Raw genomic sequence first — 57,671 nt, forward strand, 5'->3', positions numbered from 1 at the left:
GAAGATGCCCTCGCCTTCCGCGACGAGCTTGCCTATATGCTCGCAACGCAGCGCGTGGCGCCGAACAGCCCGCAATGGTTCAACACCGGCCTGCACTGGGCCTATGGCATCGACGGTCCCGGCCAGGGCCATTTCTACGTCGACTGGCAGACTGGCAAGCTGACCAAGTCCAAGTCGGCCTACGAACATCCGCAGCCGCATGCCTGCTTCATCCAGTCCGTCGGCGACGATCTGGTCAATGAGGGCGGTATCATGGACCTTTGGGTCCGCGAGGCGCGCCTGTTCAAATATGGTTCGGGCACCGGTTCCAACTTCTCTTATCTGCGCGGCGAAGGTGAAAAGCTTTCTGGCGGCGGCAAGTCCTCCGGCCTCATGAGCTTCCTGAAGATCGGCGACCGCGCTGCGGGCGCAATCAAGTCCGGCGGCACGACCCGCCGTGCCGCCAAGATGGTCGTTGTTGATATCGATCACCCGGATATCGAGGAATATATCGACTGGAAGGTGAAGGAAGAGCAGAAGGTTGCTTCGCTCGTCACCGGCTCCAAGATCGTCAAGCAGCATCTGACGGCCATCATGAAGGCTTGCGTCAATTGCGAAGCCGGCTCTGAAGCAACTCGGGACGATTGCTTCGACCCGGCGAAGAACCCTGCCCTGAAGCGTGAAATCCGGGCCGCGAAGAAGAACCAGGTCCCGGAAAACTACGTCAAGCGCGTGATCCAGTTCGCACGTCAGGGCTACACCGACATTCAGTTCAAGACCTACGATACTGATTGGGATTCGGAAGCCTACCTCACCGTTTCGGGCCAGAACTCCAACAACTCCGTCTCGCTGAAGGACGAATTCCTGCGCGCTGTCGAAAATGACGGCGACTGGAACCTCACCGCACGCCGCGACGGTCGCGTCATGAAGACGCTCAAGGCGCGCGATCTCTGGGAAAAGATCGGTTACGCCGCCTGGGCGTCCGCCGATCCGGGCCTGCACTACAACACGACCATGAACGACTGGCACACCTGCCCCACGGCTGGTCCTATCCGCGCCTCTAATCCGTGCTCGGAATATATGTTCCTCGATGATACGGCCTGCAATCTGGCGTCGATCAACCTACTCACCTATCGCAACAAGGACGGTTCGTTCGACATTGCGGCTTACGAGCACACGGCGCGCCTGTGGACCATCGTTCTCGAAATCTCGGTAATGATGGCGCAGTTCCCGTCCAAGGAAATTGCCCGCCTCTCCTATGAATACCGCACGCTCGGCCTCGGCTATGCCAATATTGGCGGCCTGCTGATGACTTCCGGCATTCCTTATGACTCCGACGAAGGCCGCGCTATTTGCGGCGCGCTGACCGCGATCATGACCGGCGTGGCCTATGCGACCTCCGCCGAAATGGCGAAGGAACTGGGCACCTTCCCGAGCTACGAGCCGAATGCACAGCACATGCTGCGCGTCATTCGCAACCATCGCCGCGCCGCACATGGTGAAACCCAAGGTTATGAAGGCCTCGCCGTCAACCCGGTCGCGCTGATTGCCGAAGATTGCCCGGATCAGGATATGATCGTCCATGCCCGTGCGGCCTGGGACAAGGCGCTGGAACTGGGCGAAAAGCATGGCTATCGCAATGCACAGGCAACCGTCATTGCGCCGACCGGCACGATCGGCCTTGTCATGGATTGCGACACAACCGGCATCGAACCGGACTTCGCTCTGGTGAAGTTCAAGAAGCTAGCCGGCGGCGGCTACTTCAAGATCATCAACCGCGCCGTGCCGGAAGCACTCCGCACGCTCGGCTACTCGGAAAGCCAGATTGCCGAAATCGAAGCCTATGCTGTCGGCCACGGCAACATCAATCAGGCGCCTGGCGTCAATCCCTCTTCCCTGAAGTCCAAGGGCTTCACCGATGAGAAGATCGAAGCCCTGAATGCGGCTCTCAAGAGCGCGTTCGACATCAAGTTCGCTTTCAACAAGTGGACGCTGGGCGAAGATTTCTGCAAGGATGTGCTGAAGCTCACGGACGAGCAGCTCAATGACTTCTCGTTCGAAATGCTGCCTGCCCTTGGCTTTACCCGCAAGGAAATCGAAGCTGCCAACATTCATGTTTGCGGCGCGATGACCCTCGAAGGCGCTCCCTTCCTGAAGGAAGAACACTACGCCGTGTTCGATTGCGCCAATCCATGCGGCAAGATCGGCAAGCGTTATCTCTCGGTAGATAGCCACATCCGTATGATGGCTGCCGCGCAGCCGTTCATTTCGGGCGCGATCTCCAAGACGATCAATATGCCGAACGATGCAACCGTCGAGGACTGCAAAGACGCATACATGCTTTCATGGAAGCTGGCGCTCAAGGCCAACGCGCTTTATCGCGATGGCTCCAAGCTCTCCCAGCCGCTCAACGCCTCGCTGATCGCGGACGATGAGGATGAAGACGACGCAATCGAGGCGCTGATTGAAGCACCGGCAGCCGCTCGTGCCGTTCAGGTTACCGAACGCATCGTCGAGAAGGTTGTCGAGAAGATCGTCCACGAACGCGAAAAGCTGCCGAACCGCCGTCAGGGTTATACCCAGAAGGCAGTGGTTGGCGGACACAAGGTCTATCTGCGTACTGGCGAATTCGGCGACGGACGTCTCGGCGAGATCTTCATCGACATGCACAAGGAAGGCGCCGCCTTCCGCGCAATGATGAACAACTTCGCCATCGCCGTTTCGCTCGGCCTGCAGTATGGCGTGCCGCTTGAAGAATATGTGGAGGCTTTCACCTTCACGAAATTCGAACCAGCTGGCATGGTTATCGGCAACGATGCCATCAAGACCGCGACGTCGATCATCGATTATGTCTTCCGTGAACTGGCTGTGTCCTATCTCGGTCGCAACGACCTCGCCCATGTCGATACGAGCGATTTCGGCAATACGGCGTTGGGCAAAGGCATCAAGGAAGGCAAGACCAATCTGGTTTCGACCGGTTGGACGCGTGGATACAAGCCCACGCTCGTGACGAATTCGAACAACGAAGCCAAGGGATCGACGAGTTCTGCGCCGCAGGCCTCCAACGTCACAACCTTGAAGTCGACCACTCCGGCGGGCAATCGCCCGGCAACAATCGGCTTGGTCACGGATGGCGCAACGGCTTTCAAACGCGAATTCGAGGAACAGCCTGCACCGGCGCAACAGCAGGAAAGCACATCGGCAACGGAGCTGTTCTCTGACAAGGCCGCCGCAGACGCTGCCTCGGCCCGTGCGGAAAGCGCAAATGCCGCCAAGAAGCTGGAAGCTGATCGCCGCATCAAATCGATGATGCAGGGCTATACGGGCGACAGCTGCACCGAGTGCCAGAACTTCACCATGGTCCGCAACGGCACCTGCCTGAAGTGCGACACTTGCGGCGCAACGAGCGGCTGCAGCTAAAGGTCGTCGGTAAAAACAGTGGATAGCCCCCACTGAAAAGTCATAAAGTGGGGGGCCGGAGTCACAAAAGTGGGATGTGAAGAGTCATAAAGCGGCTCTCGGCTATCCACCTGACACGTCGATCTAAGTATTGACCAAAAGGTGTTACTGGCCATTTGGAAGCTAAAACTGGCCAAATCACATTCTACTGTTTCCGGGCGCTGAAAGGTGCCCGGAAAATTCCTTAGGGAACAAAACAGGAATCAACTAGACAGGCGCGGTGTTCGGGTATGGCTGACGCAGTGATTGCAAATTGGGACGGGCACGACTATCAGGCTCGGTTCTTCTGGATACATGCTTCAGGCCTTCGCAATCCAGAGACCCCGCATGTCATCGAGGTCTCGTACGAGACCGATGGCCCAAAGGGCTTCGATGATGTCGTCGTGCGGTACAGCCCGGGCCAAGCTGGACGCCGTTCGTTTAGGGTGGAGACTGCCCACCACCAGGTGAAGTTCCACGTCAATCAGGCGGGTCGGTTCGGCTACGAAGATTTGGTCAATCCGGAGTTCATCGGAGCAACGGCGTTTTCGATTTTGCAACGCCTGAAAGAAGCGGTCGAGAAGGCGCCGCCGAACTCGACGTTCACGCTCGTGACGACTGACCGGGTGCGGGACGACGATCCCTTGTCTAAACTTCTTAGGACAGCTGACAAGGCTCTGGACACCGATAAGCTTGCGGTCGGAAAAACGGAGAAAAGCGAGATGGGAGCGGTCCGTGCACTCTGGCGCAAGCATCTCAACCTCGACACCGACGAGGAGCTCTACGCCATCTTGGACACCTTCCATATCATGGAAGGTTACCACTCTCTTCAGGATATGAGGGAGAACGTAGACCTCCGGTTCCAAGTTGTCGGCCTGACCAGTGGCGGGAACAGTCTCGAATTCAAGTTCGATGGTGCGGCACGTGCCCTGAAGGCCACCCAACGCAATGTCCTCACCAGGCAGGCATTTGAGGAACTTTGCCTCGAGCAAGGCTGGATCAAGTTGACGCAGCCGGATGATCGAAAGAATATCTCCATCCGATCATTTAGCGATGGGCCAACCGACTACCTTGATGCCGCGCCTGAAAACACCTTGTCGCTGCACCACATGTTCGACGTACGGCATCTTCAGCCGGGCGCGGACTGGAACACGGATGTCCGACCTGCTGTGGAAGAGTTCATCTTTCGCGTTCGCGAAACCGACAAGAACATCCGCCTGTTCCTCGACAGCCATTCCTCGGTCGCCTTCCTTGCGGGTGCCTTACTCGGTTTCAAGACGAACACGCATGTGGAGTTGAATCAGAAAGGGCGCGGGCCGACGACGGTCTGGCGAGCCGATGACGGCAAGACCGGTCCCCGTGCGGCGACTTCGGTTATCGATATTGGCGATGGCCCGGACGTCGCGGTCGTCGTCAGCTTCTCTCGTGATGCCATCGCCGATGTAGAGGAATACGTGAGGGCAAAGATTCCAGACATTGGACGTATTCTTCATGTCATCCCGGAGAACGGCATCGGCCAGAAGTCCTTGGTCGGCGGCGAGCACGCGGCGGACCTTGCAGACCAGATAGCAGGCGCCGTGAAAGCCCTTCGCCCGGCCTTCGGCGCGCGGCGCCATTTCTTCATTTCCGGGCCGAACGCATTCACCTTCTTTATGGGCCAGCATCGGGATGCGATGGGGCCAGTAACGTTGTACGAGTTCGATTTCAAGGGTGCCGTAGATGGTAGCTACCACCCCTCTTTCAGGATTGGTTGAATAATGGAACTAAAATCGCAATTCAGTGAATTCCTCCGCGAAATCCGTCCGACGGATCGGCAGAAAGAAAGTTGGAAAACAGGAGCGAGCACGCTCCGCTCGCGCCTATCGGCTGACGAAGCCCTGAGCAAGATTGTCGTCGCCACCTTTCTGCAAGGAAGCATTCGCCGTTCGACCGCCATTCGTCCGACCGGAGACAAGCGGCCCGACGTCGATATCGTAGTGGTCACTGACATCGATTACCATAAGACGACGCCACAGCAGGCGATGGACAAATTCGTTCCCTTCCTGGAGCGCCATTATCCAGGAAAATGGCGCCCGCAAGGACGTTCGTTCGGGATCGAACTGTCCTATGTCGACATCGATCTGGTCATCACCGCGCTGCCGACCGATCCCGCATCCAGGCAGGCGATGGAACGGTTGTACCGTTCGAAGTCGGTCCTGACGGACAACACGCTGGAAGAAGACGCGACCTGGCGCCTCAACGAGCGTTGGCAACCCACGCCCTTCGGCACACAGCCACTGGCGTTGGATGACGCGCCAGCAGGCAACTGGCGTCCAAATCCGTTGTTCCTGCCAGACCGCGATGTCGGCAACTGGGGCCGCACACATCCGCTCGCTCAGATCCAATGGACGGCAACCAAGAACCGTGCCTGCAATGGCCACTACGTGAACCTGGTGCGCGCGACCAAATGGTGGCGCCAACGGAACGCACTGAGCCTGCCCAGATACCCGAAGGGATATCCGCTCGAGCACATGATCGGCCACGCCCTGAACGACGGCACCACTTCAATTGCTTCCGGCTTTGTCCAGGTTCTGGAAACAATGCGAGACAACTGGCGTATCCCAGCGATCCTCGGCCAGGTACCCGAACTCCCTGACCACGGCGTGCCGGAGCACAATGTGCTGAAACGGCTCTCAGCGGAGGACTTCGGAGCCTTCCACACTGCTATTTCGAGGGCTGCCGGGCAGGCACGCGAGGCGCTGGATTCGGATGATGCTCAGAAGAGCGGCGAGCTGTGGCAAAAGCTGTTTGGGAGCAAGTTTCCGCTTCCTGGGCCGAATGGCGGTGACCGCAAGGCGGGGTTCTTCATTCCTCCGTCGCAGCCTGCCGAACCGCGGAGGACTGATCGGTTCGCGTGAGGTGCTTGTAGTTGTTCGTACCTGAAGTCCTTCAGAGCGTTTCCGACCAGATCGCCGATCATCCCCGAATCCGATGCACCGCTACGTGGTCATCGGATTCGGAGGGCCGCTGGTCCCTGCTCTTCGTTGCCATTTTGAGCGGCGCCTCGACCGAGTTCATTTCGGCTGAGACGTCATGGTATGTTGTGTTTGTTCCGTGGACGAAATCCGTCACCGTCTATCCAGCGATGATCGGAGGGATTTCGGCGACCTTCCAGCACCAGTCTTTCAACCGCGAAGGAAATGGATCACAGCCGTGGAGGCTAGGAAATCCCTGCCTTGATCGTCCAGCGGGTGTATTTGGGCGCGCCTCCTGGAATGGCCAACCTGACACGATCGACGAGAAGATAGTCTGGTATCTGGAACGCCTTCTGATCTGGATCGACGCGGCCGCCACTGGCGAGCTTTCGATCGAAGGTGAGCCGCTCGAGCTGCCGGCCGGGCCTAGGCAGACAGGCTTCCCCGTTGTCGGCTTTGTTGGCGCAGACGACGATCTTGCATTCTGGCTAGGCCGGACTAATGAATGGGGATGGGTGGACCTCACCAAGCTGCCGGGTGCGAAACTTAGCTATGCGATGACGACGTTCCGCGACCGCCAGTTGGCGCCGATAAGAAAATCGGTCTGGGGGCGGGCAATAGCTGAAGCAGCTCCCGCAAAAACTGACCTCTGGATTGCGCTCAATGACCTGCCAGTGCTTGCACCATGGGAACTGCCACGGACGTGGGCGGATCTTTCCTCTCACCTCGACAGCCAAGGCGTTCAGCTCGCTGATGTGTTCGAGGTTGCTGGCGCCGACCGCCGTCAGCGAAAAGACGATCGTGGAACGGTCACGCTGTTCCTGGGATTCCCGCTCGCGGAACTGATTGGTGAGGCTCCCTCGAAATACCACTGGATCGCTGTCGGATCAATCGAACTGTCGGATCGCAAGACAAAGAAGAATGGCTTTCGCGCAAACGAACAGACCCGCCGCTTCCTCGACCGCACCCGACCGACGGCAAATTCTTCATTGACGTGGCTGCGGACGGTTAACTGGGAACCCGACCAGATCCGAACGCGCTCTGGATTCGGCACTGGGACGGCTTCACAGCGCGTATTGATTATTGGCGCGGGTTCGCTCGGTGGCGCCGTTGCCGAAAACCTTGTACGCATGGGCGTGACAAGGATGGGAATACTGGATCTGGATATTGTGGACGTAGGCAACCTTACTCGACATGTGCTTGGCATGGATGCGGTTGGCCACGGCAAGGCGGTCGCGCTTGCGAACGCTCTGTCGTTGATCATGCCAGATGCTGAGGTCACAGGTATCGTCGCCAGCTTCCCTCCGGGTACCGATGAACTCGCGGAGAAACTGCGTTCGTTTGATGTTATCATCGACTGCACTGGATCGGATGCGGTTCTTGATGCCATGGCCGAGTTCGACTGGGGCGGCGAGAAGATTTTCGTCAGTCTGGCGATGACCTGGCGAGCCGAGGGACTCCTCGTGTTCACTGCGTCAGAGGCCGCCTTCCCGGCAATCGATGCAAAGCAGAGCTTCAACGAGATGAATGTGCCACCGACCGATTTTGGCGACGCCCGAATGGAGGGGATTGGCTGCTGGCATCCAGTATTTCCGGCAACGGCTGCAGATGTCCGCTTGTGGAGCTCTGTCGCCACGACAACCATCCTGGAGGCAATCAGGTCGCCGAAACGCCGCTGCCAATATTTCCGGCAGAGGTTCGACGGCACGATAGAGAAGCTCAATGGATGAAAAGATTGTGGTGACATTTCAAGCTGAGAGCGCGACTGTCGAGGTTCGTCTGACAGATGCCGCCCTGCGATTGATCGAGACGGAGGCACTTGCGTCGGCCAACAAGGAGACGGGTGGCATCCTCATTGGTCGCTACGAGAATGATGGGAACGTGGCGGTTGTCACCGCAGCGACAGAGCGTCCCGCTGATTCCCTCGCTGGAAGGGCTTGGTTTCAGAGGGGCATCAGCGGACTGACGGCCAAACTTCGCGCACGATGGACCCAAGGCGAATACTATCTCGGCGAATGGCACTCACACCCCGGCGGTGCCCCGGACCCCAGCAGTAACGACGTCCGGGAAATGCGTTCGATCTCGATCGACCCAAGCTACAGGTGCCCGAAACCGATCATGGTCATTGCGGGGACGTCGGGGAAATCCATGCGCGTTTCGGTAAGTGTGCTCGAGACCGGTGGGCTTATCAGGCTAAAACCGGCCCCTTCGCCACAAAGCAACGCAAACGACCGCTCGCCGATTACCCAAGCCCCCAACAACCGCACAACATGATCGCGCTACTCGTCAAGGATTCATTCCTATCGACCAGAAAAATCCGCCGTTTACAATTCGCCGGTGACTTCCTGCCAGCGCTTCAACGGTCCGGCAGCGCGTTTGGGCTGAAGATTAAGCGGGTTTCTTCACGATTTGTAGGGGTGATCGCTGTAACTTCGCCGAATTGGTATTTCGCGGAATTAGCATGAAAACTTCAGATCTGTTCTTAGGCGTCAAGGTTCTACCGTTCGGACACGAACTTGAAAAAGGTGCTGAATGGTGGCTTAGTCGTTTTGGGATAATAGAATTCAAACCATATGACTTCTGCAGAAAACTAGTCGAGCACGTTCCTTATGACTTCGATTGTAGACTCGAAAAGATAACGGGACAGAGATATGCCGAATTCGAGATTCTGGGTCATGACGCGTGCGGGCAGCCGCCGTACGAGACCTCGAGAGCATTCGACCTGAATTCCGGCTGCCTGTTTCAAGGTTATCTTGAGATACGAAAAGACCTCCGTAACAACGGATATGGAACGATATTTGCCCGGAACTGCCACAACGTTGCCCTGATGCTCGGCCTCACTCGTTTGCATGTAACGGCAGTAGACGGAGGTGCTTACTTCTGGGCAAGAGCTGGCTTTCTCCCTTCGCAGGAGAGTTGGAACCGCGGCAAATGCAAGGAATTCATCCGATGCAAGCTCGATAGACTCGAGACGATCACACGCCCGGTTCGCGCACGAATTAAACAACTTGTCGACAGCGAGAAGCCGATTTCACTTTGGGCAATCGCTGACGAACCCACATTGGTTGCTTCCGACATTCACCCAGGCCAAAACATAAGCCTCGGTCGCGCGCTACTCGCTGAAAGCGGAACAACTTGGAAGGGCACCCTAGAGTACAACGACCACGAATATCACGAGCAGCAGCACAAAAGATTCAACCGGTATATCCTAGGGAATGCCCCCTAGCTCTGAGAATTTCCTGTACATCGTCTGCTTCGATCCCCAGATGCCCAGCAATGTCTTCAACGGAAAAGTCGAGATCGCGAAAGAGCATCTCGATCATGTCTGCTTGCACCTGATTCAGCGCATCAGTCTGCTCGGCGTCCAACCTCTCAGCATCCGCCAACATGTCATCTACGCCGTCGATGTATCCCGGTCTGGCCATATGGCTCTCCTAATGCCGATCCCCTAACACAAATTCCATACCTTGTCATTTGGCGGCTTGTTCGTACTCCAGCTCGGCGTCGTCGTGTCCGCCTAGGCATGACAATGCGTGAACCTGCAACATACAAACTCTCTTTTTCGAGCGACCACCTCAATGGTCAGTGCAGATGACGGATTGCTTTGAACGTGAAGATGTTGCCATCCCATAACCAACACCGGCGTTCTGGATGAGCGCCGTCGTTTGGCCTACCGTCACTTTGTCGGCTTGAAGTAAAGGGGGACAATCGTATGTCGGACTCGGAAGTCGCTGCCGGTGTTCATATGCGTATGTTTTGACCTCCTGAATAAACCTCCAGCGATTGCACCGTCGAACACAACATCCTTTCGGGCGGATTCGAGCCTCGTCTGGTATTCCGCCAGAACGAGATCGGCCCGCGCCCCGAAGCAGTAAATAATCATCTCGCCGACATCCTGCCCAGCTAAACCCGTGCTGTAGCGACGATCAAGCTGCTCGAAACCGCCTAGGAGCCAGTCGTAGTCCTTATGCTTCTTGGCCTCGGCGATCCATAGGAAGTCGCCTGAGGCCTCGACAACGATGTCGCAGTGACCTCCATACTGGGTGTCGTGGCCAGCGTCGAACCCCATTGCCTTCAGGAGGCCGACAATCTCGATGGAGAGCCCGTCTTCCGTCATCTCCTGTTTGACATGGCGGTTCTTCACAAGCTCCTGGGCACTCCAGTCGATGGCGCGTTCGACCAGTGCGAGCCGCTCCTCATGAGACTTCGCAAGGATCATCTCCAGCGAGATCATGCCAGGAGTGTTGTTCGCGAGGACGCCCTTGATGAATGCCAGCGTATCCTGATCAGCCATCAGCAAGCTCGCGCTGCAGTTCTTCAGTGGGAGCGAAGAACGGGATCAGGTGCGTCTCAAAGTCAGGTACAAGTTCTCCGGTTTCCGGGTGGATGAGCATGCCGGTCTTCCGAGCCTCTGCGAATTCCTCAGCCGACAGTTCGTGCTCCGTTTCGTCGTCGTCAACAAGCATGGCGTGGGATTCGAAAATTGCCAGCTTCGAGGACGTCAGCAAATTGACTGCGGCAAGCACTTCCATGTCAATGCTTTTGCGCCCGGCCGCTTGGGAAAGGGTCGTGAAGGTCAGGAATCGAAGCTGGTCAACAGGCTTCGATGCAATGAAGTCGATGATATCCAGGCACACTAATCCGACTGGAAGCTCGCCCCAGCGCGTCCGGTACTCCTCCCTGATTTCATCAAGCTTCACGTCATTCTCCGATGACTAGCTGCCGAGGTGATGCGCGATCCTGGATCTGACATACTCGTAATCCTCATGCCCCATGCATTTACGGATTACAACGCGATCTAACACGGGGTTGGCGGAACCCGCTGCCCTTGAAGTGCTATTTACGCTCAACTCCGGCTCCGAGTTCAGCTTCTTTCCGATGACCCGGTGCCAGCGGATGCTGAGTTTGAAAGGTTCGATCGGAGTGTCAAGCGCCGCCTTCCCGCCCTTATGGTAGGTCTCGCTCCGAAGATCCATCTTCCGCCGCCTCATCTTCTCATTTTTGAGTGAAGCCGTCGTCGTCCCGAAGCCGAGTTCTACAACCGTCCCCTCGGTGCCATCGCTGTACATCTTGTCGATAAGTGGGAACACGTTGACTGGTTCTGGCATGGCGACGCCAGTCAGCTTCGCGAACTGCGTGAGAGCCAGCTTTCTCGCTGCAACGGCAATCTCCGAAAGCGTGCCCTCCGGAAAGTCAATACGGACATCCAGCGTGTCTCCGCTCGTAGGGATCCAGATGACATCGAAGGCGTGGAAACGGACCGTTTTAATGCCGATAATCTCCTCGTAGTCGTCGAACGCCGTATCGCTTCCGTCGGATAGGGCATCCACGTCGATGTGCTCCCGTATGGTAGTCACTCTGGCCGAAGAGAAGATCAGACCGATACCTTTTTCGTTCTCCTCGACCGACGTCAGCACGAGACCCGCGGGGGCATCCTTGAGCCCCGCCTCGGACAAGGTGGCAGGATAGTACTTCGAGAACACCGTTTCCGGCACGTCGATTGCAAAAAGCTTCTCCCGAACTGCGGCAATGTCCGCGGTATCCAGCTTAAAGAAGCTTACCAACTTCTCTCCGCAGATCTGATGCGACTTGAGCGCCTCGACCAACTCATCGATCTTTTCCTCGCTCTTCTTGGGGCTTTCGCCGAGCTTCTGGAGCGTGTTTTGCCATCCACGCCCACGAGCGATTCCGATGTCGGCTAATATCCGGCGCCCCACAGGCCACGGCGCCCGTTCGCGGAGACTCTGCAACACATCCGACACCGGCACGTCCATACATAAAGCTCCAAGGATTCGTACAAGCGAGATTATCCTTGAATCCTACGAAGTCCACACTGTTAAGTAAATTTCCCACATCAACCGATAGATGCGAATATCGTAAAGGACTGTATCGGCGAGGCGTTCCCCTGAACGCGCTAGATGTAGATGTCCAAATCCATCCGCATCCTCCCAACGCTGTCAACCTGGATGGCGCCGTGGGACCAGAAGTCTCGAAGAACTTCGGCATGCGGATGTCTGTAGCGATTGTCGGTCGGCTCCGAGCAGATGATGCTCGCTACCGGGCAAAGCCGTTCCGCGATGCCTGGATGCCAACTGCTCTTGGCGCCATGATGCATCACCTGGAGAATGCCCATTTTCGCCATTCGCGTCGACGAACCGTAAAATCTGATCATTGCATTCAGGCGATCAGGAGTATCGAGCATGCCATCGCCCGGACTGAGCTGCGCAAAACGCTCCCAGACGCCGGGCTCGAACCGGGGATCCCACCCATTTACGTCAGCGCACGAGCAATGGTCGAGAGGACCCGAATACAGGAACAGGGAAATCTGGTTGCGCCTGGACGAGGTCTTGCCGAACGTCCTGTCGTAAAGTGACCGCAGTTTCTTCAGGGCGACTGCGGGAGAGCCTCGACTTGGGCGGATCAGCCTCTGGATCAAGGGTTCGGCTGCCGCGCGGAATGCGGCATCCGCGCGCACGGAGAGTTCTGCGTCGTTGTAGGGGACGAATTCCCAGAACGGCAGAAGCAGCCTGCCTCCCTTGGCAAGATACCGGACCCGGGGATCATGGAAGATGTGCGCGGCTAAGATCGGTCTCTCGTCATCGGGCGGCGCGCCATAGTCGACCTTGAGTTCGCTTGGGCGGGGGCCTTCGGGAGCTGGAGCAGAAGGAAACTCGCCGTCCCCTTCGCCCCCGGATCCCGCAGGGGGTACAAAGACCACCTCCCCTATCTGCTGGCCAGGGATACTGAAAAGATAGCCTGCAGGATTCACGAAGAAGCGAAATAAGGCGTCTTCGGCGGCGATGCCCTGCTGCGCGGCAATCACTAGCCGCTGCCAGAGAGGGATGTATGGCAGAAGCACCATGTGGATGGGATGCCGCACGACGAGTCGTTCGAACCCGCTGACGTGATCCCGATCAAAGTGGGAGAGAACTGCGAAGTCGATCCCGTCCGCGCCCGCAGCGGTATGCTCCCGACCGAAATCGTACAGGGAACCTAGCAGATGACGATCCGAAGATGCCGTTCCGCAGTCGTACACCCAGCTCGCAACCTGATTGTCGTGGTGAAGCCGCCCGGAGGAGAACAGGCCTTGTCCCACTGGCCACCAGTCCAGCACGAGACGAACGTTCATGCGCGAACAGCCAACGCCTGGTCACTTCTTTCGCCGGATGTCGAAAAGGCCGCGGGAACGCTTGCCATCTCATGATCGCGCACGAGGCCGTATCCTGACGGTCGTCGGCGATCTCCCGGAGGAAGAAGAAGCATGTCGGTCTCACCGGGTTTTTCCGTCCGGTCACCGAAGAGCTGGGTCTGGGTTTTTTCCGGCCGCTCGCTCTTAGCCAGCATTCGATGGTCGGGCCACAGTGCACGAAGCGTCGCGGCAGTGACATCGCGCGTGAACAGACGCGAGTCGGTTCGAACGAGGACCGTTGCACTCTCGGTCATGGACATCTTCGCCGATGAGAAGACATCCATCAACATGCTCCTGTAACTCTCGCGATCAGCGTACTTCTCCGACGACTTGTTGTCGGGGAGCGGCAGATCGCCAAGCAGCCAGAGCCTGATCCAGTTGTCGAGGCGGTAGTTGGTGACGCCACAGTAGGGTGGCGAGGTAACCAGAAGATTGAACTTCGAGCCCTTCCAAGAGGACAGCTTCTGACGTGCGTCGCCGAGCTCGATCTCCGACCAGCCCGACATCCTCGGCAGCCCTTTTGCGTACCGCCATGCGACCTTCCCCTCGAAATACTCGACGGGATCTATTTCAGGGGGGCGCGATCCACGGGCCTTCCACCACTGAACGGAATAGTTGGGAGCCATCGCCTTTGACTGGCGCATCTGGTTGCTGACAGCTCCCCCCTCCTTGCCGTGCAGGTAGATCAGGATGATCGCGGCCAGCGTCCAGTCGGTTCGTTCGCTCTTCCAGCAAAGCTCGCGCCGGGCGGCATTCAGGAATGCGAGAGTCCTCGGAGCCCATGCCCATTCCTGGAACTCGTTGACCGGATCCTCGTCCCCCGGGCGGACTGCCTCGCCAATTTCCCGAATTCTACGTAGGACTTTCTGCACGTCCGGTTCAGGCGAGGTCTTTGCCGACGCGTAAACCCAGGCCACGGGATTGACATCCATGCCGACGGCGAACCTGCCTGTCGAGGACGCGACGAATGGCACCGTGCCGCGACCGCAGAATGGGTCGATGACGCCGTCTCCAACCTTTGAGAAGCGAGCGATGGCGTCCCGGACGAAGTCCGTAGGAAACATGGCATAGTAGGGTCCCAGCGTCGCCCACCGGCCCTCGGGTATCGAAGGGGTCCACTTCACATCAATCTTCATTGTCTGCCAGCCACCACTGCTCGTGAGGATGCCGGGCCTTCGGAAACGATCGGAGGCTTGTTCCCATCCGCGAACAGCTTGCGAAGGATGTTTGTGCCACGCTGCAGAGGGATCGCGGCGTGTGCGTGCGCGCGGACGAGCGGCATGAAGCCATCCCGATACAGATACGTGGAGAGTTCGTCGAGGACATTAAGACAGTCGCCGAGACGAGGATAACAGGCTGCATCGTTGCGGCGGAAATTACGCGACGCATCGTCCACCATCGCTGTGGTGATGACTGCGTGGTCGCTGGATTTAGTCTTGTAGAAGACCTTCCGACCGAAGTAGGTGATGTCGCCGTGCACCTTTGCGCCTTCCGGCCGCAACGTGACGCGGCGGTTGATATAGGTCGCGTCAGGGGTGATTACGGTGCGGGCGGCAAAGACCTTCCTGGGGCCGAGTTCCTCGTCGAAGTCGATGGCGTCGAAGTGCGTCACGAACTGGCCGGACTTCTCATAGCCGAATAGCGCAAGATCAAACCCCTCGTTCCTACAGAGGCCATTGATCCGACCGAGTTCGGTTCGAAGATAGGGAGCGAGCCACGCCGCATGGCCGAACATCGCCAGAGGCCCGTCAAGGATGAAGACGTTGTCGCGCAATAGTCCAATGCGCTCTGGATCGGCCGCGAAAAATCGGAGGATGTTGAACAGCGCAAGTACCTCGAGCAGGTGTCGGACCTCGCCGTGAGCTTCACCATTACTGCCAGCGGGATTGAAGCGTTCCACAAAACGCAGAGCGTCGCTCTCGAACAATTGCTCCGCTCGATGGCAGTGGCAGGAATAACGTCCCTTGCCGGGTCTCATCGTCTCCTCGCAGCCGTCGATGGGGCACTCGCTGCGGCTTGTCGTCCTGTTCTCCGTGATCGCCGACAACGTGTCCGCAAGCGTCTCCCAACTCTGATCGATCTTGGCTGACAGGATCTCGTGGACGGACTCTCTGAAGAACGCGGATGGCGTGTCTTCTACCCTGTCCTTTCGGACGACGTTGGCCCCAGGCAGGACCGCGTCTAGCGTCTCCACCTGTTCCATCTCCCTGAACAGCGCCGGAGACGGAATCTCGTCGGGTTTGACCGCCATTATCTCCTTGAGGTCAATAAGAAGGACAGACACCTTTAGGAGCGAGGCATCCGCTCCCGGCGCGCCAAGCCGCAATGGCGTCGTGATCGTCGAGCCGTCGATCGCGATCACTCGGCGAGGAACCCAAGAGTTCCGCTCGACGACGGCGACCTGCGGCGGCATGTGGTCCTGATCGTCCGGTGCCTTTATCTCAGCGCGGAAACGCCGCATGGCCTCGCTCGCTTCGAGCGTGAGCAACGCCTCTCCTGAAGCCCTTTCCATCTCAAACGGCATTCCTAGTCCTTTCCGCCTTGATCGGCCGGCGCATTTGCGACAAATGGGTCTATCTGCACCGGAACAACGTAGGGATTGGACAGGGTCCTCATGCGGATAAAGCCCGGTAGGGCCACATTAAGGATCTGCTGCTCGAAATCTCCGAAGTCGTAGAAGTCCCTCACCTGCTTTACTTCTCCTGCCCTGTTGAGGTGGGCGACAAACCAGTTATCCGTGTTTGAGAGGATGTTGCTCATGATTGAGCTCGGCTCCTGCGTGGCATAGACAAGGCCAATCCTGTACTTGGATCCTTCTTTGGCGACGCGTGGCCAGATATCCTTGAGGTCATCGCCATCCTTGGGCAGCAGGTTATGCGCCTCCTCGACGTAAACGATGACATCCGGCGGAAGGATCATCTCCTCCTTCTCATCGAGACTTGGATTTGTGAACGCCGTCTTCTGGTGATCGAATACCCGCCACATCAGCCGCCGTGAAGCCGCCTCGTTGAGTTCCGGATCTCCAGTGGATTGGTCTACGATAACCAGCTTTCCGGCGGAAAGGTCAGCGACGATCTGGTCCGCGAAATCCTCGGTCGTGTCGGGCGAATGCTGGGGGCCGACCTTGCCTATCAGGCGAATGCCGCCCTGATGCTCCATAAGAGCAAGGATTCCCATGAGTCCGGAATCGTGCCAGTCCTTCTCCTCGTCTCCCTTCCGGGATTCCCGATTGAATTCGGCGTAAGGCGAATCCTTGTCGCCTATGGCCTGCCGGAGGAGATTAAAAGCTTCGTATGCTTCATCCCACGAAACGAGGCCCTTTTCAAAAATGACAGCAGCTCTTGCATAGCCTTCATGAGAACCGAGTGCTTTTCGCAGCTTGTCGTTCGTGAGACGGTCAAGGCTAACCTTCTGCATCGACGACGACCTCATCAGCCCCGCCTTGGCGAGGATGACGCGGTAGGCTGTGACGATGCGTCGGTACCGGGTGATGTCTTTCGGCTCCCAATCTTCGGGAACCGTAAGATCGATGTTCATGAATGCAGTCTTGTACTGCGCAGAGCCTTGCGACGCCAATGCAGCATCGACAACGGCTTTTGCCTGTATCATAGGGGCCATTGCTGCGACGACCGCATCGCGATCGAACCAGCTTTTCGGCTCTGTGCCGAAGAAATTGAGTTTCACGAGCCGGCGTTGTGGATCCTTGGGATGGGGATGAAGTCCGTATGTTACCACATCCGTGGGCCCAGAGTTGGCACATCCGTTGAAGACACTGCGAAGCGCACCCTTATCAATAGGGTTGTCGTTGGCATACTCGCCATTCGCATCAAGTATGAGTTGACCTACGCGGCCTCGCAAAGAATCCTCCGCACGGAGCATGAACACTGACGACGCGATCTTCTTCACCGTGTTTGACTTGCCTGTTCGGCTCATGCCGAAAAGTGCGGTGCGACGGGCGATTAGGTCCGTCGGATCGAGAGTGACATCGACCATATCAGTCGTATCCCCCTGCCGCTCGCTGGCGGCATATCGAACCCGGCCGATCTTGATGCGCCTGTCGGCAAGAGGATGCTTGTCAGCCTTGGGCTGGGGACGCACGAAGTTCGCGATCAGCTTGAGTAGCTCACCATCTGGCTTGTAGACTTTCATCCCACGTCCGGAATAGATATTGGACAGGTCTGCCCCAAACTGCACAGCCCACCCGCCCTTCTGGCTCATCCGCATCATGAACGTGCCAATCACGCGACATTCAACGCCTGCGAACCTAAGGAAGTTTGCGGTGAACTTATCCAGCGTCTGTTCGTCATCCCAGTTGAGATTGTTTGAAGCCGAGACACGTTGCCCCGCCTCGTAGCGCATTCTGTCGGTCTCCGATGAATTCGGAAGCGATGCCTTATCCAGAACTCTCAGGAGAATTAGCGACGTGTCTTCGAGCATTGCGTTTGGGGAAGAGCCGTGCGCAAGCCTCGATGCGACTAGGAAACAGCCCTTCGGCACGCCGCCAACGTTCGAGCGCAGTCGGTCATGAACCAGGACCACCGCAGAGCGATAGTCGATGTTGATCAAGTCGCCGCAGATCCGTGCCGGATCAAGGAGGCTGGCAAGGCGGTGTCCGGCATCCCGGGCGGCCTCGTCACTGGCTGTGTTGACAACGCTTGTAAGAATTCCCATCGAGCTCACCGTCCTCCGAATCCCTGACCTAAGAGAATCCTGTTTCATTTTTCCGTTCAGCACAACTGTGAGACGTAACTCTCCGATATAACCGCCCGAAAATATGTGAAAAATCGGCCATCCGGGGTCAAATTGCCATGACGGCGACCGGCGGCCGTCCGCCTGCCGAGGCGATAGGAGGGGCCGTTGCAGGATTGAGTCTTATGCACGTCCGAAATCGGGTGGCGATTTCGATTGAGATCAGGCGATTCAGGGGGCACATTTCCTGCCAGTTCTTCCGAATCAACACCATCCTTTCGTGGACCACGCGCAGCATGCACATCGAAACCATCGACACCGCACGGATTCTCATTCGGAACGAGGTGCGATCCACGAAAACTCGAATGGGAATCCGTTGGTGGCTGCGAACGTGAGATGGCCACGCATTGGTCGCGAACTTCGACATCGGTTCGGCGAACACCGAAGAGCAGGTCTGGTCTTGAGAAAAATCGGGGGCATCGCCGCGGCCGTGGTCACGCCTCGTCCCGGCAGCATGGTAGCGCTGGGTGGTCACGGGTGCCTCTCGGTCATCCATTTCTTCAACTTGAACGAGGTCCACCATTGACCCTTTTGTGCCCCCACTGCTTCTCCAACAAGGGACTCCAGCAGCGCCTCATAGAGATCCGGCCTAGTTTCTCGGACGATCGGTGCACGTTCCATCCGAATCTCAAGGGGATCCCGGTCAAGGCCGTCGCCCGGATCATCGATGACGTCTTCCGCAATAACTACGGCCCCGGCCGGTACAACATGTTCCATGACGAGCAAGAGGGCGAAGACCTGCAGGGAGTGTTGTACGAACTGACAGGTGCCGATCTCGATGACGTCGTTTCGGCAATCGCAGACCAATTGATCGAAGACGACTCTTACTGGCCACCCGACGGAGAAGATCCATTCTATTCCAGCGATGCCGCCTATCAACGCAGCTACGACGCGTTCAATGGGCACAGTTACCTGTGGGACGAGTTCTGCAAGAGCATCGTGCACGGGCAACGCTTCTTCAATTCAAAAGCTAAAGAGCTACTCTTCAAGATTTTCGACCGCATACACCTCCAGCGCGACCTTCAGCGAGCCAATCCCGTATACGCCATCACCCCCGGATCGGAACAAGCAACCGTTTACCGCGTGCGGAATGTCGGTGACCCAGAGGCTCGGATGAAGATCCGGGAAGATGTGCCCGCGAACATGGGGCCGCCTCCCTCGCGGCTTCGCCGTCCGGGGCGAATGAATCCTTCCGGCATCGGAGCGCTCTATGCTGGCTTCGACCTTGAGACCTGCGTCGCAGAGATGCGTCCCACTGTCGGAGACGTGATTGTATCGGCTCAGTTCGACATTATTGAACCTTTGTGGGTTCTCGACACGACCCGATTTTCGGGAGGCTTCAAGGAGCCTAATCTCTTCTCCAAGGATCATCTGAGACGCACAGCGCAATGGCGTTTCATGCAGCGCTTCATGGTTGAGATTGCACGTCCGATCTCCCGGAACGATGAGCACTTGGACTATATCCCCACTCAAGCCGTTGCTGAATATCTGCTGAACCACCACGACTTTAACGTTAGCGGCGCCAAACACCGCATCGAGGCGATCATCTACCGTTCAGCACAACACCCGGAGGGCAAGAACATTGTCATTCTTGGAGACGCTTGCGCCATCGAAGCCATGCCTGTTCAAAGCAAGTCAAAGACAACTTCATACGGTGAGCCGTTCGATAGTCTTCTTTCTTCCCTGCCCCGCTTCCGTTCCCCGAGCCTTTCTCCGCGCATGCGATTCAAGAACGGAAGCGTTGCGGAGCATAGGGTGCAGGGCGCGACATTCCACACTGTTCCCCATGAAGAATATTACCATGGGGATGACGACGACGCGCCCTTCTGACACGGTTCGTCCATAAATCCTTACGACCTACGCGCCTTCTCAAGACCTGCCCTTTTTTTTGCAAACCATGCAGGCTGTCGCTGTCAGGCCGCCGCTGCCTTCGCCTTGCCGGCTTCGATCTCGCGACGCTGCCATTTCCAAAAGCAAAAGAGCTTGTCACCGTTGCCCAGAGAGGCCGCCGGATTCAAATAGTTGTCCACCGGACTTTCTGCCCGCCTTCGTTGCGATGGCCCGTTTGCCGGAGTATCGAAGAGTGAGCGCAGCCAACAGGATTCGCACTATGGCATGGAGTGGAGTGGCAGAGCAGAAAGCGGTCAGAGACATCGACCGCCGAATGCCGGACGACTTCAAGGCCGACGCTGCGCTCATCATACGTAAGCCGGATGTCTTCGCATCGCGGTTCGGAAGCGGTCTGCGGAAGGTTTGGCCGGGTGTGAAGATCAAGGTCGGTCCTGTGACGTACTATGATCCTTGCTCGTTCGTGCATAGGAAAGAGAAGCCGGTGCACCTCAAGCACTTCCAGTTCGCCTACCAGCGGGAGTGGCGCCTATGCGCGTTCCCAACGGCAAGCCAGATGCCCAAGGCGGCATTCAACATTGCGCTGGGGGCGCTTTCAGACATCGCCGACATGGTGGCGCTAGCAGCGTAAAGACCTATATCCATGGAAGCCGGTAGGTCAGAGATGAATCCAACAGATCTGAACGTTGGCAGGTACAACAATACCTCGTGCCCGTTCGCGGGTAATTTCACATACCGCCAGACGACTTGAAAGTTCGTTGCCGTCCGCCGCCCGTTTTCGGTCGCCCAACTTTCGGTTTGTAGCTGCAGACCTTAAAGTTCGAGCAGGATTGAAAATCGCCGTATCGCCCGGGTTTCCACAAGATCACCCCATTCTTGCAGGCTGGGCAACGTTCTTCCTCGATGGCTTTTCCATCGACGTCGGTTATTGTCAGTGAGCCGCTGACAACCAGTTCGTCCACAAACGATGAAACCTGACCCTGGACAGTAAAGATTGCGACACTCCTACGTGCACGTGTCAGGGCCACGTAGAACAGCCGTCGCTCTTCGCTGTCGGGATAGGCATCGCTGGACGGCATCGCCTACTTGAGGACAAGGTCATCAACCCTGGTATTAGGGAAGCTTCGACCACGCGCCGGACTGATCATTTTGGAGTGATCCACATGGGACTTTTAAATATCATCCGTCGTGGCGCTGCGCGAGAAGCAGTCGATCCCCGAGATCAGCCGTCGCACCGGGCTGTCGCGGAACACGATCGCGAGGTATTTGAGCGCGGGTACAATCGAACCGACATTCACGGTACCGGAACGATCGAGCAAAGTTAATCCTTTTGCCGACAAGCTGGCGGCCTGGCTGAAGACCGAGGCCGGGAAGTCGCGCACGCAGCGACGAACACCGAAGCAGGTTCATGGCGATCTGGTGGTTCTCGGCTTTACTGGTTCCTATGGCCGGGTTGCCGCCTTCGCCCGTGATTGGCGGACTGACCGGCAAGATGAGGGGCAGACGACGGGGCGCGGCGGATTTCGATGCTGGCAGGATCTGGTGCGTCATCGACGGGGTCTTGTACCTCGATCCATCTAGCGGCGCTCTGCGAACTCTTTATTTTCAAAGGCGACTCTCCCATCCATCATAGGATCTTGCCGAGAGTTTTCACGATTGCGACCGTGTTTAATTCGCCACAACGAGGGATCGCAACGATTGGCGGAGATTAGTCATCATCCGTGTACGACGATGCGGGCGCCAGGCGTGACGCGATCGTAGAGGTCGATGATGTCCTGATTCAGAAGCCGGATGCACCCTGCGGAGACCGCCTTACCGATCGAGCTCGGATCGTTTGTTCCGTGGACACGGTAGTAGGTGTCCTTTCCATCCTTGTGCATGTAGAGCGCTCTCGCTCCCATCGGGTTCCGTGGTCCGCCGTCAACTCCGTCCTTGTACGGCCCATAATGCTCCGGATTCCGCTTCACCATGTCGGGCGTGGGTATCCAACGGGGCCACGCCGCCTTATTCGCGATCACTGCGTCGCCGCCCTCGAAGGCACGCGCGACTGGGCCGACACCAACGGCATAGCGAATGGCTTTGCCGCTACCCTGCACGAGATACAGAAAGCGCGCCCGCTGATCGACGATGATCGTGCCCGGTTTTTCATCCGTCGGATAGTTCACTTCTTGCCGAACGAATTCCGGGTTGATCTTCTCGGTATCGAGGCCCGCTACCCGGAAGCCGGAATCGGTCTTCTCCCCATAGATCACGGAGACATCTGTCTCGCGAGGCTGATAGGGCAACTCCGGCGCGGAGCCGCGATCAACGTTGCTGGCGCATGCCGACAGGATCAACGACAATGCTAAAGCCGCCCAGGAAGCATTCCAGGGTATTCCTTTGCCCGCAAATCAGGGCCGGAGGGGCGAGTAACTGAAGACAATCATTTCCCCGGTGCCGTTCGAGCCGTGCGGCTCACCAGACCACGTTCCTTTATGTTCGCGATCGTCGAGACGGTCACCTTCGCTCAGCATGCCGCCTATCTGGCTGAGGTCTGCTCTGATCTGACCCGCTTGGGGTACAAGGTCGAACAAGTCAGGCTTGTGAAGAGCAACTTCGGCCTTCCGCAACAAGGCGACCAGTTTTTACTCATTGGCGTTAGGACCAACGAGGCTGGCACTTTTGTCATCCCAACACTCGTCAATTCAATTCGCCGAAGTGTCGGCGAAGTGCTCGGGCCACTACTCATCAAATACGATACGCCAACAGATCTGCTTGAGCGTAAGGATTCATATTCGCCTCAAGGTCTCTACAACACGTGGGCGAAAGATTGGCGGCGGTGGTACAGTGACGACAAGTTACTGCCCGTTATCCCGGTTTCACCACCAAGCAAAGGAAGTAGCACATGGAAAGCAATGAAGAAGGCTGGCATCGACCCTGAATCTTATGCCGAGGCTCCTCCACGAGTTGAGGAAGTCGATGACAATCATTTCCTGCCAAAGCTGACCGTACCAGCTATCGCTTGCCTCCAAGGCTTTCCCGACAAGTGGTCTTTCGAAGCCGAACTCTCCGGAAATATTGATATGATAGCCGAAGCCACGCCTCCGGTCTTAGCACGCGTGATGGGCCTGAACATCTATCAGGCCCTCACTGGAACGCGCGTCGATCTGGAAACTGCCATTCGTGAGCCGCTAATAGACGATGAGCGGATCGGCCAGCCTTTGCCGAAGCGTGTTTCTCTTACGCCCAAGTGGTACACGGCTTCGCGGGCCCTTAAGGCCGAGAAGTACATGGATCGTGAGGACGAGCTGAAGACGTTGAATCCTGACGAAGTTGAACGTGCACTCGCTACATATATGGAAGAACTCGTCCCAATGAAACGTGGCAAAGGCGCGGCCTTTTCAAAGAGGGAGCGTGTCGCCGTGGCACGGATTGCAGCGGCGACCCGTTTGCAGCGGGATCGGGAATGCTTTCCTACCGAGGCTTCACGCCCGGATCCACAGGATTATACAGACCTTTAACCCAACTGCTCCCAGTCTTTAGCCTCTCTGCGAACTGTGTTTTGAACGGTGTATCCATTTTAAAGGTACCAACCAACTCACCATCGATCATCAGCTCCCCTACTCCGGCGTACACCATGTGTATTCGCCGACCGAGGTGATCCTGGAATGTCAAAGCATCGTGGTTCCAGCGCCCACCTTCAATCGTCACGATATCAAGATCCTTGATCTTGCGTCCACGGAAGAGCGCCCAGTACGTGTCCGCCAGCTCCTCAGAATCCACATGTTCCGGCTCTGATTCATAAATGAATGCCTCGTGCTTGCGGATCATTCTTCCCATCCACGCGAACATCTCCTTGCCTGTCTTCTCGACCGGAAGGAACTTGTAATCCCAACACCTTCTATGGACGCGACCTGTTCTGCCCAGAGGTTTTAGACGCCAATCCTCGATGCAGAGATAGGCATCTTGCCACTGCGCTTCCTTCCGGCCAGCGGGGGCGATACCTCTATTGAAATGGATCGTCACAGGTGACAGCAGACGGTTCCCGTCGAAATGCTCGAGAGGTTTTCCGACGAAGTAAATTTCCTCTTGGTTCTCCCTATCCGAGACCATGAGATTAAGACCGAGTTCCTTGAGCACCGGCCGGAGATGCTCTCTGGCTTCTGCGACGCGGTTTCGAATGTAGTGGCGCATGACGGGTTTCCTTTTGACCCCGTCAGGATTCGATGTCGCCGTGCATGTGACAAACCTGCACCTGCCGAGACGGCTGATCTCACGGCCGCAGTCCTGCGCGCGAGCGCATTCAACGGCGTCGCGCGATCGACGTCAACACCCACCGGTTGAAATAAATCTATGGACAAACTTTGGCGTCGGTAGTCTAATTTGGGAGCCTCAATATGGATTTCCGTCGGAGACCGCTGATGCGCATTCGGATCATACGCCAATTGGCGAACATAGCAGCCCGCTTCTAACACCCGAGAGAGCGCCGTTTACGACGAGCGTCGTGGACGCGTCATCGGATCGCTGCATGTGCCAGTCCGACCTGCCCGAATTTAATTCGGAAAAAACTTCCCTCTAAAATTTTCGCGTCTCAAGCTTAGCCATCTCCGCTGCTGCCCCTTACACGGGCTGGAGGCCGGAGATGCGTTCTTTCCCAAGACAGGGGCGCGATCCGGTTGAAGATTAACCGCCGAGGAGTCGCGCCATGACGCATAGCCATCACACCACCATGCCGGCCGGGAATATTCCCGCTGAGTATCGCGAAGACATCCGCATCTGGAGCAAGAAACACAGTAATCCGTCGTATCCAGACGACCAGGTGACCCTGCACCAATGCGTGGCACTCTTCTATGCCGATCCTCGCCGCCCGTCGATCCGTCAGCTTCACGAAGCACTCTGTGAGATGCTGCACCGCGACGGTTTCCTTTCCGGTGGAAGCCCAGCTCATCCGACGCTGTCCGAGTTCCGCAAACTGGTCCTGACTCTTCCGACAAAGTTCGTCCACGACATGCGCTACGGCCCCACCTGGAACGTTCTCGCTTCCTCGGCCGAAGTCGGCGGTGCATCCGAAACCTCTTACGTCAACTAAGGAGCGACCCATGGACCTCGATCATATCGCCTCTCTGCTGGATGAGATCAGCATGCGCCTCGACCGTATCCCCACCTGGTCGGCTTCCAACGGCTCCCGTCCCTATGAGTACGTGCATATCGAAGCCGTTGCGATGGATGGTGCCCTTGAAATGGCAGAGGAATTCCCGGGCTTCGAGTGGGATATCTGGAAATCGATCGCGGAGTCATTTCAGGTGATGAACGCAACGCTTCGCTCGAACGGGGCACCGGAACTCAAGTTCGTCGAATACGCGACATTCCTAGAGATCCTCAAGGAAGGTGATCTTCCGTCCGAGTCATGACGGGTCCTCTCAAGGTTCTGCAACCCCGGTCACTCCGGGGATCGAGAACCTGTGTCCGCACGCAAGAAACGGAGACCACAGTGACCATCGCATCCCGTTGCCACAAAAAGCTCAACTCAGCAGTCGCCTGGAGCCAGACCCGCTTCAACTCCGAAGAACTCAGCCTCCATGATCGTTTCGCGAAAGCTGCAGCGAAAGGGTCGGATTTCGACCACACGTACAAACAGTTCCAGACCTTGCGCATTGAATGCGCGCGGCGTGGGCTGCGGGCATGCGGATTCCGGCAATTCTGCAACAGGGTCAATGCCTCGCACAATTATCGGTCCGATTTCCTCAGCGCCAACACCTGGCGAGACCACCCGAAGTTCTGGCCAAAAAATTCGCGCCCGGCGGATATCAAGACGCTGCTCCTGTCCCTCGATCACACGGTCGAGGACTGAGCGATGGCGATCGAACAGGAGGCTTCCATGAAGACAAGCAACGACGTCGCCACGATTTCCGTAAAGTCTCGCGGCCGTGAAATCCTGCCTCTGAAACTCTTGCAGGAGCTTCCGCCCGAATTGCAGGAGACGCCGCTGCAAATCTGCAGCGAGCTCGAGGCATCACAACATCTGCTGTTGACCACCCTTCAGACCGTGGTCGGCCCGGCTGACCTAAACCCGGCCATCGTCACCCTCGCCTCGCGGGAAATCCGGAGTGTGACCGATGAGACCTGAGCATCGTATCAAGCAGCATCTCATGGAGAAGCGCGCCGGCCTCGTTCCTGACCACCGGATCCCGGCCGTCGTGACACACCTGCGGCCGACAGTGAACGAAACGTTCGACACCATGCCGAAGCCAAGCAGCGCCTCCCGCGTTCCGTCGGCGAAGTCCCCATTCAATACTCGGGCGACCGCGGTGAACCCGCTCAACGACACGATCATCTTTATGGAGAGCGCACTCGAGCTCAAGGCAGGCAAAATCCTGAAGACGATGGACGTAGTCGAACTCCGCGAGCAGGTGAAAATCGAATGGATCGATCTGGACGGTGTCGTGCACGCCCACACTTTCGACTTCTGGATCCGAAAGCGCTGCGGGAAACGCGTCGCGATCGCCGTGAAGCCTTTCGGAAAGCTGGCCTCGAAACGGTTGATCGACATGCTCATCCTGATCAAGGACCAGGGCATCGGCGGTATCGCGGACGACGTGAGTTTCATCACTGAGCACTTCGCCAGCGAGTACGCGGCCGCCAACGCCGAAGAAATCCTTTTTGCGCGCCGCGCCCGCAACGATGCCGATGTCGAAGATGCAAAGGAGCTTCTCCGTCAGGTCAAAGGGCGCATTCGCTTCGGCGAGCTTCTTAAAGGGCTCGAAATCCAGGCGTTCCGACGCACCGCCCTCTGGGTGCTCATCGGGGAAGGCTGGCTACGCCCCGTCATTCCGGCGCGCATCGAAGACCACACGCTGATGGAAGTCTGCCCATCTCAAGAGGGTAAATCCGTATGAAGGATCTCCCGCTTCAGTTCGACGACCTTGCGGTCGTTCCGATGTACTACCTCGGCGACGCGACGAAGATTCTGATCGACGGGCAGGAATACCTTCTTGTGTCACAGGACATGAAGAAGACCGGGCTGCGCGACAGGCAGGGCTTCGATGAGGAGTTCTCCCACCAGCATATCTACGCCCTCCATTGCGCCCGCCGCCTCAAGGTCGAACGCGGCGGTGCGGATTTCTCTCTAGGCATGCCTGATCTTGGAGACTTCTCGGAAAAGAAGCTCGAGCGAGCTTTCTTTCTCGCCGATTGCCTTGATCTCTTCCTGGAGATCGAGACGGTGGGACCCTCCTACCCTGGACTGGCAGAGTTCGGATTCACCCGCAAGAAGATTACGACCGGTTCGACTTGCCTCCAGGAGCTCCTGCCCTTCATTGAGCGAACGGTGAATGACAACGCCCGCAAGGGAAACCAGCGTGGCGGCAAGACCTACAAGTATGTGTCGATCGTGGGCCCGCGGCACTTCTTCCGCCTTTATGACCGGTATGCGGAGAATGGCTTCCGCGTCGAGGCGCTGGTCCGCACCGCCAACGGCCCAGGCGCAATGCCGTCGCAGTTCGATCGCGAGGATCTTGCCATTTGGGTGGAGCACGCGAGACTGTATGCGGCCTCCAAGCGACCAAAGATCAGCGGTGCGCTCCTGATGCTGCAGGCGAAGATCGAAGAGTTGAATGGAATTCGTGCGATCCACGGCCTGCGTCTGCACGAAATGCCAAAGCCTAAGTTCTTCAACAAGATGATCAAAGGGCTCGGTCGCTATTTCCTGACTGCGTCTCGGCTTGGTGACGATGTGGCGAAGGCCACGCTATCCAAGACCGGGAACGGTCTGCAGATCAGGCGTCCAGGCGCGCGCGTCGAGATGGACGAATGGAAGATCGACCTGCTCGTCCTGCTGATCTTCGCGGGTCTCGCGCAGAAAATGACGGACGAGGAACGCGAGATTATCAAGAGCACTCGCATCTGGGTTACCGTCGTCATCGACGTGGCCACACGTTGTATTCTGGCCATGCGTTTCAGCGCCCGTGCACCGTCGGAAGATTCCTCGATGGCTGCTCTCGAAATGGCCGTTTCCGACAAGACCATGTTGTCGGCTGTAATCGGGGCCGGGACACCCTGGATCTACAACGTGCTGTTCTCGAGCCTGGTCACTGACTGGGGACCCGCATTCCGCGCCATCCGACTGCGCACCGCCGTCGCGCAGGTGCGCGCTACCATGAGTTCACTGCAGCAGGTTGGGCGGCGGGTCGCGGAACGATCGAATCCGTCTTTAAAACGCAGGGGATGCGGTTCATGCATTGGTTCGAAGGACGAACCTTCTCGAACGTCATTGAGCGCGGCCCCAACGGAACCGAGGCGAAACTCAACATCGACGAACTCAACCGGATGCTCCTGCGCGCCATTGTGGATATCTACCACCACACCCCGCACGACGGCCTGAACGGCGCCACGCCACATAACGAGTGGCTTCGGCTCACCGCTAAATATGGAATTCTGCCGCCTCTAGATCCCGACCAGCGTCGCCACATCTTCGGCACCAAGATCGTCAAGGCGATCGGGGACAAGGGGGGCGCTTCCTGGGGATCCATTACCAGCACTCCCGCCTTCAGCAAATGCGCACCGAGCAGGCCGCCCTGCCCGGGTCAAAATCTCCCCGCACCGAGATCCGCGTGGACCGCTTTAGTCTCCGAAAGATCTCCTTCTGGGACGGAAGCCGTTGGGTTGAGGCCGAAGCCACCATGGGTCTGCCGGACGACGTATCGGTCTGGGAGTGGGTTGACGCAACGAAGGAACTGCGTGCAATCCACCGTGCGAACGCCAAGCTCCACCTGTCCGTACTGCTGAAGGCTGTCAATGATCTTCGCGAAGCCGGGCACGCTGCCAGCGCACGCGCTGAACTCGGGACCGACCTCCCCTCCGCCAAGCAGTACGCCCTCGTCGAGAAAAACTACTTCGAACTCGACGTCGAGGACGATCTCAAGGGGGCGCAGCCGGACCTCTCGGAACTGCGGATTCCGCATGACCCCACCACTGTTGGCATCGATGCATTCCGTCACCTCGGAACCAGCCGTCGCTCGGCACAGGCGGCGGCGGAGGCGGAAGAGGTCCTCCGCCCCGAAAAATCGGGCTTCGCCGGTATGGGCGGCGGCACCGAGCAGGCCAACGATGGCCTCGATTTCGACTACTGATAAAAGGAGAATATAATGCAGCAGTCCTACGATTCCTACTTCCGCGAAGCCGCGGAATCACTCCTTGGCTCCATGGATCCCAAGCTCCGCGATCGCGCTGCCCATATTGGAGAGATGAACACCGCCTATATCGGAACGGCGCGCGATATCGAACTTGACGAGGCCTTTGAGGCGCTCATCGTGAACTCTGCAGCGGAACTGTTCGGGAAATCCGGAAAGCGTCGCGCCTTGTTCGTCGTCGGCGAATCCGGTTCGGGCAAGACCACCGCAGTCGAGAAGCACATCTCCAAGCGGTCAGAATTCGCGGCGAAGGTGGCTGCAGACGGTACTCCTTACAAACTGCTGATCGACATGGAGGTCCCCAAGCCGCTCACCGTCAAGGGTCTGGCTACTAATGGCCTTAAGCGGCTAGGATATCACGTGAACAATCCCCGCCTCACAGCAGGCGAACTCTTTGAGCTTTGGAAGGATCAACTTCGCCAGCAGCACGTGCTGTTCCTTGCGATCAATGAGCTCCAGCATGTTTTGAAGTCCGATAACGTCAAGGAGCTACAGACGGTCGCCGACGTAATCAAGAGCCTGCTTCAGATCCCAGGGTGGCCGCTTCATCTTATTTTGAGCGGCGTTCCGGAACTCGCTGGTTTTCTCCATCAGTCCGGCCAGACAAACCGCCAGCTCAAAGAGCGCAGCAAGGTCATCGAATTTCGTCGGATGACCTTCCCGGAGGATATTTCCGTCATGACGAAGGTCGTGAACAAGATCGTCACTGTAGAAGCCGGCCTCAAGGCCGATCCGGTGATCCTCAGCGAGGAATTCGTTCATCGCCTACTTCACGCCTCCTGCGGTGCGTTCGGGTCGATGATCCAGACGACCCGGCACGTATGTGAAGTCGCATTGCGACGAGGAGCCGAGACCGTCGGCCCCGAATTCTTCGCCTCAGCTTATGCGCTCGAGAGCGGTTGCCGTCCGTCGCAGAACATCTTCACCGCAAAGGAGAACTGGAAGGATATTCTTCCCGCGAACTCGATGCGAGAGCTTGTCGACGAAGGCCGTATGACGCAGCAGAAGCGCACCAAGACAGGGAAATAAGGGGACGGTAACATGCAGACAATCGAGATTGCGAGCGACGAACCGCTATCCGGCTACCTGTCGCGCCTTGCGGCATCGCGTGGAGTACGTCTGTGGGACTTCCGCATCCACGGTAGTATTTTAGCTCGATACAACAAAAAGCCGCGCTACTACGACCATGTCTCCGCCGTGACGGGTATCGAACCCGATAAGCTGAAACGGCATGACATGGTAAAAATCGGTGGCACCTTCACCACATTCGGCATGACGTTCGACGTCAAGGATATTTGGGCGAAGTCTGCCCGGGCGTGCCCCTGCTGTATCCGAGAGGACATCGACCGGGGGATCGGGCGGGTCGAGGCCCGACCACGGCTCAGGTTCGGCTGGATGCTCCGGACGCTTGGCCGGTGCGAAGTACATGACGTCCCACTTGTGGTCATCGGGACTGATTACGACAGGTTTTCGTACGGGGATTTCGCAGGAGCAATGTCGCAGCACCTGCTTGGAAAAAGCGCAAGTGCCGCTGTCGCCAATGAAGCTTTCAGATCGACCGGTACTGGTGCAACCTTCATTGACGGCCCGAGTCCAGCGGTTATCGAAACGACGTCGGTTACCACGAAGGTCTCCGGCCTGGACTTGGACTCAGATCGCTATTTCCAAGGCAGGTTACGATGCGAAGCCGGAACTAGCGGGCGACAGCTAAACGAAGCCAACGATTTGCGGATGCTAGATGCCATGCCGGTCCCTGCAGCACTCCTACTCACCGAGGTCATCGGCGGCATGGAGCTTTTCGGAGATCGATATTGGCGAAGCGCCGCAACAGGCGATGATCGCCAGGCGGCAGTGATCGCAGGGTTTAAACTTACTCGTCGAGGACATGATGGTCTGCGCGAGTTTCTGGTGCGACGCGACGAAATCCACTGGCGCGCTTCCAGACGTGGCCACTTCAAGAACCTGTACGGCAGGCTTCAAGAACTCTTGTCGAGCCGTATCGGCGTCAAGGGTTACGAGGACGTGATCCGGTTCGTCGCAGAGCATGCGCATTCCAACCACACCCTCGGTCCGGAAGATGCGTTTCTCGGCACCAACCTCCCAAGGCGCCTCCACAGCATCAGAACGGCGGAGGTCGCTCACGGCATCCATCGGATCACTTTGCGAAGCATCCTGGATTCCGCAGGGCTTCTTCCGGCCGGATCCACCCAGCAGAGCGACGGGCGTGTGGTAATCGCAGCAGAGATCTTCGACAAGCTGATTGGAGACTGGAGAGAACGTCTTCCTGCCGAGCATGCGAAGACGCGGTTCGGCATCAGCGGCGCGGCGCTCCAAGAACTCGTCCGCCAAGGCCTGGTGGCCGAAAACGAAAGCTTGGGGAGTGGATCGCGCCGCCTGAATAAGGCCTCCTACCTCGATTTTATTGAGCGCCTCGATCGCCTGCCTCGCGCTACGCCTGATGCAGGCATGAGAAATCTGCAGGATATGACCCGGATCGTAAGCCGGAGCTATGGAGAGATCGTAGCGCTCATTTTGGAAGGAACCATCACGAAGGCAGTCGTGCACGTTGGGGTCGGCAGCGTTAGTCAGGATGGGGAGGCATCACAGACTGACCATTTCGGTTTCGACACCATCTTTGTGGACCCTCTGGAGGTGAAGCAGGCTTTCCACGTCGCCTCGCCCCCGGGCATCACATTCCAGTGCGCGGAACGAATGATCGGAACCACAACGAAAACCGTCAAGCGGCTGGCGGCAGCGGGTCTCCTGAAAACAGTGGTCGCCGACAACCCGATGCATCGAATTCCGCAGACCTACGTCTCGCCTTCGGGGCTGGAAGAATTTCAGGATACCTACGTCTCACTCTTCGAATTCTCGAAAGGCCGTGGGCAGATCGCCAGGGTGAAGAAGCGATTGGCGGCAGCAGGCATTATGCCTGCCTTCGAGGAGGCAGGAGCGGCTACCTTCTGAGGAGAGATGCGCGGTCGGCAGCGTGGGATTGAGAGACGGAATTCCGTAGAATTGAAACCCGCTTCGGCGGGTTTTTCTTTGTCCGGAATATGGTGAGCTATCGGCCGCTTGAAAATATGACTCAGCAGATGAGCAAAAGATGACATTGAGCAAGTCGGAGTGATTGATAATCGTTGAATTTATTGATTAATTTACGTCTGAATTCGATTTTTATGACTTTTCAGTGGGGTTATCTAAACAGCAACACTGAAAGCCCGCGTCATGCGGGCTTTTTGTTTGTCGAATGGTAGCGGGATAGATGTTCCTCTGTAAGCAGAACTGTAACACTTGGCAGATTGCAATGAATTTTGGAACGAAGGAGCAATTTCAGCGTTTGGATTGAATAACCGGAACGTATAAAGGAGATAGTTATGTTCAGAACTACACTTCTGACGACGACCTGTGCTTTGCTGATCGGCGGATCGGCTTTCGCCCAAACAGCAACTCCCTCGCCTGCTCCGGCAGAAGCGCCCGCAACCACGCAAGACATGCCGGTTTCATCCAAGGACATGTTCGGCAAGCCCATAACGGGCGAAGCGGGCAAGGTCGGCTTTGTGGAACCGAAAGAAGGACAGTTGCTTGTTTCGTCCTTCATCGGGCGAAGCGTTTATGAAAGCGATGCGCCTGACGCACAGTCAGTGGGCAAACTGAATGACCTGATCGCCAGCCCCGATGGTCAGATCGAAGCGGCCATTATCGGTGTCGGCGGTTTCCTCGGTGTCGGTGAAAAGGACGTCGCGGTCAGCCCTGATCAACTTCAGCTTGCTACCCGCAGCGACGGAAAAACGTGGCTCGTCATCAAGGCCAATAAGCAGCAGCTGAATGACGCACCGGCCTTCGACCGTTCAAAATTCTTTGCTGATGGTGTCGCCGATCCATCTGCGGCAACGGAGACCAACGCGCCAGCGACTGACACTCCCGCAAGCGGGACCGCGCCTGCGCCAGCCTCTCCGGCACCCGCTCAGTAGAGCTGGCAAATTCCGTCACGGAAAATGGAACAGAAAATTACCCCGGCAACCCAGCCGGGGTTTTCGCATAGGCAAAACACGCCTCGCGGTTGAATTCAGCGCTCGACCACGCTACGCACAATAAAACGCTGTATCGAAAACAGGTCCCGGAAAAGAATATTGTCGGAATTCTTGCTTGCTCATCCTTGGGCCGAGACGCTTGCTGCGCTCGGCGGATTATTCCTTTCGGCATTCATTGCGAATTTTCTCATCAAGGCCATCTTGCTGAAACTGCTCGATCGGATTGTCGAGAAGACATCTTTCGGACAGGACGAAGAGCTTAAGAGGCACGGGGTCATCAGCCGCCTTGCCAATATCGTTCCTGCCTTGATTATTTCATCCGGGATCATGGCCGTGCCTGGTCTGCCTGAAGGCGTGATCACCGTTATTCGGAATGTGGCCATAGCCTTCATCATTCTGACGCTTGCATTGGCTGTTAATTCGGCTTTTGGGCTTGTCGATACGCTCTATCACCGTCGTCCAGAGGCGAGATTCCGCCCTATGAAGGGCTATATCCAGGTCGCCAAGCTTGCGGTCTATATCATCGCGACGGTTCTCATCATTGCCACCTTGCTGGACAAATCGCCAGTTATCCTGCTTTCCGGTGTCGGTGCCATGGCGGCAGTGCTGATCCTCGTCTTTCAGGATACGCTGCTTTCCCTCGTCGCCAGTATGCAGATCGCTTCCTCCAACATGGTGCGTGTCGGCGACTGGATCGAGATGAAGAACCTCGACGCCAATGGCGATGTCACGGAGATCGCGCTCTATACGGTCAAGGTGCAGAATTTCGACAAGACGATCACCACAATTCCCATCCGCAAGCTCATCACGGAGCCGATGAAGAACTATCGCGGCATGCAGGAATCTGGTGGGCGGCGGATCAAGCGTGCTCTTTACATCGATCAGAACACCATTCGATTTCTATCGGAGGAAGAGCGCGCCAGACTGGGCACGGTCGATTGGCTGGCGGAATATCTGCCGAAGAAAGCCAAGGAAATCGCCGAATGGAACCAGAAGCTGGGCGACCGCGCCAACAATCCGGTCAACCGGCGTCAGTTCACCAATATAGGCACGTTTCGCGCCTATGTGGAAAATTATCTTCGCAACCATCCCGGCGTGCACAAGGGTATGACGCTGCTGGTGCGCCAGATGGACCCTACGCCCGAAGGTTTGCCGCTGGAGATCTATTGTTTCGCCAACACAACGGTCTGGGCATCATTCGAACAGATCCAGTCCGACATTTTCGATCACCTCTATGCGGTACTGCCAGAATTCGGCCTGAGCGCTTTCCAAAATCCGAGCGGCAACGATTTTCGCAAACTGACGTTCAACGCTCCCTCCGGAGAGCCTCAATGATTTTGGCGTTCAGCAATTGAACGTTATAGCCAGTGCGGGACGGTGTCAGGCCAAGGCGAACCACGGCAAGATGCATTGACGGAACGACCATGACACTTTGCCCGTCATGTCCCGACATCCAGAAAGCATCTTCGGGAATACCGTCTTCACCTGCTTTCACGCCGCCCAGTTGAAGCCAGACCTGCGCAGAACCGTAACGCCCTTGCGACTCCGGCGAGGGCTTGCGCATGAACGAAATATAGTCCGCAGGCAGTACCGGTCTTCCGTAAAGCTTTCCGTCATCTGCGAGAAATGCACCCAGACGTGCCCATTCGCGCGCCGTCGCGTACATATAGGAGGACCCGACAAAGACGCCCGAAGCGTCAGTCTCCAAAATGGTGCTGTGCATGCCAAGCGGGCCGAAAAGCGCAAGTCGAGGATAGGCCAGCGCCTCTTCGCGGCTGTTGAAACTATCCATGAACAGCTCTGATAGAATATTCGCCGTTCCGCTGGAATAGTTGAACTTCGTGCCGGGTGCTTCCTCCAGCGGCAACGAGGCGGCAAATCGGGTCATGTCAGGTTCGAGAAAAAGCATACGCGTGACATCCGCCACGGTGCCGTAATCCTCATCGAAGCGCAGGCCGCTGTTCATCGCCAAAAGGTTTGCCAGGGAAATCTTCGACCGGCCGTCATTCTTCCATTCAGGCAAAAGGTCCGTACGTTCCGTCGCCATGCGTCCCTCCGCGATGCGCATGCCGATCAGCGTTGCCATGACGGATTTGGTCATCGACCACCCCAGCAAGGGCGTATCAGCACTAAAGCCCGGACCATATTTCTCCGCGATCAGTTTGCCGTCGCGGATAACGGCAATCGCCCGCATGCCGGGGCCAGCCAGGGCATCGTTTTCGATTACGGCCTGTATGGCCGGGTCGCTCTCGATTTGGATGGGCTCTGCCGGCACTTGCGGCCCCGTCGGTAATTCAAGCCGCAAATCACTTTCGTGGATATTCGCGCATCCAAGCGCCGGGCGGTAAGTTGCGGTACTTGGCGCGAAAAAGCCGAAAATGCGCGCTGTTATGCTGCCGCGATCCTTGTCCACGGACGCATTGAGAAACCGGAGCAACGGATTTCCCGGTGCCTGAACATCGTCTGCAAGAACACTGGCAGCATCACGTCCTGCTATGAAGACATTTGAACAGACGATCTTGGCGGCGTAGCCCGTGCCGACACGCAAAAGTTCGGGCGGTTTGACAGCCAGCCACACGATTGCTCCAAGCAGGATGGCAAGCAGTGCTCCCCCTGCAAACTTCAGAATTCGCCGCATGCTGCCCCTCGCAAAATTGGTTGCATCAGATCATATCAGTCCAAGGTGGCTTGCCAACTCCCGCGCTGCCGCGCCACCTGCCCTGTTTGCACCGATGGTCGAAGCTGACGGACCGTATCCAACCAGATGAATGCGGGCATCGGCAGCTACTTGTGTCGCCAGACGCCCGGTCATGAGAATGCCGCCTTCGGAGTTGCGCAACTGCAGCGGGGCAAGATGATCGAGCGAACTGCGAAATCCGGTGCACCACAAGATCACGTCGAAAGATTGTTCCCTTCCGTCTTCCCAACGAACCCCGGTTTCCGTAATCTCCTTGAACATTGGCAGCCTGTTGAGCACGCCGCGAGCCCGCGCTGCTTCAATGGCCGGCGTCAGCGGCAAGCCGGTCACAGAAACGACCGATCCCGGCGGCAAGCCTCGGCGCACACGCTCCTCGACCAGGGCCACCGCAGCGCGCCCCAGTTCAGGCGTAAACGGTCCTTCCCTGAATGCAGGCTCCTTCCGCGTCACCCATACGGTTTCCGTCACGCGCGATATTTCGTCCAGAAGCTGCACGGCCGAGATGCCAGCGCCGACCACCAGAACACGTTTACCTCTGAACTCCCCCGCTGTCTGATAATCACGAGTGTGTAGCTGCTGGCCTCTGAACAGTTGCGAACCCGGATAAGGCGGAACATAGGGCGTCTCCCATGTGCCGGTCGCGTTAATCACCCCGCGAGCCGAGTAATTGCCCTGGTCGGTCTCCACCCGAAGCCGCTCGCCACGGTCACAGACAACTCTTACGGTTACCGGTCGATGCACGGGAAGATCGAACTTTTCTTCATAAGCCCGATAATATTGCGGGACGGCCACCGACGCGCGCACTTCGCCATTCTCCGTCTCGACGATATCTTCAAACTTCATGCCAGGCAGGTCGTGAATGGCGTTTGCAGTCTTGAGCGTCAGCGAAGGCCATCGAAATTGCCAGGCCCCGCCCGCCCCTGGAGCCTTGTCGAGAACCACGAATTGCCGTTCTCCGGCAAGACCTAGCCTGTTCAGGTGATAGGCTGAAGAAAGCCCTGCCTGCCCGGCGCCAATGACCACGATGTCGACCTTTCGGGCAACTTTGACATGAATATTTTCGGCTGCTGGTTCATCGAAGGGCTGTGTATCTGACATGGTGCGCTGCAAGCTTCCAAAACACGGGTCTGACTTCGTAGATGGGGATTGGACAGACGAGCTGGAAGTCCAGTTAACTCATCATTGCAGGGGCGCGGAGCCGCTTGTTGAGCCCTTCCCAGACACTCACGACCAGCATGATTACCGTCGTCAGGATTCCCATCTGTAAGAGATTGGCCGCGTAACCTATGGGGATGGCCATCAGCAGGGCCAGCACGCCCAAAATATGGGACGCAGGGATCAGGCCATAGACAACTTTTTTGTAGATCGCGCTGCCCATCAGATAGATTGCCGGTCCAGCGACAAGAATAAGAACATAGGCAGTTTTCAGCGGATCATGTGGATGTTCCATCACCAGATCGTTTCCCACTGCCGTCGCAATAATGCCGGCGACCAGTATTGCATGGACATAATGGAAATATGCGCCGATCCGCCCCGAGTCTGGGGAGTGAGTGATCGTTTCTGTCGCGTCCTTGCTGGAAGTTCCGAAATATAGCCACCACATCGCAAGTGTGCCGCCGAAGGTTGCAAGCACAGCGGATATCAAGGCGACATTCCAGACATCGGCATTGGACAGCGATGCGCCGGTAGCGAGCAGTGTTTCGCCAAGCGCGACGATCACGAACAATTGGCAACGTTCCGCCAGATGCCCTCCCTCGATGGTCCAGTCGCTGGTATGGGAACGCCCGAGCCCCGGCAATGCAAAGCCGAACATCGGCGATAGATATTCGCAAAGCACGGCGATCAGCCAGAAAGCCATGCGGATTTCATGTTCAACAAAACAACCGGCGATCCAGAAGACGGCTGCAATGGTGAGCCAGCCGAGCATTCGCCGGTAATTGGCGGCAAGCGGATGCTTCTGCCCAAGGACAAAAACGATATAGCCGGTCCGGCCGAGCTGCATGGCCACATAAGCCAGCGCGAATATCCAACCGTTCTCCGCAAATGCGCCTGGGATAGAAGAAGCCATCACCAGACCGAGCAGCATGATACAAAACAGAAGGCTGCGTATCTGCGGTGTCTCCGGGTTGAACCAGTTTGTCACCCAGCAGGTATATTGCCAGCCCAGCCACACGGCGAACCAGAGGATAAGCGTTTCCGCCACGCCGGTTAATGTCAGATTGTGCAAAAGCTCATGGCTGAGCTGCGTAACCGCGAAAACATAGACCAGATCGAAGAACAGTTCCTCGAATGTTACCCGCGCATGGTGCCCGTCTCTTTCTCTCAGAAGCGGATGTGCGGCGGTGGCAGAAGCTGTATTCATGCGAATGTACCTTCCCCTCAGACGGCAAACATTCAATCCAACTCCACCAGCTTAACCTGTAGTGAGCACATCGCATATCCGGCTAAGCTGATTTCCACTTGAAGAAGCCCGGGACGCATCATCTCGCGTCAAACGCGTTGCCAGCCTTGATCCATGCGTCGATTCCATCGGCCGCTGCACGGCCCATCGCGAAACAAGCCGTCAGAAGATACCCGCCAGTGGGCGCCTCCCAATCGATCATTTCTCCGGCAACGAAAACGCCGGGAAGCTTCGACAGCATGTAGTGCCCATCGATTTCATGCCACCGAATGCCGCCAGCCGACGAAATCGCTTCCTCAAGCGGGCGCGGACGAATAAGTGGAATGGAGAGCGCCTTGATGGTGGAGGCCAGCGCTTTCGGGCTTCTGTCACGCGTAAACTCGGTCACGAGCGCGGCTTTTACGCCTGTAAGCCCCGCTGCCTTGCGCAACAGGTTTCCAAAACTTAGCTTTGCATCCTGCCGGGCAATATCGCTTTCCAATCGCTCGACAGCTCGTCCCGGCGCAAGATCGAGGATCAGGAACGTCTGCGCGTTTTCCTCCAAGCTGTCGCGCAGGGCTGCGGAATGCGCGTAGATGAGGCTCCCCTCGACACCGCCCCGGGTAATGACGAACTCGCCTTGTGTCGTGCCTGCATCAGACGTGGCTGTGACAGACTTTACCGGTTCACCGGCGAAACGCTGGGCAAAGAAATCGCTCCACACGACATCAAAACCGCAATTGGCTGAGCGAAACGGCGCTATGTCGATTGCCTTGCGTCGAAATTCGTCGATCCAGGCTCCGTTGGAACCGAGTTTCGGCCAACTTCCGCCGCCAAAGGCAAAGAGCGCAGCGTCGCATCTGACGACCTCAACGCCATCAGGCTTCTCAATTCGCAGGCCATTGCCCTCGAAACCAAGCCAGCGATGCCGGGTAAGAATACGAACGCCCTGATCTTCGAGACGTTTTACCCAGGCGCGTAAAAGCGGCGATGCCTTCATTGCCTTGGGAAAAACACGGCCAGAAGAGCCGACGAACGTGTCGGCCCCCAATTCATCCGCCCACTTGCGCAACTGGATGGGACCAAAGGCCGTCAAGGCTGGCAAGATAAGCTCGCTGCTTGAGCCGAACCGTTTGGCGAAAGCTGTAAAATCTTCTGAATGCGTGATATTCAGGCCGGACTTTCCGGCAAGCAGGAACTTGCGGCCAACCGTCGGCATCTGCTCGTAAACCGTCACCCGGTGGCCCAGAGCGGATAGTCTTTCGGCGGCCATCAAACCCGATGGCCCGCCTCCGAGAATGGCTATATTGCCCTTCATGTTCAAAGCCAACGAAGCATTAGTCCTGCTTCTCCAGCATTTCCTTAACTGTCGTTGCCAATTGCTTGAGCGAGAACGGCTTTGGCAAGAACCCGAACTTGGCGTCCGCGGGAAGATTGCGTGCAAAGGCGTCCTCTGCGTAACCCGATACAAAGATGAACTTTATATCCGGATGCGTCTTGCGCAGTTCACGTAGCAATGTCGGGCCGTCCATTTCGGGCATGACCACGTCCGAAACGACAATATCCACCTCGCCGCCCAGCTCTTCCATCACTTCAAGCGCTTCGACACCGGACGCGGCTTCATGCACCGTGTAGCCGCGCGACTGGAGTGCACGCACTCCGCCCATGCGTACTGCATCCTCGTCTTCCACCAGAAGAACCGTCGCGGAACCGGAAAGATCGGTGGCTTTCTCCACCTTCTTTTCCTTCACGACGACAGGCGCATCATCTGCGCGTTTTTCCTCGATGTGGCGCGGCAGGAATATCTTGAACGTCGTGCCTTTTCCGACTTCGGAATCACAATAGATGAAGCCACCGGTCTGCTTGATGATGCCATAGACCATCGACAAGCCAAGGCCGGTGCCCTTGCCCACTTCCTTCGTGGTGAAGAACGGCTCAAAAATCTTTTCGAGCACGTCTGCGGGTATGCCCGTTCCTGTGTCTTCAACTTCGAAGACTACATAATCCGCTTCCGGCAGATCGCGATAATGAAGCTTCGCGGCTTCCTGCATCGGCACATTGCGGGTGCGCAGTGTAATTTCACCGCCTTCCGGCATGGCATCGCGCGCATTCACCGCCAGATTGACCGCAACCTGTTCGAACTGCCCGAGATCGGCCTTGACCGACCATAGATCGCGACCATGATCGATTTTCAGCTCGATGTCCTTGCCAACCAGACGTGCCAGAAGCATGCGCAAATCAGCCAGAACGTCCGTCAGGTCGAGCACTTCCGGACGCAGTGTCTGACGGCGGGAGAATGCGAGCAACTGACGCACAAGCGAGGCGGCCCGATTGGCGTTCTGCTTTATGTTCATGATGTCTGGGAAAGACGGATCGGATGCGCGGTGATTGGTCAGCAGCAAATCCGACGACATGATGATAGCAGTAAGCACATTATTGAAGTCATGCGCGATGCCGCCTGCAAGCTGGCCGACGGCCTGCATCTTCTGGCTCTGCGCCATCTGGTTTTCGAGGGCTTTTTGCTCGGTCGTCTCAACCGCAGAGATAATCGCAGCTTCTTCGGCGCGCTCGCCACCCAGGTCGGTTACGGGGCTCATGTAGAAGCGGATATGCCGCTCCTCATTGCCCGGCAGCACTGTATCGACGGGCGAAATGCTCGCCTGTCCTGCAAATGCAGCGGCAAGCGCCCTGTTGAAAGTCTCGCGGTCACGCTCATGCACGACGATCTCAAGCTTCGCATTTCCGTCAATCGCATCGCGATCAACGACAGGCGCGAAAATATCGAGGAAACGCGCATTGGTGCGCAATATATGTCCGGCGGAATCAACCGCAGCGATTGCCATCGGAGCCGAATTGAAGAAGCGCGTGAACCGCACTTCGGCGGAGCGCAGCGCCATTGATGAATCTTCACCCTCCGCACGATCAAGAACGATGGTGCGGCTCGTGCCGCGCGTTCCGTCGCGCGCGGCCTGAACACGGTGATAGAACCGGACGGCAAGGCTCTGCCCGTTGCGCTTGATGAGATCCAGATCAATGACGGTATTGCGGCTTGTGCCCGGCTCAGCCTTCACCGCCTTGATGAGTGCCATTCCGCTGCCGGCCACAATATCGTTGAGCGTCAACGATCCCGGCGTGAATTGGGTCAGGTCGACGCCGAGCCATTCGGCGAGGGTCGCATTGAGATAGATTATCCGGCCCGAAGGATCAGCCGAAAAGAAGCCAGCCGGCGCATGATCGAGATGATTGATCGCTTCCTGCAGTTCCTGAAAAAAGCGCTCCTGCTCGGCACGCTCGTCGGAAATATCGGCAATCTGCCACGCGACGAGCGGACTTTTGAATTCCTGCCCTGCTTCAATGGGACGTGCCTTGATGCGATACCAGACCGGCGCCAGTGAACCGCGTCCCTCGCGGGAAAGACCGCCCGAAAGGCGCACTTCCTCTTGCGCCGACAAGCCATCACGCACGGCATTCGTCAGACGGTAGATAGCGTCCGATGCGGCCGGTTCCGCCGTCAGCACATTGTCGAGGGAGCGGACGCCTTCGGCATTCGCCACGCCGGTCATCATGGCATAAGCCTGGTTGGCATAGACGATCTGGCCGCGCGCGTCAGAAATGACTGTCCCTTCCGGCTGCGAATCCATGAAGGAATGCGCGAGGTCCTGCTCGCCGTTCTTCTGGCTGAATTGAATGAGGCCTGTCGCTGCACCGAAAAGATAGAACACGCCGACCATTGACAGAATGCCCATGAGGACGAGGGCAAATCCATCTCCCAACTGGTCTCGAAACACAAAATAGGCGATGGCTGCAACCGTCAGCAATATGCCCACAATCAGCAGGCGAAGGGCACCACTGCGATTGCGCTTGGGCATGACGAGCGGTTTCGGGTAGGCATTGTCCGTCTGTCGCGACATCAAGCCAGCTGCCCTTTCATGTTGCGTGGCTGAACATCAACGGGCATCAAAGTGCCGTGCATCTTCTTGATCAGCCAAGACGTCATTTCAATCATCTGCATATCCGATTTTCTCGAATGCACTTTTCCGCGCAGTTCGGCTATCGCGTGGGACCGCAAAGCCGATATGTCAGGGTATACCCGATTCGCAGAATGCTTTATTCGGCGAGCAGTACAAGCATTGCTGCACTGAAACGGTGCAAATTGGACTTTTTTGCACTGTTTTGCCTGGGGATCATATATTTCTCGCATTCCCAAGAAACATTCCCAAGGCTTAGAAATTCAACTACTGTATGAACAACGCGATGATGTGGAGTGTCGGGGGAAGCGCAGTCTCCATTCATCGCAGGTTTTCGTTTATTGTATAAGAGGGTATCCGCATGAAGGAATGGCTCAGCGGCATCGTTGGAGAGAGCGCGGCTAATATTGTCGGCTTCATCCTAATATTTGCGATCATTCTTTGCGGAATTTTCGTTGTTCTCAGTATCATCCGCCGTTTCAGCGGCGGTACTTACGTATCCAACGGCCGTACGCGGCAACCGCGGCTCTCGGTGATGGATGCGGCGGCAGTCGACAGCAGGCGCAAGCTGGTCCTTATTCGCCGTGACGATGTGGAGCATCTGTTGCTCATCGGCGGCCCCACGGACGTTGTGGTGGAGCAGAATATCGTCATGGAATCGCGGGCCCATGCGCGGGTGCAGCCTTCTCGGATTGAACCGGAGCACATCGAACGCTTCAAGCAGCACGAAGTGCTGACCAATGAAAAGACCCCTGCTTTGTCGCTGCAGACGCCTCCGGCGAATGAGAAGGACGAAGCGATCCAGATCAGTTCCGCAATCGAAACACCGGCTTACCGCAAACCCGAGCCAGCACGAGAAGAACCGGCCCCACAGGCTGCTACGCCGGTTCGTGTTCCGCCCCAGGCTCCGGCTGTGGCGTCACACTCGTCGCAATCGCCTGTCGAGCCGAAACCCGCTCAGCCGATGCAGGCTCGACCACAACCACGGCCCGCGCCGAATTATCCACCGCAACCGCGCACAGTATTGCCGCCCCGCCCCGCGCAGGCACAGCCACAGTCAACACGCGCCCACCCGGCCTATCCATTAAGCCAGGTTTCGCGCGGAGTGGTGAGTTCAACCTCCTCAGGTGGTGTCACCGCTACCGGCGTTGCTGCCGCTACGTCCGTCGCCTCGGCAAATCTCGGCAGTATCGTTCCTGAGCGTGAAACAACGGTCGCGGACAAATCTCCAACGCTCGACGTAGCGGGTCCCATGGTATCCACAACGGCAGCGCCGGCATTCTCCACGCCTTCCGAACCGAAGCGTATCGAACCTGAGATCCCGATTGCAGCGTCAAAGCCGGCGGTATCCGAGCCAGTTTCACCTGAACCGCCCGGTGATGACCTGGCGGACCTCGGCAATGCATTGCAGGACGCCATCACCGCAGACATCAATTCGCAGAGCTCTGCCAGCGAGGAGAGCAAGGAAGCGGCCTCATTCGATACCGAGTTCTTCGAGAATGAGCTTCTGAGGTCGCTTGATATTTCGGCAACCGACGATACGCTCGAAGACAAGACAAAGGACGATATCGAGGACGAAATGGAAAAGCTCCTCGGTGAATTGACCAAGGATGGAATTCGCAGGGATTGATTTCCCGCCGAAGCCGTATCGATAAAAGAAAATAGGCTGCGGAAACCGCAGCCTATAATTTTCAAACTGTCTCGGACCTAGAGCATATTGCGATCAGATTGAATTAGATCGACGCTCTGTTTCGCACGTTCCGGAAGGCGCACTAGTCGTCGCGATAGACTTTTTCTCGACGCTCATGACGCTCCTGTGCTTCGATTGAAAGCGTAGCGATCGGACGCGCATCAAGCCGCTTCAAGCTGATAGGTTCTCCCGTCTCTTCGCAGAAACCGTATGTTCCTTCATCAATGCGGCTCAGGGCCGCGTCGATTTTTGAGATCAGTTTGCGCTGTCTGTCGCGAGCTCGCAGCTCGATTGCCCGATCCGTTTCGGAGGATGCCCTGTCCGCCAGGTCGGGATGGTTGGCATTTTCCTGCTGCAGCGCCTCAAGCGTTTCGCGCGCTTCACGCAGAATATCGTTCTTCCATGCGATCAGTTTCGCACGGAAATAAGACTTCTGCCGCTCGTTCATGAACGGCTCGTCTTCAGTGGGCCTATAGTCAAGGTCAATCAATTCACTCATTCTGAATTACCCCACATCTAGGAGACGCGAGCGGTTATATAGTTCCATAGCAACAAGGACACAACATCAAACAAGCGTACTTCACTACTTTTTAGTGCATCAATTTTGTATGATTATGCGTAAAAATGATGCAACATAGAACTCAACGCAAAAATTTGCTCTTGGGACTTTCAGAATAACTTCAATCAATTGCGGAAAACACCGGTATATTTTCAGTCGAAACCACTCTCCCTCGGGAGAAGTTCCTGAAGCTCAATAATTAGGCAAATGGCACCTGTAAATAATGCTGACAGCCATCAAAAAATCGGGAGAATAGGCAACCGGAGCGTTCATTCGCTCTCGGATTATGGCGAAAAATGCAGGAAAAACACAGCTTGGAACGTTACAGATGAGTCGCTTGCTTCTTCTAAGACACGCGAAAGCCGTGTGGGCCAGACCGGGAATGAAGGATTTCGATCGCCCTCTTGATCAGGAAGGCAAAGCTGCACTCGACCGGCTCGCAAGGGCTATGAAGTCAACCGAGCTTTATCCCGATCGGGTGGTTCTTTCCGGTTCGTGCAGAACGCGAGAAACTGCGTTCGGCCTTGTTGAGCGTCTCGGTATCGAGGTCGAAACCATCGTCGACGATACGATCTATAGCGGCGGCGCGGCTGACTACATGCAAGCCATATGCAAACACGGTGACGCGGCGACGCTGATGCTTGTAGGACATAATCCCAGCATTGAAGATCTGGCACTCGCCTTGTGTAGCGATGGCAACCAAGATAGCCTTCTGAAACTGCGCGCTGGCTTTCCTACTGCCGCACTGGCCAATATCACGTTTCCCGCCTCGCTCACCGATCTTGAGCGTGGCGCTGGTTATCTGGAAAGCTTCATACTGCCCCGGTAGATTTTCCGCGAAGCAACCGGCATTCCTTGCCAAGGGCGCTGGGGCCACCCTATCTATACCGCTGACAGATCAGTGAATTCGGCGAGGATTAATTGGCTAAGCTGACAAGTATTGGCGACGAAGCGAAGATCGCACTGGATACGTTGGCAGATCGTGCGACCGGGATTTTGTCTCCATCATTGCGGCTCGGCGTGACGGGTCTGTCGCGCGCCGGAAAGACGGTCTTCATCACGGCTCTCGTTCACAACATGCTGCACGGTGGCAGGCTTCCGATGTTCGAAGCCTATAAATCGGGCCGCATTTCACGAGCCCTGCTCGAACCGCAACCGGACGATGCTGTCCCCCGCTTTCAATATGAAGAACATCTGTCGGCATTGATCGATGAGCGTATCTGGCCGGACTCCACGCGCGCCATCTCACAACTGCGCCTCACCATCGAATATGAATCCGCTTCTGCCTGGGGACGTTGGCTGTCACCGGGCAAGCTCTCGGTTGATATTGTCGATTACCCGGGCGAATGGCTGCTCGATTTGCCTCTGCTTGGTAAATCTTATGCGGAATTCAGTGCGGACTCCTTTGCTCTGGCCCATGAGCCAACACACAAGGATCTGGCCCAGCAGTGGATTAGCGAAGCCGCTCTCGTTGACCCTTCTGAAAAAGCAGACGAACTGACGGCCCAGCGCCTCGCCAGAAGTTTCACGGCGTATTTGCGTGCTGGCAAAGCCGATGAGCGCGCATTATCCACCCTGCCGCCGGGACGCTTCCTGATGCCGGGAGACCTTGAGGGCTCACCCGCGCTGACATTCGCTCCGCTTCCAAACCTGAAACCGGACGATCTGAGGGTCGGCTCGCTGGGCGCAATGATGGAACGGCGTTACGAAGCCTATAAAACCTACGTCATCAAGCCATTCTTCCGCGAGCATATTGCGCGGCTCGATCGGCAGATCGTGCTTATCGATGCCATGCAGGCGATGAACGCAGGCGGCGCCGTCGTGGCCGATCTCGAACGCGCGCTCACCGATATTTTGTCGTGTTTCCGGCCGGGGCGCGCCAACCTGCTGACGGGCCTGATCCAGCGCCGGATCGGGCGTATCCTTGTTGCGGCAACGAAGGCCGATCATCTGCACCATGAAAGTCATGACCGCCTGCAAGCCATCGTGCGGCGTCTGGTCGAGCGAGCGATAGAGCGAGCCGATTTTTCCGGCGCCGATATTGATGTCCTCGCAATGGCTGCGGTCCGCGCGACCCGCGAGGCAACCGTGACACAGGGCAAGGAAACTCTCCCGGTCATCGTGGGCACCCCGTTGAAGGGGGAGAAGATCGACGGGGAAGTGTTCGATGGTGAAACCGAAACAGCCATATTTCCCGGAGACTTACCGAAGAATCCCAATGCGATCTTTGAAAAGTCTTTTGCGCAGGATGATCCGGCCATCCGTTTCGTCCGTTTTCGCCCTCCGCGGCTTGAGCGTACCGCCGAAGGCCTGACACTTTCCCTGCCTCATATAAGGCTGGATCGCGCCTTGCAGTTTCTGATTGGGGATCGTCTCGCATGACTGAGAAGACACCACGTAGACCGGCTTCATTCACGGTAAATCAGCCCACGATCCATCCCGAGACGGTGGATGAAACGCCCCGCCGTCCCCGCGCGGTCCGTGACCTGGATGCGGTTATCGCGCAACCGGATGTTTTCGCCTTGAGCGACGACGAGGCAGCCGAGTTGGAGATTCTCGACCCACCCTATGAATCGCCCGAACGCAAGGGCTGGTCGCTCAGCAAAATACTGTTCGGCGCGCTCGGCTTACTTGTTTCCTTCGCCGTCGGCATCTGGATTGAAGACCTTATTCGGGCACTGTTTTCGCGTGCTGACTGGTTGGGCTGGACCGCCTTGGGCGTCGCTATAATTGCGCTTGCCGCCTTTATCGCCATCGTCGTTCGCGAACTGGCAGCACTCCGCCGCCTCGCTTCAGTGCAGCATCTTCGCAAGGACGCAGCAGATGCAGCGGAGCGTGACGATATGGCGGCGGCCAGAAAGGCCGTGGATGCACTGCGCTCCATTGCGGCGGGCTTGCCTGAAACTGCGCGCGGACGACAGCTTCTGGACGGTCTCACGGACGATATCATTGACGGGCGAAATCTGATCCAGCTTGCCGAAACGGAAATTCTCCGCCCCCTCGACCGGGAGGCGCGCGCACTCATTCTGAATGCGTCCAAACGCGTTTCGATTGTCACTGCGATCAGCCCGCGGGCGCTGGTCGATATCGGATATGTAATTTTTGAATCAGCCCGGCTGATCCGCAGGCTTTCACAACTCTACGGCGGTCGGCCCGGGACATTGGGTTTCCTTAAACTTGCCCGCCGGGTCATCGCTCATCTGGCCGTGACGGGCACGCTGGCCATGGGAGACAGTGTGATCCAACAGCTTGTCGGCCATGGTCTTGCCTCCCGCCTGTCGGCCAAACTGGGCGAAGGCGTGGTCAACGGGCTGATGACCGCACGCATCGGAATTGCAGCTATGGATGTGGTGCGACCATTCCCGTTCAATGCCGAAAAACGGCCCGGTATCGGCGACTTTATTGGCGATCTTGCAAGGATCAGCGGTGAACGCACCGATAAGAAGCCTTCTGGAAAATAGCAGTTTATTTCCGAAGCATTAACCATTCCCGCCGATTATGGCAGATAGAAATCTGCGCCAGAATCGAGCGATCCGGTGTATCGGCACACTCCTCTTCAATCCGTGCCCTTCCCCTTCAATCGGCTTTTGGCAGCCTCGGAATATCCGACGGTTTGCGAGGTGCGGCCAGTTTTGGTCGTGACATGCTGAAAAACAACGATTAGGAATGACGTCCAATCAAGGTCGTGAATCCGGGACAGAGCTGAATATGAAGAATTGCATCGCCGCCTGCCTGACGCTGCTGCCCGTGTCATTTTCTGCCGCGCCGGTTCTGGCCGCCGACAAAGACAAGCAGTTCTTTCAAACCATCGAAGGCCAATGGTCCGGCCCGGGCGAAATCGTTGCCGGAAAATACAAAGGCACGAAGTTCGTTTGTAATCTCGCTGGATCGACGCCGGATGAAAGCGTTGGAATGACGCTGGATGGCACTTGCCGCGTCGGCGTTTTCTCGCAGCCGATGAAGGCCACCGTTACACGCGTTGGCTCGGCTTATTCCGGGAAGTTCAACGACGGCGCCGAAGGCAAGGGGCTTGACGTTACATCGGGTTCGGTCAGCGGCAACAAGGTCGTCTTCGGCCTTAACCGCAAGCAGCTCAACGGTGCGATGCTGGCGCGCATCTCTGATCCGAACACGATGAACGTGACGGTTTCCGTTCGCGTCGACAAGGAGCTGGTTCCGGTCATCGGCATGAATTTGAAGCGCGTCGATAATATCGCTGTCGGCAGCATCGCCAAGAACTGAGCCGACCCTATTCCCGCCACCAGCCCGCATCCGTGCGGGCTTTTTCTATTCCAGACTGTTCGATCCCGGCATTCCAGTCGGCAACCGTCTTGCCTCCGATTTCGAGAGAAGGCGCGATATCGTTCAGCGGCACGAGCACGAAAGCGCGCTCATGCATACGTGGATGCGGCAATACCAGAGCGGTATCAGCCATAATGACAGCCCTGCCCGCTTCATCCTGCATTGCCAGTATATCTATATCGATAATGCGCGGTCCCCATCTCTCCAGCCTGACACGCTTTAAGGAGCGTTCAACATCGAGACAGGTCGCAATCAACTCCAATGGCTGCAACGAAGTTTCGACTTCGGCGCAGGCATTGTGAAACCATGCCTGGTCCGTCTTTCCCCATGGCGGCGTGCGATAAACTGCCGAAACGGCGACGATATTCGTGTCGGCACGTGCGTCCAGCATGCGCAAGGCCTTGCCCATCGAGGCGACGGGATCGTCGATATTTCCGCCGAGCCCCAGCCAGGCGCGGTAAGATTTGCTCATGTTCACTGCGGATAGACCACGGTCACTTCAACATGGTCCAGGACACCTGGTACTGGCGCGTTCGGCTTGCGTACGGTGATTTCCGCGCGCTTTACCTGCGGAAACCGGGCGGCGAGCGCTTTTGCAACGTCGAGAGCCAGCGTTTCGATCAGATAGCGCTGGCGCCCCGTGATAATGTCCTGAATGACGGCGAATGCGATACCGTAATGCACAGTGCCGTCAATATCGTCGTTCTCCAGCGCGTTGCCGGGATCGACATCGAGAATGGCATCGACATAAAAACGCTGGCCAAGCTTATGCTCTTCATCGAAAACGCCGTGGTGCGCAAAGAACGCGCAATTCATCATTCGGATCGTATACACGGCTTCACTTTCTGTTTTCGCTGCGTCTTGATTGGAGGATATCATCTGCAACGGCAAGTGCGTCTCTATTAAAAGCGACATTGTGAACACGGAAGATGTCGGCACCTGCCAAACGCAGTGCGACCGACGTTGCCGCAGTTCCTATATCACGGTCAAGTGGATTATCCCTTCCCGTCATACCGCCGATAAAACGTTTGCGCGATGTACCGACCAGTAACGGAAACCCGAGTTTTTGCAGTTCATCCGCCCTGGCCAAAAGCGCAACGTCTTCATCCTTGTTCTTGCCGAAGCCGAACCCGGGATCGAGCACTATGCGGGATTCTTCGATACCTGCGTCTTTCGCTATATCCAGCGAGACATTGAGGAACGAGAACTGATCTTCAATGACATCCGCAAGAACGGGGCGATCCCTGCTGGTGTGCATGATGACCAGTCCCGCGCCGCTGTATCTAGCTACATGAGCAATTTCCGGTTCGCGCTGGAGCCCCCAGACGTCATTGACGACATGTGCTCCGGCATTGACCGCGGCCCGCGCCGTTGCAGCGCGGTAAGTATCGATGGAGATGATGCAATCATATCTCCTTGCCAATGCCTCGATGACGGGAACAACGCGTGCGATTTCAGTTTCGGCATCGACGGCGGCGGCTCCGGGACGGGTCGATTCCCCGCCCACATCGATGATTGTCGCTCCATCAGCGAGCATCTGGCCAGCCGCTTCAATGGCCTTTTCCAACTCTTCATGTTGGCCGCCATCGGAAAAAGAGTCAGGCGTGACATTTAGTATGCCCATGATAATGGCCTTGGTCCCCACATGGATGCTTCGTCCATGCGCGAGGTGCCATTCTTTCGTCATAGCGAAATGTTCCTGTGCCATTCTCCGTGCCACTTTTCATTGCGGCGAGGTTGCAACCAACCTCGCCTGAAGTCATTTTGTGAAGGGCGTTATAGTTCTCTTGACGATTGCATGCCATGCTTGTGGCAGCAAAAAGCGAATTTCCTGCTGGTTTTAGAAAGAGGTGCCAGGACATGAATTTGAGAAAGAAGGTTCTGGCCCTCGGTGCAGTTCTTGCCATGGTAGCTCCCCAGGCCGAAGCCGCGTCGATCTTTCGCGAATTCAGCTATTACACCGTAAGCGGTAAAACGGCGGCGGACCTCGACAAGGCGCTTTCCCGCAGCGGACCCTTCCTCAAGAAGACAGGCCGGCATCACCCCGGTGCCGCTGAAATCCGTTTCGACGCGAAAGTGCGCTATGGTCGTGCACCCGGAAAAGACTGCAAGGTGCAGGATGTTTACGTGAATGTTCACGCAAAGGTCTCCCTGCCCCGCTGGAAGCAGCGTCGCAAGGCTACGCCGGAACTCGCGTTGATCTGGGATACGCTGGTGCAGGATATTCGTCGGCATGAAGAAAGCCACATCGTGATCGCCCGAAGCTTTGCGAGCCGGATGGAACGGGAAATACGTGGTCTGCGCAGCCGCCCGGATTGCTTGGTGCTGCGCGCGGACATAGACAAGGTAACAGCCCGCCTCATGGAAGCACATGACAAGGAGCAGCAGCGGTTCGACCGGGTTGAGACAATCAATTTCGAAGATCGTTTCGCGCGCTTGCTGACCTATCGCATGGAGCGCGCCCAGCAGGCTTCCAAATAGCGAGCCGAATCTAGGCCAATTCCCGTCGTACGGCCTGCGTCATCAAAGCGGCTTCGTGAAACCCCGACAGGATCAGTTTCAGTTTGCCCGGATAATGACAGGCATCCCCAATGGCATAGACCTTTGGACTCGAAGTTCTGAAGGTCTCTGAACTTACAGCCAGCATGTTACCCGTTTTCAACAGTGAAAGCTTTGCAAGCGGGTCAGGACGGATAACTTGCCCATTACCGGTAAACGCGCCGAGACCGGAGGCAATCACCGCAGCGCGGGCGTAGAACTTTTCACCATCGCAAGTGCTGATGGTCACACCGTATTCATCGACAGAGATGCTGTCTGCAATCTTCTTGAAATGAAAAACCGGATTATACGGCTCGATCTGCCTGAGAAGCCGTTCAACGAGCTCCTCGCCCATGATTTCGGGAAATCCGGGTACGTCATAGATCGGCTTGTCAGCATAGAGTGCCGTGCATTGACCCCCGGGCCTATCGCAAGATTCTATGAGATGGCACTTGAAACCAAAAAGCCCAAGCTGAAAGATGGAAAAGAGTGCGACGGGTCCGCAGCCGATAATGACAATATCATTTTGCGGCTCGTCACCCATCGCATCCCTACTTCTTTAAAAGCCTAGTTCTGGCGTTCAGGCACCTGTACGACGAGGCCCTCAAGATCGCCCGACACCCGGATCTGACATGAGAGGCGCGAGGTCGGGCGAACTTCATAAGCGAAATCCAGCATATCCTCTTCCATCGCGTCCGGCCCACCGACGGTGTCCGTCCAATCCTCGTCAACATAGACATGGCAGGTTGCACAGGCGCAAGCGCCGCCACATTCCGCATCGATGCCAGGAATGCCATTGCGAATGGCAGCTTCCATCACGCTGGACCCGTTGTCGGCTTCGACTTCGGTTCGGGTCGCGCCGTCAGCGGATACGAATACGATCTTCGTCATTTTAATTCCTTGAAACGCGCAAATTTCACGCGATCTTTGTCTTCAGCGTTCGCACCATCCCGGCTTGAAAACGCAAATAAACTCGAAATCGCAGATACGGCGTTCTGGAAACAGTTTCAACCTTGACCGCGCACTTGTCCGCAACTGCGCCAATATGCCGTGCGTCGATTGAAGGTTTCCTCGCCTGGCAAATCCGACAGTTGCGTTCACGACCGTAAAACTCTTCCTTGCCGTCAGCCAAAAGTGCATCATATGATAAGCAGCAATGATTGTGAGAAAAAGCGGATAGAATCCCGAGCCGACACGATGCAATCATGGAGCGGACCGCGAAAGGCTTTGCACGCAAAGAGAGTATTTTTGTTAATAACTTTGCGGTGCTCTTTCAGGCAGCCCCAATGGTTCAGAACAATTTCCACAACTTGCTGGTAAATGCCAGAAGGCCGGAAATGTCGAATTTTCACGAATTGAGCCGGTTTCCGTTAACCTTGTATTTAAAGTTTTAGGTATCGGCAAAAGACGCCTATTTCCTTAACAGGCACGACCCGATACGATGCAAAATGGCGGAGAAAGTTTTGTAACGGCTCTTTCATGGTCCGGCCGTCGCAGTAATGAGTACGAGGTAGGCAAACAATGGCTTCCAAATCCAAGGCACAGAAGCTCGACCTTGAGGTTGAAAAGGCACTGGAACAGGCACTCGATATCGATTTCGGTGACGATCTTGATATGGATATGGACTTAAGTGCGTTCGATGAAGGCTTCTCGGTCGATGATCTGGAAGAGCAGATTTCGCGCGCGGCTGAAGAACTGGTTGCCGAACAGAAGACCAAAACGGCTGAGCCCGCTGCCGTCTCTCCAGTGGAAACCGCTGCAAAAGCCGCTACCATCACCACAGCCTCGGTGATTGCGACGCCTGCGGCGCCACCGATTCCCCCGGTCGTGAAAGCTGCAGGTCCCGTGGCGCAAGCCGCGGCCAATGTGCAGCACAAGCCGGCCAATACCTCGAAGACAGCGGCACCCACGCCGGAGCCGGTCAGCAAGCCTGTTTCCGCTCCGTCTGTCGCGACGACTGCCAATGTCGCCTCCTCTACCTTCACGCCAGCAAACGACGATTCCCGCAGTGAAAAAGCAATAATCGCAGCTCCACGCCGCGCGACCGAAAACTCGTCGAAGCTGTTCTGGACCACGACCGCAATCAGCGTACTTTGGGCTGCTGGCGGCGTTGCGCTGAGCAAGGCCATTAATCCTGATGTCTTCTCGAGCATGCAGGCCACCAAAGACTTTTTCACTTCTCCCGCCGGTCTCGGCGTCGTGGCTGGTGTAGCCTTGCCCGTCGCCATGTTCTGGGGATTTGCGCAGCTCGTAAAGCGCGCTCAGGAAATGCATCTGGCTGCACGCAGCATGTCGGAAGCTGCCATGCGGCTGCTCCAGCCGGAAGCTGTTTCCGGTGATCGCGTTTCTACTCTTGGACAGGCTGTGCGTCGCGAAGTCGCCGCCATGAACGAAGGCATCGAACGCACATTAGCGCGGGCCGTCGAGCTGGAAACGCTTGTTCAGTCCGAAGTCAATCAGCTGGAACGCGCCTATAGCGATAATGAAGTTCGCATTCGTTCGCTGGTCAGCGACCTCGGCAACGAGCGTGAAGCTGTCGTCAGCCATGCCGAGCGCGTGCGTTCGTCGATCTCGGGCGCGCACGAACAGCTCAAGGAAGAACTTTCGAGCGCTTCCAACATCATCCGCGACAATGTTCTTTCTGCCTCGCAACAGTTGAGCACCCTGCTCACCGAATCTGGCGAACGCCTGATCGGCAGCATCAATGAAAGCGGCGGCGCTATTGCCGAAGCCATCGAAACCCGCACCGGAGACATAGGCTCGCGCATCACGACTTCCGGTGAAGCCTTTGCCAACCTGCTGGACACGCGTATTGCGACACTTGATGAGCAATCCCGCACTGTCTCGGACCGTCTGGCTGAGGCTCTGGACGAACGTACAACCGGTATTGCCAATCTGCTCGGCGGCGCAACGCAGTCCATGGTCAGCGAATTCGACACGCGCCTCGCCAACCTCGAAAGCACGCTTTCCGAGCGCGGCCGGTCGCTTCTGTCCGAATTCGAAGCTCGCGCACATGCGCTCGACAGCAGCACTGAAAAACTCAACGCTGCTCTCGAAACCCGTTCGCGTCAGATTAATGAAAATCTCATCGCCCGTACCCGCGAAATCGCAGAGACCTTCTCCAGCGGTCGCACTTCGCTGAGCACGATGATCGATGAAACCAAGACGAAGATCGGTGAAGATCTGACGTCTATCGGCGAAAGCGTCGGCAACATCCTCGGCGAAAAGGCGGATGCCTTTGCCGGCAAGCTTGCAGAAAGCCGCGATGTTCTCGCTGCATCGCTGGAAGGCGAAACTGAACGGGTTTCCGCCGTTATCCGCGGACACGCCGACACCCTTGCGGCACGCACAAGTGACATCGAAAATGCCGTTAACGCGAGTGCATCGGCGCTCAATTCTGTTGCCGACAACCATGCGGCAATTCTGGAAGAGCGGACCCACGCGCTGCGCCAGACAATGGAAAGCCACTCTGCTCTGCTCGATGCGAGCTTCGCAGATCACAGCCGTTCGCTCGAAGAACGCGCCACCACGCTTCATGGCATCATTGCAGGCAACCAGGCCATGCTTGCTCAATTGATGGATGAGCGCGCTGCCGCAATGCGGGATAACTTCAACGAAAATCGCGAAGTTCTCGCCCGCACCTTCGACGAACGCGTAAATTCGCTTCAGGCACTTATCGCCGACAATCAGGATACGCTCGCGCGTATTCTCGATGAGCGCGCCAGCAGCATGAACGCGTCCATCGGCGCCAGCCGCGACACGTTCGTCGCAACATTGGGTGAACATATCCGTCAGGTCGAAGAACGCACGAGCGGCCTGCACACCGTTCTGAATGACCACAACAATGCCCTTTCCGGCATTCTTGACGGTCATGAGCGCACGATTGAAACCCGTGCCGCCGAAATCCGTTCGACGCTGAGCGAAAGCACCGCCTCGCTGAGCCAGACGCTTCAGGATCACAGCGACATTCTGGAACAGCGCACGGCCAACCTGCACAATGCAATTGCCGACAGCAGTTCCGCTATCAGCCGCGCTTTCGAAGGCCAAACGGGCATTATCGAAGAACGCACCCAGACGATGGAAAAGGCGCTCACCATCGGCGTCGACAATGTCCGTCGGGCACTGGAACAAAGCGCCGGCATCGTTGCAGGCACGCTACGTGAAAAGATCGGCGAAGCGGCAAGCACGCTTTCAGCTGAAGCAGCCAAGGCCGGTGAAGCTTTGGACGGTTTCGGTGAGGCATTCAGCGCACGCCTGATCGATAACCTGTCTGGCACGGAAGCCCGCCTCGGCGACCGCGCCGATGCGATTGCCGGTCGCCTCGGCGAGATCGAAAGCCGCCTCACTGGCGAGTTGGGCTCGATCGAAGCCCGCATCGCCAATACGGCCAGCAGAACCAGTGAAACGCTGGCCGGTCACAGCGAGGCCTTTGCGGCCAGCGTCGCCGACAATCTGGCTGGAACAGAGAGCCGTCTCAGCGAACGCGCCAATGCCATCGCCAGCGGGCTTGAAGCAATCGAAAACCGCCTCACCAGCGAACTCAGCACGATTGAGGCTCGTATCGCAGATACGGCGTCCAAGACGAGCGAGACGCTCGCAGGGCACAGCGAATCCTTCTCGGCCAGCGTTGCCGACAATCTCGCTGGCACCGAAACCCGTCTTGCAGAACGTGCCGACGCAATCGCTACCCGTCTGGGCGACATCGGTTCGCGTATCACGATGGAACTCGGCTCCGTCGAAGCACGCATCGCACAGGTAACCGACACGACTGCGGTTACACTGGAGGAACGCACCCGCGAACTCAACGCCGTTCTTGCTGCCCGTTCGCAGGAAATCACCAAGATTCTCAACGATACGGCAGAGCCGCTCGTGCAGCGGCTCGCTGATAGCGGTCGTGGGCTGGCACAACAGCTTGAAGAAGCAACGCATGCCGCAACCGACAGACTTCGTTCGGAAAATGCCGCATTGGTCAATGCACTCGCGAGCCGGACTGCAGAAACAATTGCTGCCGTCCAGCAGGCCAAAACCGGACTTTCCGATAATGTCAGCGAACTGATCGACCGTCTCGCCGCATCGAACGGCGAGTTGGGCAAGCTGATCGATGCAGCTACGCGCAATCTTACCGACATCGATGGTCGCCTTGTCGACACGACATCGAGCTTTGTCGAAAACACCAACCGCGCCGCGCAGATGTTCCAGGCCTCCACAGGCCTGATCGACGGCAATATCGGTACTTTGCGGGCCATCTCGGACAGCACGCTGTCTCAGATTGCAGACATCGCCGACCGCTTCGAAGAGCATGGAAAGGTTCTTTCCTCGGCTTCCGAAATGATCAATTCGGCTCAGAACGGTCTCGTCAGCACGCTTGAAGATCGCCACCAGGCGCTCGACAAGCTGGCGTCCGGCCTGGTCGAGAAGTCGGAAGGCGTGGAAAAGCTGATGCAATCCTTCGAAGAGCTGGTGGCATCTGCATTCCAGCGCGCCGAAGGCCAGACCCGCTCTTCTGCCGAAAAGATGCGCGAAAGCGTCTCGGAAATTGTCGAACAGGCAGCACAGAAGTTCTCTGCGGCAACCGACGACATCCGTCGCACGGCCAGCGAAATCCGCAACGAGCTCAACACGACGCGTGGCGAACTGAAGCGCGGCGTTCTGGACATGCCTGCTGAGGCAAAGGAAACAACGACAGCGATGCGCAAGGCCGTGAGCGAGCAGATCAATGCGCTCAAGGAACTGGCCGAAATCGTCAACAAGTCCGGTCGCCTGGTAGATGTCGGCGAAAGCCGTGCAGATCGCCCGGTTTCGCGTCCTACACCGGCTGCAGCTCGTCCGGCTCCCGTTCAGGCGCCTGTGGCGCAGGCAGATGTCGCTCTCCGTCAGCGCGTCTACGAAGCGCCGAAGGCGCAGCCTGCATCATCCGAAGCTGCGCAACCGGAAAAGCCGCGTGGTTGGGTGTCTGATCTCCTTGCCCGCGCATCCCGTGAGGAAGAAGAGGCAGCGCAGCCCAAGGCCCAGCCGACCGCAACGCCTCGCTCGCCAAGCCATGTCGTTGAATCGCTGAACTCGCTATCGGTGGATATTGCGCGAGCTATCGACCATGAAGCTTCTGTGGAATTGTGGGACCGCTATCGTCGTGGTGAGCGGAACGTCTTTACCCGTCGCCTCTATACGCTGAAAGGTC

The 57,671-nt window shown here is 57.1% G+C and carries 49 protein-coding genes and 1 pseudogene (2 of these 50 cut by a window edge); 28 read left to right on the plus strand and 22 right to left on the minus strand.

Annotation, left to right across the window (positions count from 1 at the left end):
* The 6 genes from OINT_RS05730 to OINT_RS05755 form a co-directional block, all read left to right on the plus strand.
* Positions 1 to 3,399 carry the 3' portion of a vitamin B12-dependent ribonucleotide reductase gene (locus OINT_RS05730; RefSeq protein ID WP_006470477.1) on the plus strand. The gene continues 390 nt to the left of window position 1, outside the view, so only the last 3,399 of its 3,789 coding nucleotides appear in the window; its start codon lies off the left edge, out of view; the stop codon is at positions 3,397 to 3,399.
* Between the two features lie 269 nt (positions 3,400 to 3,668).
* Complete coding sequence (locus tag OINT_RS05735; protein WP_006470478.1) at positions 3,669 to 5,171, plus strand: SAVED domain-containing protein; 1,503 nt, start codon at positions 3,669 to 3,671, stop codon at positions 5,169 to 5,171.
* Positions 5,172 to 5,174: 3 nt separating this feature from the next.
* Positions 5,175 to 6,314: an SMODS domain-containing nucleotidyltransferase gene (locus tag OINT_RS05740; RefSeq protein WP_039852593.1), complete on the plus strand. Its 1,140-nt coding sequence runs from the start codon at positions 5,175 to 5,177 to the stop codon at positions 6,312 to 6,314.
* 11 nt (positions 6,315 to 6,325) lie between these two features.
* Positions 6,326 to 8,101: a HesA/MoeB/ThiF family protein gene (locus OINT_RS05745; protein ID WP_039852596.1), complete on the plus strand. Its 1,776-nt coding sequence runs from the start codon at positions 6,326 to 6,328 to the stop codon at positions 8,099 to 8,101.
* A complete protein-coding gene (locus tag OINT_RS05750; protein WP_006470479.1) occupies positions 8,094 to 8,645 on the plus strand; it encodes a Mov34/MPN/PAD-1 family protein in 552 nt (183 codons plus the stop codon). The genes OINT_RS05745 and OINT_RS05750 overlap by 8 nt, the downstream gene beginning before the upstream one ends.
* Positions 8,646 to 8,832: 187 nt before the next feature.
* Positions 8,833 to 9,597, plus strand: coding sequence for a hypothetical protein (locus OINT_RS05755; protein WP_006470480.1), 765 nt, complete (start codon positions 8,833 to 8,835; stop codon positions 9,595 to 9,597).
* Here the strand turns inward: OINT_RS05755 and OINT_RS22485 are convergent.
* The 9 genes from OINT_RS22485 to OINT_RS05800 form a co-directional block, all read right to left on the minus strand.
* On the minus strand, positions 9,566 to 9,796 hold the full coding sequence (locus OINT_RS22485) for a hypothetical protein (RefSeq protein ID WP_006470481.1): 231 nt from the start codon (positions 9,794 to 9,796) through the stop codon (positions 9,566 to 9,568). The two genes, OINT_RS05755 and OINT_RS22485, sit on opposite strands and share 32 nt — an antisense overlap.
* Before the next feature lie 251 nt (positions 9,797 to 10,047).
* Complete coding sequence (locus OINT_RS05765) at positions 10,048 to 10,665, minus strand: hypothetical protein (protein WP_006470482.1); 618 nt, start codon at positions 10,663 to 10,665, stop codon at positions 10,048 to 10,050.
* Positions 10,658 to 11,071, minus strand: coding sequence for a hypothetical protein (locus OINT_RS05770; protein ID WP_006466839.1), 414 nt, complete (start codon positions 11,069 to 11,071; stop codon positions 10,658 to 10,660). The genes OINT_RS05765 and OINT_RS05770 overlap by 8 nt, the downstream gene beginning before the upstream one ends.
* Positions 11,072 to 11,086: 15 nt before the next feature.
* Positions 11,087 to 12,145: a hypothetical protein gene (locus tag OINT_RS05775; protein WP_006466840.1), complete on the minus strand. Its 1,059-nt coding sequence runs from the start codon at positions 12,143 to 12,145 to the stop codon at positions 11,087 to 11,089.
* A gap of 140 nt (positions 12,146 to 12,285) precedes the next feature.
* Entirely contained in the window at positions 12,286 to 13,500 is a 1,215-nt protein-coding gene (locus OINT_RS05780; RefSeq protein WP_006466841.1) for a ComEC/Rec2 family competence protein, read from the minus strand.
* Entirely contained in the window at positions 13,497 to 14,696 is a 1,200-nt protein-coding gene (locus OINT_RS05785; protein ID WP_006466842.1) for a DNA methyltransferase, read from the minus strand. Before OINT_RS05785 ends, OINT_RS05780 begins: the two co-directional genes overlap by 4 nt.
* The gene (locus OINT_RS05790; RefSeq protein WP_235691660.1) at positions 14,693 to 16,048 is read right to left on the minus strand and encodes a hypothetical protein; all 1,356 of its coding nucleotides are present in this window, start codon (positions 16,046 to 16,048) and stop codon (positions 14,693 to 14,695) included. Before OINT_RS05790 ends, OINT_RS05785 begins: the two co-directional genes overlap by 4 nt.
* 38 nt (positions 16,049 to 16,086) lie before the next feature.
* A complete protein-coding gene (locus OINT_RS05795; protein WP_006470484.1) occupies positions 16,087 to 18,231 on the minus strand; it encodes an ATP-binding protein in 2,145 nt (714 codons plus the stop codon).
* 127 nt (positions 18,232 to 18,358) lie between these two features.
* Positions 18,359 to 18,832 (minus strand): hypothetical protein, encoded by a 474-nt coding sequence (locus OINT_RS05800; RefSeq protein WP_006470485.1) that lies wholly within the window; start codon positions 18,830 to 18,832, stop codon positions 18,359 to 18,361.
* Here OINT_RS05800 and OINT_RS05805 point away from each other — a divergent pair.
* The 3 genes and pseudogenes from OINT_RS05805 to OINT_RS05815 all read left to right on the plus strand — a co-directional run.
* Positions 18,832 to 20,139 (plus strand): RES family NAD+ phosphorylase, encoded by a 1,308-nt coding sequence (locus OINT_RS05805; RefSeq protein ID WP_006470486.1) that lies wholly within the window; start codon positions 18,832 to 18,834, stop codon positions 20,137 to 20,139. The genes OINT_RS05800 and OINT_RS05805 overlap by 1 nt on opposite strands.
* A gap of 253 nt (positions 20,140 to 20,392) precedes the next feature.
* A complete protein-coding gene (locus OINT_RS05810; RefSeq protein WP_006470487.1) occupies positions 20,393 to 20,788 on the plus strand; it encodes a hypothetical protein in 396 nt (131 codons plus the stop codon).
* Positions 20,789 to 21,320: 532 nt separating this feature from the next.
* Positions 21,321 to 21,681: pseudogene (locus OINT_RS05815) on the plus strand (IS21 family transposase); the annotation flags it as partial.
* A gap of 191 nt (positions 21,682 to 21,872) precedes the next feature.
* On the opposite strand, the gene OINT_RS05820 reads toward OINT_RS05815, so the two are convergent.
* Positions 21,873 to 22,499, minus strand: coding sequence for a L,D-transpeptidase (locus OINT_RS05820; protein ID WP_006466848.1), 627 nt, complete (start codon positions 22,497 to 22,499; stop codon positions 21,873 to 21,875).
* Between the two features lie 21 nt (positions 22,500 to 22,520).
* Between OINT_RS05820 and OINT_RS05825 the strand changes: the two genes are divergently transcribed.
* Positions 22,521 to 23,657, plus strand: coding sequence for a DNA cytosine methyltransferase (locus OINT_RS05825; RefSeq protein WP_077684372.1), 1,137 nt, complete (start codon positions 22,521 to 22,523; stop codon positions 23,655 to 23,657).
* Here the strand turns inward: OINT_RS05825 and OINT_RS05830 are convergent.
* Entirely contained in the window at positions 23,611 to 24,330 is a 720-nt protein-coding gene (locus OINT_RS05830) for a hypothetical protein (RefSeq protein WP_006470489.1), read from the minus strand. The two genes, OINT_RS05825 and OINT_RS05830, sit on opposite strands and share 47 nt — an antisense overlap.
* Before the next feature lie 511 nt (positions 24,331 to 24,841).
* Between OINT_RS05830 and OINT_RS05835 the strand changes: the two genes are divergently transcribed.
* The 11 genes from OINT_RS05835 (at position 24,842) to OINT_RS05880 (ending at position 34,693) form a co-directional block, all read left to right on the plus strand.
* On the plus strand, positions 24,842 to 25,225 hold the full coding sequence (locus tag OINT_RS05835; protein ID WP_006470490.1) for a hypothetical protein: 384 nt from the start codon (positions 24,842 to 24,844) through the stop codon (positions 25,223 to 25,225).
* Positions 25,226 to 25,235: 10 nt separating this feature from the next.
* Positions 25,236 to 25,547, plus strand: a complete 312-nt coding sequence (locus OINT_RS05840; protein ID WP_006470491.1) for a hypothetical protein — start codon at positions 25,236 to 25,238, stop codon at positions 25,545 to 25,547.
* An 80-nt stretch (positions 25,548 to 25,627) separates the two neighbouring features.
* Complete coding sequence (locus OINT_RS05845) at positions 25,628 to 25,987, plus strand: hypothetical protein (RefSeq protein WP_006470492.1); 360 nt, start codon at positions 25,628 to 25,630, stop codon at positions 25,985 to 25,987.
* Between the two features lie 3 nt (positions 25,988 to 25,990).
* A complete protein-coding gene (locus tag OINT_RS05850) occupies positions 25,991 to 26,263 on the plus strand; it encodes a hypothetical protein (protein WP_006470493.1) in 273 nt (90 codons plus the stop codon).
* Between the two features lie 22 nt (positions 26,264 to 26,285).
* Positions 26,286 to 27,032, plus strand: coding sequence for a Tn7 transposase TnsA N-terminal domain-containing protein (locus tag OINT_RS05855; RefSeq protein ID WP_230349238.1), 747 nt, complete (start codon positions 26,286 to 26,288; stop codon positions 27,030 to 27,032).
* Positions 27,029 to 28,516 carry a hypothetical protein gene (locus OINT_RS05860; protein ID WP_230349237.1) on the plus strand — a complete coding sequence of 496 codons (1,488 nt, stop codon included), beginning with the start codon at positions 27,029 to 27,031 and terminating at the stop codon, positions 28,514 to 28,516. Before OINT_RS05855 ends, OINT_RS05860 begins: the two co-directional genes overlap by 4 nt.
* Before the next feature lie 172 nt (positions 28,517 to 28,688).
* Positions 28,689 to 29,264 carry a hypothetical protein gene (locus OINT_RS24060; protein WP_230349236.1) on the plus strand — a complete coding sequence of 192 codons (576 nt, stop codon included), beginning with the start codon at positions 28,689 to 28,691 and terminating at the stop codon, positions 29,262 to 29,264.
* 15 nt (positions 29,265 to 29,279) lie between these two features.
* Positions 29,280 to 30,353, plus strand: a complete 1,074-nt coding sequence (locus tag OINT_RS05865) for an ATP-binding protein (protein WP_006470495.1) — start codon at positions 29,280 to 29,282, stop codon at positions 30,351 to 30,353.
* A gap of 12 nt (positions 30,354 to 30,365) precedes the next feature.
* Positions 30,366 to 32,291, plus strand: coding sequence for a TniQ family protein (locus OINT_RS05870; protein ID WP_006470496.1), 1,926 nt, complete (start codon positions 30,366 to 30,368; stop codon positions 32,289 to 32,291).
* Positions 32,292 to 32,701: 410 nt separating this feature from the next.
* The gene (locus OINT_RS05875) at positions 32,702 to 33,298 is read left to right on the plus strand and encodes a PRC-barrel domain-containing protein (protein ID WP_006466849.1); all 597 of its coding nucleotides are present in this window, start codon (positions 32,702 to 32,704) and stop codon (positions 33,296 to 33,298) included.
* Positions 33,299 to 33,457: 159 nt separating this feature from the next.
* Entirely contained in the window at positions 33,458 to 34,693 is a 1,236-nt protein-coding gene (locus OINT_RS05880) for a mechanosensitive ion channel family protein (protein WP_006466850.1), read from the plus strand.
* On the opposite strand, the gene OINT_RS05885 is transcribed toward OINT_RS05880, so the two are convergent.
* From OINT_RS05885 to cckA, 5 genes are all read right to left on the minus strand, one after another.
* Positions 34,665 to 35,996 (minus strand): serine hydrolase domain-containing protein, encoded by a 1,332-nt coding sequence (locus OINT_RS05885; RefSeq protein ID WP_006466851.1) that lies wholly within the window; start codon positions 35,994 to 35,996, stop codon positions 34,665 to 34,667. The genes OINT_RS05880 and OINT_RS05885 overlap by 29 nt on opposite strands.
* A 30-nt stretch (positions 35,997 to 36,026) precedes the next feature.
* The gene (locus tag OINT_RS05890; RefSeq protein WP_006470497.1) at positions 36,027 to 37,154 is read right to left on the minus strand and encodes an NAD(P)-binding domain-containing protein; all 1,128 of its coding nucleotides are present in this window, start codon (positions 37,152 to 37,154) and stop codon (positions 36,027 to 36,029) included.
* Between the two features lie 73 nt (positions 37,155 to 37,227).
* Complete coding sequence (locus OINT_RS05895) at positions 37,228 to 38,418, minus strand: low temperature requirement protein A (RefSeq protein WP_006470498.1); 1,191 nt, start codon at positions 38,416 to 38,418, stop codon at positions 37,228 to 37,230.
* A 118-nt stretch (positions 38,419 to 38,536) separates the two neighbouring features.
* Positions 38,537 to 39,754: a TIGR03862 family flavoprotein gene (locus tag OINT_RS05900; RefSeq protein WP_036564623.1), complete on the minus strand. Its 1,218-nt coding sequence runs from the start codon at positions 39,752 to 39,754 to the stop codon at positions 38,537 to 38,539.
* Between the two features lie 19 nt (positions 39,755 to 39,773).
* Positions 39,774 to 42,347: a cell cycle histidine kinase CckA gene (cckA, locus tag OINT_RS05905; RefSeq protein WP_006470500.1), complete on the minus strand. Its 2,574-nt coding sequence runs from the start codon at positions 42,345 to 42,347 to the stop codon at positions 39,774 to 39,776.
* Between the two features lie 418 nt (positions 42,348 to 42,765).
* Here cckA and OINT_RS05910 point away from each other — a divergent pair, with 418 nt between their 5' ends.
* On the plus strand, positions 42,766 to 44,034 hold the full coding sequence (locus OINT_RS05910; protein ID WP_006466857.1) for a flagellar biosynthetic protein FliO: 1,269 nt from the start codon (positions 42,766 to 42,768) through the stop codon (positions 44,032 to 44,034).
* Between the two features lie 142 nt (positions 44,035 to 44,176).
* Here OINT_RS05910 and dksA read toward each other — a convergent pair whose 3' ends face one another.
* Complete coding sequence (gene dksA, locus OINT_RS05915; protein ID WP_006466858.1) at positions 44,177 to 44,593, minus strand: RNA polymerase-binding protein DksA; 417 nt, start codon at positions 44,591 to 44,593, stop codon at positions 44,177 to 44,179.
* A 388-nt stretch (positions 44,594 to 44,981) separates the two neighbouring features.
* Between dksA and OINT_RS05920 the strand changes: the two genes are divergently transcribed.
* The 4 genes from OINT_RS05920 (at position 44,982) to OINT_RS05935 (ending at position 48,895) form a co-directional block, all read left to right on the plus strand.
* Positions 44,982 to 45,482, plus strand: coding sequence for a SixA phosphatase family protein (locus OINT_RS05920; protein ID WP_006470501.1), 501 nt, complete (start codon positions 44,982 to 44,984; stop codon positions 45,480 to 45,482).
* Positions 45,483 to 45,574: 92 nt separating this feature from the next.
* Positions 45,575 to 47,035, plus strand: a complete 1,461-nt coding sequence (locus OINT_RS05925) for a YcjX family GTP-binding protein (RefSeq protein WP_006466860.1) — start codon at positions 45,575 to 45,577, stop codon at positions 47,033 to 47,035.
* On the plus strand, positions 47,032 to 48,114 hold the full coding sequence (locus OINT_RS05930) for a YcjF family protein (RefSeq protein ID WP_006466861.1): 1,083 nt from the start codon (positions 47,032 to 47,034) through the stop codon (positions 48,112 to 48,114). The genes OINT_RS05925 and OINT_RS05930 overlap by 4 nt, the downstream gene beginning before the upstream one ends.
* Positions 48,115 to 48,361: 247 nt before the next feature.
* Positions 48,362 to 48,895, plus strand: a complete 534-nt coding sequence (locus OINT_RS05935; protein WP_025089520.1) for a hypothetical protein — start codon at positions 48,362 to 48,364, stop codon at positions 48,893 to 48,895.
* 7 nt (positions 48,896 to 48,902) lie between these two features.
* Here the strand turns inward: OINT_RS05935 and folK are convergent, their stop codons facing one another.
* Genes folK through folP form a run of 3 tightly spaced genes read right to left on the minus strand, consistent with a single transcriptional unit; the run spans position 48,903 to position 50,642 of the window.
* Entirely contained in the window at positions 48,903 to 49,427 is a 525-nt protein-coding gene (gene folK, locus OINT_RS05940) for a 2-amino-4-hydroxy-6-hydroxymethyldihydropteridine diphosphokinase (RefSeq protein WP_022569868.1), read from the minus strand.
* Positions 49,428 to 49,429: 2 nt separating this feature from the next.
* Positions 49,430 to 49,789 (minus strand): dihydroneopterin aldolase, encoded by a 360-nt coding sequence (gene folB / locus OINT_RS05945; RefSeq protein WP_006470502.1) that lies wholly within the window; start codon positions 49,787 to 49,789, stop codon positions 49,430 to 49,432.
* Between the two features lie 4 nt (positions 49,790 to 49,793).
* Positions 49,794 to 50,642 carry a dihydropteroate synthase gene (gene folP, locus OINT_RS05950; RefSeq protein WP_036564635.1) on the minus strand — a complete coding sequence of 283 codons (849 nt, stop codon included), beginning with the start codon at positions 50,640 to 50,642 and terminating at the stop codon, positions 49,794 to 49,796.
* 173 nt (positions 50,643 to 50,815) lie between these two features.
* On the opposite strand from folP, the gene OINT_RS05955 reads away from it, so the two are divergent.
* The gene (locus tag OINT_RS05955) at positions 50,816 to 51,436 is read left to right on the plus strand and encodes a DUF922 domain-containing Zn-dependent protease (RefSeq protein WP_006470504.1); all 621 of its coding nucleotides are present in this window, start codon (positions 50,816 to 50,818) and stop codon (positions 51,434 to 51,436) included.
* Positions 51,437 to 51,446: 10 nt separating this feature from the next.
* Here OINT_RS05955 and OINT_RS05960 read toward each other — a convergent pair whose 3' ends face one another.
* Positions 51,447 to 52,037 carry an NAD(P)/FAD-dependent oxidoreductase gene (locus tag OINT_RS05960; protein WP_006466867.1) on the minus strand — a complete coding sequence of 197 codons (591 nt, stop codon included), beginning with the start codon at positions 52,035 to 52,037 and terminating at the stop codon, positions 51,447 to 51,449.
* 23 nt (positions 52,038 to 52,060) lie between these two features.
* On the minus strand, positions 52,061 to 52,384 hold the full coding sequence (locus OINT_RS05965; RefSeq protein ID WP_006466868.1) for a 2Fe-2S iron-sulfur cluster-binding protein: 324 nt from the start codon (positions 52,382 to 52,384) through the stop codon (positions 52,061 to 52,063).
* A gap of 630 nt (positions 52,385 to 53,014) precedes the next feature.
* On the opposite strand from OINT_RS05965, the gene OINT_RS05975 reads away from it, so the two are divergent.
* Positions 53,015 to 57,671, plus strand: the 5' portion of a protein-coding gene (locus OINT_RS05975; RefSeq protein WP_006466870.1) for an apolipoprotein A-IV repeat region-like domain-containing protein. 206 nt of this gene lie beyond the right edge of the window; 4,657 of the gene's 4,863 nt are visible here — the first part of the coding sequence; its start codon is at positions 53,015 to 53,017; its stop codon lies beyond the right edge, outside the window.

Origin of the sequence: Brucella intermedia LMG 3301 (assembly GCF_000182645.1) — a bacterium.
GTDB classification, from domain to species: Bacteria; Pseudomonadota; Alphaproteobacteria; order Rhizobiales; family Rhizobiaceae; genus Brucella; species Brucella intermedia.

Coding starts and splice junctions, on each gene's coding strand:
- OINT_RS05735 (WP_006470478.1), top strand. CDS start 3,669: ATGGCTGACGCAGTGATTGCAAATTGGGACGGGCACGACTATCAGGCT.
- OINT_RS05740 (WP_039852593.1), top strand. CDS start 5,175: ATGGAACTAAAATCGCAATTCAGTGAATTCCTCCGCGAAATCCGTCCG.
- OINT_RS05750 (WP_006470479.1), top strand. CDS start 8,094: ATGGATGAAAAGATTGTGGTGACATTTCAAGCTGAGAGCGCGACTGTC.
- OINT_RS05755 (WP_006470480.1), top strand. CDS start 8,833: ATGAAAACTTCAGATCTGTTCTTAGGCGTCAAGGTTCTACCGTTCGGA.
- OINT_RS22485 (WP_006470481.1), bottom strand. CDS start 9,796: ATGGCCAGACCGGGATACATCGACGGCGTAGATGACATGTTGGCGGAT.
- OINT_RS05765 (WP_006470482.1), bottom strand. CDS start 10,665: ATGGCTGATCAGGATACGCTGGCATTCATCAAGGGCGTCCTCGCGAAC.
- OINT_RS05775 (WP_006466840.1), bottom strand. CDS start 12,145: ATGGACGTGCCGGTGTCGGATGTGTTGCAGAGTCTCCGCGAACGGGCG.
- OINT_RS05780 (WP_006466841.1), bottom strand. CDS start 13,500: ATGAACGTTCGTCTCGTGCTGGACTGGTGGCCAGTGGGACAAGGCCTG.
- OINT_RS05785 (WP_006466842.1), bottom strand. CDS start 14,696: ATGAAGATTGATGTGAAGTGGACCCCTTCGATACCCGAGGGCCGGTGG.
- OINT_RS05795 (WP_006470484.1), bottom strand. CDS start 18,231: ATGGGAATTCTTACAAGCGTTGTCAACACAGCCAGTGACGAGGCCGCC.
- OINT_RS05800 (WP_006470485.1), bottom strand. CDS start 18,832: ATGGTGGACCTCGTTCAAGTTGAAGAAATGGATGACCGAGAGGCACCC.
- OINT_RS05830 (WP_006470489.1), bottom strand. CDS start 24,330: ATGCGCCACTACATTCGAAACCGCGTCGCAGAAGCCAGAGAGCATCTC.
- OINT_RS05835 (WP_006470490.1), top strand. CDS start 24,842: ATGACGCATAGCCATCACACCACCATGCCGGCCGGGAATATTCCCGCT.
- OINT_RS05840 (WP_006470491.1), top strand. CDS start 25,236: ATGGACCTCGATCATATCGCCTCTCTGCTGGATGAGATCAGCATGCGC.
- OINT_RS05850 (WP_006470493.1), top strand. CDS start 25,991: ATGGCGATCGAACAGGAGGCTTCCATGAAGACAAGCAACGACGTCGCC.
- OINT_RS05855 (WP_230349238.1), top strand. CDS start 26,286: ATGGAGAAGCGCGCCGGCCTCGTTCCTGACCACCGGATCCCGGCCGTC.
- OINT_RS05860 (WP_230349237.1), top strand. CDS start 27,029: ATGAAGGATCTCCCGCTTCAGTTCGACGACCTTGCGGTCGTTCCGATG.
- OINT_RS24060 (WP_230349236.1), top strand. CDS start 28,689: ATGCGCACCGAGCAGGCCGCCCTGCCCGGGTCAAAATCTCCCCGCACC.
- OINT_RS05865 (WP_006470495.1), top strand. CDS start 29,280: ATGCAGCAGTCCTACGATTCCTACTTCCGCGAAGCCGCGGAATCACTC.
- OINT_RS05870 (WP_006470496.1), top strand. CDS start 30,366: ATGCAGACAATCGAGATTGCGAGCGACGAACCGCTATCCGGCTACCTG.
- OINT_RS05875 (WP_006466849.1), top strand. CDS start 32,702: ATGTTCAGAACTACACTTCTGACGACGACCTGTGCTTTGCTGATCGGC.
- OINT_RS05885 (WP_006466851.1), bottom strand. CDS start 35,996: ATGCGGCGAATTCTGAAGTTTGCAGGGGGAGCACTGCTTGCCATCCTG.
- OINT_RS05890 (WP_006470497.1), bottom strand. CDS start 37,154: ATGTCAGATACACAGCCCTTCGATGAACCAGCAGCCGAAAATATTCAT.
- OINT_RS05895 (WP_006470498.1), bottom strand. CDS start 38,418: ATGAATACAGCTTCTGCCACCGCCGCACATCCGCTTCTGAGAGAAAGA.
- OINT_RS05900 (WP_036564623.1), bottom strand. CDS start 39,754: ATGAAGGGCAATATAGCCATTCTCGGAGGCGGGCCATCGGGTTTGATG.
- cckA (WP_006470500.1), bottom strand. CDS start 42,347: ATGTCGCGACAGACGGACAATGCCTACCCGAAACCGCTCGTCATGCCC.
- OINT_RS05910 (WP_006466857.1), top strand. CDS start 42,766: ATGAAGGAATGGCTCAGCGGCATCGTTGGAGAGAGCGCGGCTAATATT.
- dksA (WP_006466858.1), bottom strand. CDS start 44,593: ATGAGTGAATTGATTGACCTTGACTATAGGCCCACTGAAGACGAGCCG.
- OINT_RS05920 (WP_006470501.1), top strand. CDS start 44,982: ATGAGTCGCTTGCTTCTTCTAAGACACGCGAAAGCCGTGTGGGCCAGA.
- OINT_RS05930 (WP_006466861.1), top strand. CDS start 47,032: ATGACTGAGAAGACACCACGTAGACCGGCTTCATTCACGGTAAATCAG.
- OINT_RS05935 (WP_025089520.1), top strand. CDS start 48,362: ATGAAGAATTGCATCGCCGCCTGCCTGACGCTGCTGCCCGTGTCATTT.
- folK (WP_022569868.1), bottom strand. CDS start 49,427: ATGAGCAAATCTTACCGCGCCTGGCTGGGGCTCGGCGGAAATATCGAC.
- folP (WP_036564635.1), bottom strand. CDS start 50,642: ATGACGAAAGAATGGCACCTCGCGCATGGACGAAGCATCCATGTGGGG.
- OINT_RS05955 (WP_006470504.1), top strand. CDS start 50,816: ATGAATTTGAGAAAGAAGGTTCTGGCCCTCGGTGCAGTTCTTGCCATG.
- OINT_RS05960 (WP_006466867.1), bottom strand. CDS start 52,037: ATGGGTGACGAGCCGCAAAATGATATTGTCATTATCGGCTGCGGACCC.
- OINT_RS05965 (WP_006466868.1), bottom strand. CDS start 52,384: ATGACGAAGATCGTATTCGTATCCGCTGACGGCGCGACCCGAACCGAA.